General features: G+C 62.5%; 53 protein-coding genes and 1 pseudogene (1 of these 54 only partly in view). 31 read left to right on the top strand and 23 right to left on the bottom strand.

All coding sequences use genetic code 11. From position 1 onward, the window contains the following. The 6 genes from ACLEJQ_RS24050 to ACLEJQ_RS24025 all read left to right on the top strand — a co-directional run. On the top strand, window positions 1-687 hold the 3' portion of the coding sequence (locus ACLEJQ_RS24050; RefSeq protein WP_440799141.1) for an NAD-dependent epimerase/dehydratase family protein. The gene continues 135 nt to the left of window position 1, outside the view; only the last 687 of its 822 coding nucleotides appear in the window; the start codon falls outside the window, past its left edge; it ends in the stop codon at window positions 685-687. Window positions 688-731: 44 nt separating this feature from the next. Further along, complete coding sequence (locus tag ACLEJQ_RS24045; protein WP_440799139.1) at window positions 732-1,637, top strand: SMP-30/gluconolactonase/LRE family protein; 906 nt, start codon at window positions 732-734, stop codon at window positions 1,635-1,637. Window positions 1,638-1,693: 56 nt separating this feature from the next. Then, window positions 1,694-2,662, top strand: a complete 969-nt coding sequence (locus ACLEJQ_RS24040; RefSeq protein WP_440799137.1) for a TRAP transporter substrate-binding protein — start codon at window positions 1,694-1,696, stop codon at window positions 2,660-2,662. 75 nt (window positions 2,663-2,737) lie between these two features. Continuing rightward, window positions 2,738-3,265 (top strand): TRAP transporter small permease, encoded by a 528-nt coding sequence (locus tag ACLEJQ_RS24035; RefSeq protein WP_440799135.1) that lies wholly within the window; start codon window positions 2,738-2,740, stop codon window positions 3,263-3,265. Further along, window positions 3,265-4,545 (top strand): TRAP transporter large permease, encoded by a 1,281-nt coding sequence (locus ACLEJQ_RS24030; RefSeq protein ID WP_440799133.1) that lies wholly within the window; start codon window positions 3,265-3,267, stop codon window positions 4,543-4,545. Before ACLEJQ_RS24035 ends, ACLEJQ_RS24030 begins: the two co-directional genes overlap by 1 nt. Before the next feature lie 206 nt (window positions 4,546-4,751). Next, window positions 4,752-5,621 (top strand): aldose 1-epimerase, encoded by an 870-nt coding sequence (locus ACLEJQ_RS24025; RefSeq protein ID WP_440799131.1) that lies wholly within the window; start codon window positions 4,752-4,754, stop codon window positions 5,619-5,621. A gap of 154 nt (window positions 5,622-5,775) precedes the next feature. On the opposite strand, the gene ACLEJQ_RS24020 is transcribed toward ACLEJQ_RS24025, so the two are convergent. Beyond that, window positions 5,776-6,576 carry a sulfite exporter TauE/SafE family protein gene (locus ACLEJQ_RS24020; RefSeq protein WP_440799129.1) on the bottom strand — a complete coding sequence of 267 codons (801 nt, stop codon included), beginning with the start codon at window positions 6,574-6,576 and terminating at the stop codon, window positions 5,776-5,778. Window positions 6,577-6,712: 136 nt separating this feature from the next. Here ACLEJQ_RS24020 and ACLEJQ_RS24015 point away from each other — a divergent pair, with 136 nt between their 5' ends. Further along, window positions 6,713-7,576, top strand: a complete 864-nt coding sequence (locus tag ACLEJQ_RS24015; protein ID WP_440799127.1) for an MBL fold metallo-hydrolase — start codon at window positions 6,713-6,715, stop codon at window positions 7,574-7,576. A 143-nt stretch (window positions 7,577-7,719) separates the two neighbouring features. Here the strand turns inward: ACLEJQ_RS24015 and bkdR are convergent, their stop codons facing one another. Continuing rightward, the gene (bkdR, locus tag ACLEJQ_RS24010) at window positions 7,720-8,208 is read right to left on the bottom strand and encodes a Bkd operon transcriptional regulator BkdR (protein ID WP_245139237.1); all 489 of its coding nucleotides are present in this window, start codon (window positions 8,206-8,208) and stop codon (window positions 7,720-7,722) included. A 193-nt stretch (window positions 8,209-8,401) separates the two neighbouring features. Here bkdR and ACLEJQ_RS24005 point away from each other — a divergent pair, with 193 nt between their 5' ends. The 5 genes from ACLEJQ_RS24005 (at window position 8,402) to ACLEJQ_RS23985 (ending at window position 14,676) form a co-directional block, all read left to right on the top strand. Beyond that, window positions 8,402-9,637: a 3-methyl-2-oxobutanoate dehydrogenase (2-methylpropanoyl-transferring) subunit alpha gene (locus ACLEJQ_RS24005; protein ID WP_440799125.1), complete on the top strand. Its 1,236-nt coding sequence runs from the start codon at window positions 8,402-8,404 to the stop codon at window positions 9,635-9,637. Window position 9,638: 1 nt separating this feature from the next. After that, window positions 9,639-10,697, top strand: coding sequence for an alpha-ketoacid dehydrogenase subunit beta (locus ACLEJQ_RS24000; protein WP_440799123.1), 1,059 nt, complete (start codon window positions 9,639-9,641; stop codon window positions 10,695-10,697). After that, window positions 10,698-11,963 carry a dihydrolipoamide acetyltransferase family protein gene (locus ACLEJQ_RS23995; protein WP_440799121.1) on the top strand — a complete coding sequence of 422 codons (1,266 nt, stop codon included), beginning with the start codon at window positions 10,698-10,700 and terminating at the stop codon, window positions 11,961-11,963. It abuts the gene before it with no gap. Window positions 11,964-11,975: 12 nt separating this feature from the next. After that, window positions 11,976-13,361 carry a dihydrolipoyl dehydrogenase gene (gene lpdA / locus ACLEJQ_RS23990; RefSeq protein WP_440799119.1) on the top strand — a complete coding sequence of 462 codons (1,386 nt, stop codon included), beginning with the start codon at window positions 11,976-11,978 and terminating at the stop codon, window positions 13,359-13,361. A gap of 295 nt (window positions 13,362-13,656) precedes the next feature. Next, window positions 13,657-14,676, top strand: a complete 1,020-nt coding sequence (locus ACLEJQ_RS23985; protein WP_440799117.1) for a branched-chain amino acid aminotransferase — start codon at window positions 13,657-13,659, stop codon at window positions 14,674-14,676. Between the two features lie 323 nt (window positions 14,677-14,999). On the opposite strand, the gene ACLEJQ_RS23980 is transcribed toward ACLEJQ_RS23985, so the two are convergent. Both ACLEJQ_RS23980 and ACLEJQ_RS23975 read right to left on the bottom strand, forming a co-directional pair. Beyond that, window positions 15,000-15,761, bottom strand: coding sequence for an ArsR/SmtB family transcription factor (locus ACLEJQ_RS23980; RefSeq protein WP_440799115.1), 762 nt, complete (start codon window positions 15,759-15,761; stop codon window positions 15,000-15,002). Between the two features lie 88 nt (window positions 15,762-15,849). Further along, on the bottom strand, window positions 15,850-16,191 hold the full coding sequence (locus tag ACLEJQ_RS23975; protein WP_440799113.1) for an FKBP-type peptidyl-prolyl cis-trans isomerase: 342 nt from the start codon (window positions 16,189-16,191) through the stop codon (window positions 15,850-15,852). A 178-nt stretch (window positions 16,192-16,369) separates the two neighbouring features. Here ACLEJQ_RS23975 and ACLEJQ_RS23970 point away from each other — a divergent pair, with 178 nt between their 5' ends. Next, the gene (locus tag ACLEJQ_RS23970; protein WP_440799111.1) at window positions 16,370-17,431 is read left to right on the top strand and encodes a M4 family metallopeptidase; all 1,062 of its coding nucleotides are present in this window, start codon (window positions 16,370-16,372) and stop codon (window positions 17,429-17,431) included. Next, window positions 17,431-17,754: a protealysin inhibitor emfourin gene (locus ACLEJQ_RS23965; protein ID WP_440799109.1), complete on the top strand. Its 324-nt coding sequence runs from the start codon at window positions 17,431-17,433 to the stop codon at window positions 17,752-17,754. Before ACLEJQ_RS23970 ends, ACLEJQ_RS23965 begins: the two co-directional genes overlap by 1 nt. A 3-nt stretch (window positions 17,755-17,757) precedes the next feature. On the opposite strand, the gene ACLEJQ_RS23960 is transcribed toward ACLEJQ_RS23965, so the two are convergent. Beyond that, window positions 17,758-18,066 (bottom strand): RcnB family protein, encoded by a 309-nt coding sequence (locus ACLEJQ_RS23960; RefSeq protein WP_440799107.1) that lies wholly within the window; start codon window positions 18,064-18,066, stop codon window positions 17,758-17,760. A gap of 124 nt (window positions 18,067-18,190) precedes the next feature. Continuing rightward, on the bottom strand, window positions 18,191-20,269 hold the full coding sequence (locus tag ACLEJQ_RS23955; protein WP_440799105.1) for a putative bifunctional diguanylate cyclase/phosphodiesterase: 2,079 nt from the start codon (window positions 20,267-20,269) through the stop codon (window positions 18,191-18,193). Between the two features lie 626 nt (window positions 20,270-20,895). Between ACLEJQ_RS23955 and ACLEJQ_RS23950 the strand changes: the two genes are divergently transcribed. Next, complete coding sequence (locus ACLEJQ_RS23950; RefSeq protein WP_440799103.1) at window positions 20,896-21,537, top strand: DUF1345 domain-containing protein; 642 nt, start codon at window positions 20,896-20,898, stop codon at window positions 21,535-21,537. A 51-nt stretch (window positions 21,538-21,588) separates the two neighbouring features. Here ACLEJQ_RS23950 and ACLEJQ_RS23945 read toward each other — a convergent pair whose 3' ends face one another. After that, a complete protein-coding gene (locus ACLEJQ_RS23945) occupies window positions 21,589-22,890 on the bottom strand; it encodes an ATP-binding protein (protein WP_440799101.1) in 1,302 nt (433 codons plus the stop codon). A 4-nt stretch (window positions 22,891-22,894) separates the two neighbouring features. Beyond that, a complete protein-coding gene (locus ACLEJQ_RS23940) occupies window positions 22,895-23,596 on the bottom strand; it encodes a response regulator (RefSeq protein WP_440799099.1) in 702 nt (233 codons plus the stop codon). A gap of 267 nt (window positions 23,597-23,863) precedes the next feature. Here ACLEJQ_RS23940 and ACLEJQ_RS23935 point away from each other — a divergent pair, with 267 nt between their 5' ends. Together ACLEJQ_RS23935 and ACLEJQ_RS23930 are read left to right on the top strand one after the other, a co-directional pair. Beyond that, the gene (locus tag ACLEJQ_RS23935) at window positions 23,864-25,015 is read left to right on the top strand and encodes an efflux RND transporter periplasmic adaptor subunit (protein ID WP_440799097.1); all 1,152 of its coding nucleotides are present in this window, start codon (window positions 23,864-23,866) and stop codon (window positions 25,013-25,015) included. A gap of 14 nt (window positions 25,016-25,029) precedes the next feature. Then, complete coding sequence (locus ACLEJQ_RS23930; RefSeq protein WP_440799095.1) at window positions 25,030-28,146, top strand: multidrug efflux RND transporter permease subunit; 3,117 nt, start codon at window positions 25,030-25,032, stop codon at window positions 28,144-28,146. Between the two features lie 203 nt (window positions 28,147-28,349). On the opposite strand, the gene ACLEJQ_RS23925 is transcribed toward ACLEJQ_RS23930, so the two are convergent. From ACLEJQ_RS23925 to ACLEJQ_RS23905, 5 genes and pseudogenes are all read right to left on the bottom strand, one after another. Beyond that, window positions 28,350-29,537, bottom strand: coding sequence for a pyridoxal phosphate-dependent aminotransferase (locus ACLEJQ_RS23925; protein ID WP_440799093.1), 1,188 nt, complete (start codon window positions 29,535-29,537; stop codon window positions 28,350-28,352). 41 nt (window positions 29,538-29,578) lie between these two features. Continuing rightward, window positions 29,579-30,442 (bottom strand): methyl-accepting chemotaxis protein, encoded by an 864-nt coding sequence (locus ACLEJQ_RS23920; RefSeq protein WP_440799142.1) that lies wholly within the window; start codon window positions 30,440-30,442, stop codon window positions 29,579-29,581. Further along, window positions 30,437-31,204: pseudogene (locus ACLEJQ_RS23915) on the bottom strand (MCP four helix bundle domain-containing protein); the annotation flags it as partial. The pseudogene ACLEJQ_RS23915 and the gene ACLEJQ_RS23920, both read right to left, overlap by 6 nt. Window positions 31,205-31,456: 252 nt before the next feature. Further along, complete coding sequence (locus ACLEJQ_RS23910) at window positions 31,457-32,593, bottom strand: glycerate kinase (RefSeq protein WP_440799091.1); 1,137 nt, start codon at window positions 32,591-32,593, stop codon at window positions 31,457-31,459. Between the two features lie 307 nt (window positions 32,594-32,900). Beyond that, on the bottom strand, window positions 32,901-34,025 hold the full coding sequence (locus ACLEJQ_RS23905) for a sugar diacid recognition domain-containing protein (protein WP_440799089.1): 1,125 nt from the start codon (window positions 34,023-34,025) through the stop codon (window positions 32,901-32,903). Window positions 34,026-34,216: 191 nt separating this feature from the next. Between ACLEJQ_RS23905 and ACLEJQ_RS23900 the strand changes: the two genes are divergently transcribed. The 3 genes from ACLEJQ_RS23900 (at window position 34,217) to rarD (ending at window position 37,791) form a co-directional block, all read left to right on the top strand. Beyond that, a complete protein-coding gene (locus ACLEJQ_RS23900) occupies window positions 34,217-35,527 on the top strand; it encodes an MFS transporter (RefSeq protein ID WP_440799087.1) in 1,311 nt (436 codons plus the stop codon). Window positions 35,528-35,731: 204 nt separating this feature from the next. Further along, entirely contained in the window at window positions 35,732-36,745 is a 1,014-nt protein-coding gene (locus ACLEJQ_RS23895) for an aldo/keto reductase (RefSeq protein WP_440799085.1), read from the top strand. Between the two features lie 161 nt (window positions 36,746-36,906). Further along, a complete protein-coding gene (rarD, locus tag ACLEJQ_RS23890; RefSeq protein WP_440799083.1) occupies window positions 36,907-37,791 on the top strand; it encodes an EamA family transporter RarD in 885 nt (294 codons plus the stop codon). 117 nt (window positions 37,792-37,908) lie between these two features. Here the strand turns inward: rarD and hppD are convergent, their stop codons facing one another. Then, window positions 37,909-38,985 carry a 4-hydroxyphenylpyruvate dioxygenase gene (gene hppD / locus ACLEJQ_RS23885; protein ID WP_440799081.1) on the bottom strand — a complete coding sequence of 359 codons (1,077 nt, stop codon included), beginning with the start codon at window positions 38,983-38,985 and terminating at the stop codon, window positions 37,909-37,911. Between the two features lie 250 nt (window positions 38,986-39,235). Next, window positions 39,236-40,180 carry a DMT family transporter gene (locus ACLEJQ_RS23880; RefSeq protein WP_440799079.1) on the bottom strand — a complete coding sequence of 315 codons (945 nt, stop codon included), beginning with the start codon at window positions 40,178-40,180 and terminating at the stop codon, window positions 39,236-39,238. 184 nt (window positions 40,181-40,364) lie between these two features. Here ACLEJQ_RS23880 and ACLEJQ_RS23875 point away from each other — a divergent pair, with 184 nt between their 5' ends. Together ACLEJQ_RS23875 and ACLEJQ_RS23870 are read left to right on the top strand one after the other, a co-directional pair. Continuing rightward, window positions 40,365-41,234, top strand: coding sequence for a LysR family transcriptional regulator (locus tag ACLEJQ_RS23875; protein WP_440799076.1), 870 nt, complete (start codon window positions 40,365-40,367; stop codon window positions 41,232-41,234). Window positions 41,235-41,539: 305 nt separating this feature from the next. Further along, on the top strand, window positions 41,540-41,905 hold the full coding sequence (locus tag ACLEJQ_RS23870) for a histone-like nucleoid-structuring protein, MvaT/MvaU family (protein WP_440799074.1): 366 nt from the start codon (window positions 41,540-41,542) through the stop codon (window positions 41,903-41,905). A 97-nt stretch (window positions 41,906-42,002) separates the two neighbouring features. Here the strand turns inward: ACLEJQ_RS23870 and ACLEJQ_RS23865 are convergent, their stop codons facing one another. Beyond that, window positions 42,003-42,539: a DUF4946 domain-containing protein gene (locus ACLEJQ_RS23865; protein ID WP_440799072.1), complete on the bottom strand. Its 537-nt coding sequence runs from the start codon at window positions 42,537-42,539 to the stop codon at window positions 42,003-42,005. Between the two features lie 192 nt (window positions 42,540-42,731). Here ACLEJQ_RS23865 and gloA point away from each other — a divergent pair, with 192 nt between their 5' ends. Beyond that, complete coding sequence (gloA, locus tag ACLEJQ_RS23860) at window positions 42,732-43,253, top strand: lactoylglutathione lyase (RefSeq protein ID WP_440799070.1); 522 nt, start codon at window positions 42,732-42,734, stop codon at window positions 43,251-43,253. 193 nt (window positions 43,254-43,446) lie between these two features. On the opposite strand, the gene ahpF is transcribed toward gloA, so the two are convergent. From ahpF to galU, 4 genes are all read right to left on the bottom strand, one after another. Beyond that, window positions 43,447-45,009, bottom strand: coding sequence for an alkyl hydroperoxide reductase subunit F (gene ahpF / locus ACLEJQ_RS23855; protein WP_440799068.1), 1,563 nt, complete (start codon window positions 45,007-45,009; stop codon window positions 43,447-43,449). 123 nt (window positions 45,010-45,132) lie between these two features. Next, window positions 45,133-45,696 carry an alkyl hydroperoxide reductase subunit C gene (gene ahpC / locus ACLEJQ_RS23850; protein ID WP_339532477.1) on the bottom strand — a complete coding sequence of 188 codons (564 nt, stop codon included), beginning with the start codon at window positions 45,694-45,696 and terminating at the stop codon, window positions 45,133-45,135. A 240-nt stretch (window positions 45,697-45,936) separates the two neighbouring features. Further along, window positions 45,937-47,292, bottom strand: coding sequence for a glutathione-disulfide reductase (gene gorA, locus ACLEJQ_RS23845; protein ID WP_440799066.1), 1,356 nt, complete (start codon window positions 47,290-47,292; stop codon window positions 45,937-45,939). Between the two features lie 296 nt (window positions 47,293-47,588). Continuing rightward, a complete protein-coding gene (gene galU / locus ACLEJQ_RS23840; RefSeq protein WP_011061681.1) occupies window positions 47,589-48,428 on the bottom strand; it encodes a UTP--glucose-1-phosphate uridylyltransferase GalU in 840 nt (279 codons plus the stop codon). 233 nt (window positions 48,429-48,661) lie between these two features. Here galU and ACLEJQ_RS23835 point away from each other — a divergent pair, with 233 nt between their 5' ends. Then, the gene (locus tag ACLEJQ_RS23835; protein WP_440799064.1) at window positions 48,662-48,871 is read left to right on the top strand and encodes a hypothetical protein; all 210 of its coding nucleotides are present in this window, start codon (window positions 48,662-48,664) and stop codon (window positions 48,869-48,871) included. 116 nt (window positions 48,872-48,987) lie between these two features. Continuing rightward, on the top strand, window positions 48,988-49,269 hold the full coding sequence (locus ACLEJQ_RS23830; protein WP_440799062.1) for a hypothetical protein: 282 nt from the start codon (window positions 48,988-48,990) through the stop codon (window positions 49,267-49,269). Between the two features lie 10 nt (window positions 49,270-49,279). Here the strand turns inward: ACLEJQ_RS23830 and ACLEJQ_RS23825 are convergent, their stop codons facing one another. Together ACLEJQ_RS23825 and ACLEJQ_RS23820 are read right to left on the bottom strand one after the other, a co-directional pair. Beyond that, a complete protein-coding gene (locus ACLEJQ_RS23825) occupies window positions 49,280-49,510 on the bottom strand; it encodes a hypothetical protein (RefSeq protein WP_440799060.1) in 231 nt (76 codons plus the stop codon). Between the two features lie 111 nt (window positions 49,511-49,621). Beyond that, window positions 49,622-49,972 carry a hypothetical protein gene (locus ACLEJQ_RS23820; protein ID WP_440799058.1) on the bottom strand — a complete coding sequence of 117 codons (351 nt, stop codon included), beginning with the start codon at window positions 49,970-49,972 and terminating at the stop codon, window positions 49,622-49,624. 179 nt (window positions 49,973-50,151) lie between these two features. Between ACLEJQ_RS23820 and ACLEJQ_RS23815 the strand changes: the two genes are divergently transcribed. From ACLEJQ_RS23815 to ada, 5 genes are all read left to right on the top strand, one after another. Further along, entirely contained in the window at window positions 50,152-50,454 is a 303-nt protein-coding gene (locus tag ACLEJQ_RS23815; protein ID WP_030142225.1) for a DUF1883 domain-containing protein, read from the top strand. A gap of 30 nt (window positions 50,455-50,484) precedes the next feature. Further along, entirely contained in the window at window positions 50,485-50,655 is a 171-nt protein-coding gene (locus ACLEJQ_RS23810) for a hypothetical protein (protein ID WP_440799056.1), read from the top strand. 276 nt (window positions 50,656-50,931) lie between these two features. Continuing rightward, complete coding sequence (locus ACLEJQ_RS23805; RefSeq protein ID WP_440799054.1) at window positions 50,932-51,648, top strand: 2OG-Fe(II) oxygenase; 717 nt, start codon at window positions 50,932-50,934, stop codon at window positions 51,646-51,648. Continuing rightward, on the top strand, window positions 51,635-52,315 hold the full coding sequence (alkB, locus tag ACLEJQ_RS23800; protein ID WP_440799052.1) for a DNA oxidative demethylase AlkB: 681 nt from the start codon (window positions 51,635-51,637) through the stop codon (window positions 52,313-52,315). The genes ACLEJQ_RS23805 and alkB overlap by 14 nt, the downstream gene beginning before the upstream one ends. Before the next feature lie 88 nt (window positions 52,316-52,403). Further along, window positions 52,404-53,477: a bifunctional DNA-binding transcriptional regulator/O6-methylguanine-DNA methyltransferase Ada gene (gene ada / locus ACLEJQ_RS23795; RefSeq protein WP_440799050.1), complete on the top strand. Its 1,074-nt coding sequence runs from the start codon at window positions 52,404-52,406 to the stop codon at window positions 53,475-53,477. Here the strand turns inward: ada and ACLEJQ_RS23790 are convergent. Further along, window positions 53,441-53,929, bottom strand: coding sequence for a GyrI-like domain-containing protein (locus ACLEJQ_RS23790; RefSeq protein ID WP_440799048.1), 489 nt, complete (start codon window positions 53,927-53,929; stop codon window positions 53,441-53,443). The two genes, ada and ACLEJQ_RS23790, sit on opposite strands and share 37 nt — an antisense overlap. 149 nt (window positions 53,930-54,078) lie before the next feature. Between ACLEJQ_RS23790 and ACLEJQ_RS23785 the strand changes: the two genes are divergently transcribed. Continuing rightward, window positions 54,079-55,152 (top strand): NAD(P)H-dependent flavin oxidoreductase, encoded by a 1,074-nt coding sequence (locus tag ACLEJQ_RS23785; protein WP_440799046.1) that lies wholly within the window; start codon window positions 54,079-54,081, stop codon window positions 55,150-55,152. Window positions 55,153-55,578: the final 426 nt, after the last annotated feature.

The following is a 55,578-nucleotide window of genomic DNA, read 5'->3' as shown; positions in this document are numbered from 1 at the left end:
GCCCCGGCCATCGATGAAAGCGAAGAGGTGGTGCTTTGCGACCTGTCCGATAAACAGGCCGTGCATCAACTGGTGGAAGGCGTCGACGCGATCCTGCATTTTGGCGGCGTCTCGGTTGAACGACCGTTCGAGGAGATTCTGGGGGCCAACATCAGCGGCGTGTTCCATATTTATGAAGCGGCCCGCAAACACGGCGTCAAGCGAGTGATCTTCGCCAGCTCCAACCACGTCATCGGCTTCTACAAGCAGGACGAAACCCTCGATGCCCTCTCCCCGCGTCGTCCGGATGGCTACTACGGCCTGTCCAAGTCCTATGGCGAAGACGTGGCAAGTTTCTACTTCGACCGCTACGGCATCGAGACCGTAAGCATCCGCATCGGCTCTTCATTCCCCGAGCCGCAGAACCGTCGGATGATGAGCACCTGGCTGAGCTTCGACGACCTGACCCAGCTGATCGAATGCTCGCTCTATACCCCGAACGTCGGTCACACCATCGTCTACGGCGTTTCTGCCAACCGCGACGTCTGGTGGGACAACAGCCACGCCGCACACCTGGGTTACCAACCCAAGGACACCTCCGAGATTTTCCGCGCCAAGGTCGAAGCGCAACCGATGCCGGCCGCCGATGACCCGGCCCGGATCTACCAGGGCGGTGCCTTCGTGGCCGCCGGCCCGTTCGACGACTGATTCGCCTGTCACTCATGGGACACGAAACGAACCAAGGAATCGCCATGCAAGCCGAATTGATTGTCGATGCACGTAACGCCGTCGGGGAGAGCCCGGTCTGGGTCCCCGAGGAAAACGCCCTGTACTGGGTGGACATTCCCAGCGGCGGCCTGCAGTGCTGGAACGCCGGCACCGGCCAGCTCAAGGGCTGGGAAGCACCCGAGATGCTCGCCTGCATTGCGCGGCACCAGGACGGTGGCTGGATCGCCGGCATGGAAAGCGGTTTCTTTCGCCTGCACCCCAACGATGACGGTAGCCTGGACAGCGAGCTCTGCGCCGGTGTCGAGCACAGCCGCAGCGACATGCGCCTCAACGATGGCCGCTGCGACCGCCAGGGACGTTTCTGGGCCGGCAGCATGGTGCTGAACATGGGTGCCAACGCCGACGAGGGCCGGATGTACCGCTTCGAGGCCGGGCAACGCGGCCCGGTGCAAGCGCAGTTGAGCGGCTTCATCGTGCCCAACGGCCTGGGCTTCAGCCCAGACGGGCGGACCATGTACCTCTCTGATTCCCATCCATTGGTGCAACAGATCTGGGCTTTCGATTACGACATCGACAGCGGCACCCCGAGCAATCGCCGGTTGTTCGTCGACATGCTGCCCCTGGCCGGGCGCCCGGATGGCGCGGCGGTCGATGCCGAGGGTTGCTACTGGATCTGCGCCAACGATGCCGGGCTCATCCACCGCTTCACCCCGGAAGGCAGGCTCGATCGTTCGCTGACGGTGCCGGTGAAGAAGCCAACGATGTGCGCCTTTGGCGGCAGTGGCCTGGACACGTTGTTCGTCACCTCGATTCGCCCCGGCGACGACACCGATCCGCAATCGCTGGCCGGTGGCGTTTTCGCCCTCAATCCCGGGGTCAAGGGCCTCGCCGAACCCGCGTTTGGAGGACCGAAGCACTCCGCGAACTGATCAGCAATGCCGCTTCACTGGATGACCCATAAAAAAAACAAGACTGGAGATTGACCATGAATTTCAAACGCACGCTTCTGATCGCAGCCCTGCCCCTGGCCTTCCTGGCCCAGGCGGCGCACGCCCTGGAAATCAAGTTCGCCGACATCCACCCCGCCGGTTACCCCACCGTGGTCGCCGAGGAAAACATGGGCAAGGCCCTGACCAAGGAAACCAACGGCGAACTGACTTTCAAGTATTTCCCTGGCGGTGTGCTGGGTTCGGAAAAGGAAGTCGTCGAGCAGGCCCAGGTCGGCGCCATCCAGATGACCCGCGTCAGCCTCGGCATCGTCGGCCCGGTGGTGCCGGACGTGAACGTGTTCAACATGCCGTTCATTTTCCGGGACACGCAGCACATGCGTAACGTGATCGATGGTCCTGTCGGCGATGAGATCCTCGATCGCATCACCAACTCTGAGTTCGGCCTGGTGGCCCTGGCCTGGATGGACGGCGGCACGCGCAACCTCTATACCAAGAAACCGGTGCGCAAGCTCGAAGACCTCAAGGGCATGAAGATCCGTGTGCAGGGCAACCCGATGTTCATCGAGACCATCAACGCCATGGGCGGCAACGGCATCGCCATGGACACCGGCGAGATCTTCAGCGCCCTGCAGACCGGCGTGATCGACGGCGCGGAAAACAACCCGCCGACCATGCTCGAACACAACCACTACCAGAACGCCAAGTTCTACAGCCTGACCGGTCACCTGATCCTGCCCGAACCGATCGTGATGTCGAAAATCACCTGGGAAAAACTCACCCCGGCCCAACAGGAGATGGTGAGGAAAGCCGCCAAGGCCGCCCAGCTCGATGAGCGCGCGCTGTGGGACAAGAAGTCGGCCGCCAGTGAAGAGAAACTCAAGGCCGCCGGTGTCGAGTTCATCACCGTCGACAAGAAGCCTTTCTACGACGCCACCGCAGAAGTACGGGCCAAATACGGCGCACCTTATGCCGACCTGATCAAGAAAATCGAAGCCGTCCAGTAACGCCCTCGCTCTGTACTCCTGAAAAGGCCCGGCGCGCCTGATGCCCAAGGCGCGCCCGGTTCACGGTGGAACCCGATGAAGAATCTGCTGCTGCGTATCAACGATAAGATCTACATGACCTGCATCTGGGTCGCCGGCCTTGCCGTCCTGGCGATTTCCCTGATGATTCCCTGGGGCGTGTTCGCCCGCTACGTACTGGGTTCCGGCTCGAGCTGGCCCGAGCCCACCGCGATTCTGTTGATGATGGTGTTCACCTTCATTGGCGCGGCAGCCAGCTACCGCGCCGGTGCGCACATGGCCGTGGCGATGCTGACCGACCGGATGCCGCCGCACCTGAAGGCCGTCGCGTCGATCTTCTCTCAGCTGTTGATGGCGATGATCTGCATTTTCATGACCATCTGGGGCGCCAAGCTGTGCATGTCGACCTGGAACCAGTTCATGAGCGCCCTGCCCGATCTGCGCGTGGGCGTCACTTATCTGCCGATTCCCGTGGGCGGCCTGCTGACGCTGATTTTTGTCCTGGAAAAACTCCTGCTCGGTGACCAGAGCAAGCGTCGGGTCGTGCAGTTCGACCTGGTCGAAGAAAACGAAGGTGCCGCTTAATGGACGCTCTGATTCTGCTGGGCAGTTTTATCGTATTGATCCTGATCGGCATGCCGGTCGCCTACGCCCTCGGCGCCGCCGCGCTGATCGGTGCGTGGTGGATCGACATCCCGTTCCAGGCCGTGATGATCCAGGTCGCGGGCGGCGTAAACAAATTCTCGCTGCTGGCGATCCCGTTCTTCGTGCTGGCCGGCGCGATCATGGCCGAGGGCGGCATGTCCCGCCGGCTGGTGGCGTGTGCCGGGGTGCTGGTGGGTTTCGTGCGCGGTGGCCTGTCGCTGGTCAACATCGTGGCCTCGACCTTCTTCGGCGCAATCTCCGGCTCTTCCGTGGCCGACACCGCTTCGGTGGGTTCGGTGCTGATTCCGGAAATGGAGCGCAAGGGTTATCCACGGGAATTCTCCACCGCCGTGACCGTCAGCGGTTCGGTGCAAGCGTTGCTGACCCCGCCAAGCCATAACTCGGTGCTCTACTCCCTGGCCGCCGGTGGCACGGTTTCGATTGCCTCGCTGTTCATGGCGGGCATCGTCCCGGGCCTGCTGATGAGCGCGTGCCTGATGGTGCTGTGTCTGATCTTCGCGAAGAAGCGCGACTATCCAAAGGGCGACGTCATCCCGATGCGCGAAGCGCTGAAGATCGTCGGCGAAGCCCTGTGGGGCCTGATGGCGATGGTGATCATCCTCGGCGGGATCCTGTCGGGCATCTTCACCGCCACCGAATCGGCGGCCATCGCGGTGCTGTGGTCGTTCTTCGTGACCATGTTCATCTACCGCGACTACAAGTGGCATGAACTGCCGAAGCTGATGCACCGCACGGTTCGCACCATCTCCATTGTGATGATCCTGATCGGCTTCGCCGCCAGTTTCGGCTACATCATGACGCTGATGCAGATCCCGGCGAAGATCACCACGATGTTCCTGACCCTGTCGGACAACCGCTACGTGATCCTGATGTGCATCAACGTGATGTTGCTGCTGCTGGGCACCGTGATGGACATGGCGCCGTTGATCCTGATCCTGACGCCGATCCTGATGCCGGTGATCATGGGCATCGGCGTGGATCCGGTGCAGTTCGGCATGATCATGCTGGTCAACCTGGGGATCGGTCTGATAACGCCGCCCGTGGGCGCGGTGCTGTTCGTCGGCTCGGCGGTGGGCAAGGTCAGCATCGAAAGCACCGTCAAGGCGCTGCTGCCGTTCTACGCGGTGCTGTTCCTGGTGCTGCTGCTCGTCACCTATGTGCCGGCCCTGTCGCTGTGGTTGCCGCATTTGGTGTTGTAACCCTCGGTCATTCGCAAACCCCTTGCATGGCTTTGTGTTTTGTAGCTTCTGTGGCGAGGGAGCTTGCTCCCGCTGGACTGCGCAGTAGGCCCCTACGGTCTTCAATCAGGGCGTCTGCTGCGCAGCCGAGCGGGAGCAAGCTCCCTCGCCACAAACGCATTTGCACAAGACCGTCCTAACTATTTGACTCCGGCAGACAAGGCTCCATGACCCCACCTCTTCTGCACCTCGAAGACGAACTGACCCGTCTCACCCTCGCCCCTCACTTGGGCGCCAGCTTCGTCGAATGGACCCTGCGCAGCAACGGTGCGCCGCTGCTACGCCCGCCGGCACCGCAGGCCGTGGAGAACGGCCTGCCCGGCAAGCTCGGTTGTTTCCCGTTGATCCCCTGGTCGAACCGGATCGCCCAGGGCGGTTTCGATTGCCCGTCGGGCTGGCTGGCCCTGGAAGCCAACAGTGCCAACGATCCGTTCCCGATCCACGGCAGCGCCTGGCAACAGCCGTGGCAGGTGACCGAGCAGAGCGCCCGGGAAGTGCTGTTGCAACTCGACAGCCGACTCCCCTTCGCGTACTGCGCCAGCCTGCGGATCCGCTTGAACGGGGGCCAGTTGCAAGTCGCAATGCTCGTCACTCACATCGCCGAACAGGCGGCGTGGCATGGGCTCGGTTTGCATCCGTACTTCCCGCGCACCGCCGGCACGTGCCTGCAAACCCGCGCCAGCGAGGTGTGGCTGTGCGATGCCACGAAGTTGCCGACCGAGCGGGTGGACGTTCCGCCGCAATGGGATTTCCAGCAATTGCGATTGCTGCCGGACAGCCTGGTCGACAATGGCTTTGGCGGTTGGGACGGCCAGTGCGTGATCCAGCAACCGGACCTGGGTTACGAACTGGAATGCCGGGCCAGCGGCAGCGATTATTTCCTGCTGTACTGCCCCGTGGGCCTGGACTTTTTCTGCATCGAACCGGTCAGCCATCCGGTCAACGCCCACCACCTGCCAGGGCGACCGGGGTTGCGCCTGCTGGAGCAAGGCCAGTCGGTGGCGTTGGGGTTCTCCATGCAGTGTCGGTTGCTGTAGCACCCAGTCTCCGGACCAGGCAAGGCCCCCCGTGGCGAGGGAGCTTGCTCCCGCTGGACTGCGAAGCAGGCCCATACGGTTTTGATCCACGGCGTCTGCTTCGCAGCCGAGCGGGAGCAAGCTCCCTCGCCACAACGATTGCGTCCGACTGGAATTACGCCCGCACCACCATGAACACCGCCACCACCAGGCACACCCCGGCAAACCCCACCTGCAACGCACGGGCCGGGACTCTGGCGGATAATCGCCGGCCCAAAACCATCCCGACAATGCTCGCCGCGATGAACACTGCTCCCACCCGGTCGATGCTCACCCCGGCATGAAACGCGCCCACCACGCCGATCACTGAAATCAGGCTGATGACCATCAACGACGTGGCGACGATCCCGCGCATCTGCACATCCGTCAGTTGCTTGAAGGCCGGCACGATCAGGAAGCCGCCGCCCACGCCCAGCAGCCCCGAAACCAGGCCGGTCACCGCGCCCAGTGCCGACAGGGTCGCGGTACAGCGCGGGGTCCAGGCCAGGCGCCCGGTCTTGTGGTCGAGCATGCAGTTTTTCTGCCCCCAACTGGCGGCACCGTGGTCGCTGGGCCCCGGCTGCTTGGGTTCGCGGCGCAGCATGCGCGCCGCCACCAGTACCATCAGCAGGCTGAACAGGATCATCAGGATCTTTTCCGAAAGCTGATGGGCCGCATAAATGCCCAGCGGCGAAAACACCGCGCCGAGCAGCGCGATCAGCAACGCCGCGCGGTAACGCACCAGGCCATGGCGCAGTCCGTCGATAGCGCCCACCGCCGCCGCACTGCCTACCGCGAACAATGCCACCGGCGCGGCCTGGGTCATGCTCCAGCCCAGGCCCAGCACCAGTGCCGGCACGGCCAAAATCCCGCCGCCCGCCCCCGTCAGGCCAAGGATCAGGCCCATGACCACACCAAAAAGACTCGCCAGCAACATAAGGTTCTCTCAAGCCACGCACACCTGTTGGCAGGTGCGATCGCATTTGCAGGACGCCTTGGCCCTCACTAAGCTGCGGACCATATGTTGTAACCCGCCAGGGTGCAACCGGTTCCTCCCGCACAGGTTCGTTGGCATGCCCGCGCAGATTCAAAGCTTTCTCGACCCCTCCTCCAAGACCTACACCTACGTCGTCTACGAACAGGATGGAGGACAATGTGCGGTGGTCGACCCGGTGCTCGACTACGACCCGGCCTCGGGGCGCAGCAGCACCACCCAGGCCGACCGCATCATCGCGTTCGTTGCCGAACACCGGTTGACCGTGCAATGGCTGTTGGAGACCCACGCCCACGCCGACCACTTGTCCGCCGCGCCGTATCTGCGTCGCGCCTTGGGCGGCAAGATCGCCATCGGCCAGGCCATCGATCAGGTCCAGCGGGTCTTCAAGGCGTTGTTCAACCTTGAGCCGCAGTTCGCCGTGGATGGCTCACAGTTCGATCACCTGTTCGCCGCCGACGAGTCTTTCTGCATTGGTAACCTGAAGGCCACCGCGCTGCATGTACCCGGCCACACCCCGGCGGACATGGCCTACCTGATCGACAGCGAGGTGATTCTGGTGGGCGACACGTTGTTCATGCCGGACGTCGGCACGGCCCGTTGCGACTTCCCCGGCGGCGACGCCCGACAACTCTACGCGTCGATCCGCAAGCTGCTGGCCTTCCCCGCTGGCGTGCGGCTCTATGTATGCCACGACTATCCGCCAGAGCATCGCGAGCCCCAGTGCATGAGCAGCGTGGGTGAGCAGCGCCAGCACAATATCCATGTTCGCGACGGCATCGACGAAGCCACGTTCGTGGCAATGCGTACCCAACGGGATTCGACGCTGGGCATGCCGACGCTGTTGTTGCCTGCGGTGCAGGTGAACGTGCGGGCGGGGAATCTGCCGCCGGCTGAAGATAATGGTGTGACGTACCTGAAGATTCCGATCAATCAGCTCTAAGAAGCTCAGAAACTCACCACAGGACACCCTGTGGGAGCGAGCTTGCTCGCGATGGCGGTGGGTCAATTTGCGTTGATGTTGGATGTGCCTGCCTCATCGCGAGCAAGCTCGCTCCCACAGGGGAATGTGATTATCCGTGAACCTCAAGCGCCCAACGTCAACCCATTCGCCGGTAACGGCAACGCCGTCTTGTAGCGCACCTGCTTGAGGGCAAAGCTGGAACGGATGTTCGCCACGCCGGGGACCTTGGTCAAAAAATCCATCATGAACCGCTCCAGGGACTGGATCGTCGGCACTAACACCCGGATCAGGTAGTCCGGATCCCCCGCCATCAAGTAGCACTCCATGACTTCCGGCCGGTCGGAGATCGCTTCTTCGAAGTGCTGCAACGCCTCTTCCACCTGTTTCTCCAGGCTGACGTGAATGAACACGTTCACGTGCAACCCCAGCAGGTCGGCATCGAGCAAGGTGACCTGCTCGCGGATCACCCCCAATTCCTCCATGGCCCGGACCCGGTTGAAGCACGGTGTTGGCGACAGGTTCACCGAGCGGGCGAGATCGGCGTTGGTGATGCGGGCATTTTCCTGGAGGCTGTTGAGAATGCCGATGTCGGTGCGATCCAATTTGCGCATGAGACAGATATTCCTGATTTTTATCGTTGTGCAGATTTTTTATCTGCAAATAACCGGAACAGCAAGCCAACAGAGAAAAATATTCTTCTACGCCGAGCCTATGATTGTTGTAGGACAATTTCCCACTTACCCAGGGGACTTGTCAGCTAGCGCGCCCACTACAAGAAATTCACAAGATCGAGCGTAGAAAGCCATGAACCCAGCGTATGAACCGCTACGCCTGCACGTCCCGGAACCCTCCGGCCGTCCCGGCTGCAAGACCGACTTCTCCTACCTGCATCTGAGCGACGCCGGTACGGTGCGCAAACCTCCCGTCGACGTAGAACCGGCCGACACCATCGACCTGGCCCGCAGCCTGATCCGCGTGCTCGACGACCAAGGCAATGCCCTGGGCGAATGGGCCGATGACATCCCCGTCGAGATCCTGCGCAAAGGCATGCGCGCCATGCTCAAGACACGGATCTACGACAACCGCATGGTGGTCGCCCAGCGGCAGAAGAAGATGTCGTTCTACATGCAGAGCCTCGGCGAGGAAGCTATCGGCAGCGCCCAGGCCCTGGCGTTGAACATCGACGACATGTGCTTTCCCACCTACCGCCAGCAAAGCATCCTGATGGCCCGCGACGTCCCGCTGGTCGACCTGATCTGCCAGTTGCTGTCCAACGAGCGCGATCCGCTCAAGGGCCGGCAGTTGCCGATCATGTACTCGGTCAAAGACGCCGGTTTCTTCACCATTTCCGGCAACCTGGCCACGCAATTCATCCAGGGCGTGGGCTGGGGCATGGCTTCGGCGATCAAGGGCGACACCAAGATCGCCTCGGCCTGGATCGGCGACGGCGCCACCGCCGAATCGGACTTCCACACCGCCCTGACCTTCGCCCACGTCTACCGGGCGCCGGTGATTCTCAACGTGGTCAACAACCAGTGGGCGATCTCGACCTTCCAGGCCATTGCCGGCGGTGAAGCCACCACCTTCGCCGGACGCGGCGTCGGCTGCGGCATCGCTTCGCTGCGGGTCGATGGCAACGACTTCATGGCGGTCTACGCGGCTTCGCGCTGGGCCGCCGAGCGCGCCCGGCGCAACTTCGGCCCGGCGCTGATCGAATGGGTCACCTACCGCGCCGGCCCGCACTCGACCTCCGACGATCCGTCCAAGTACCGCCCCGCCGATGACTGGAGCCACTTCCCGCTGGGCGATCCGATTGCCCGCCTCAAACAGCACATGATCCGTATCGGCCAGTGGTCGGAGGAAGAACATGCCGCCGTCACCGCCGAGCTCGAAGCCGAGGTGATCGCCGCGCAGAAGGAAGCCGAGCAGTACGGCACCCTCGCCGGCGGGCAGATTCCAAGCGCCGCGACCATGTTCGAAGACGTCTACAAAGAGATGCCGGAGCACTTGAAGCGCCAGCGTCAGCAGTTGGGGATCTGACATGAACGATCACAACAACAATATTGCGCTGGACACCGCCATGACCACTACCACCATGACCATGATCCAGGCCCTGCGCTCGGCGATGGACGTGATGCTCGAACGCGACGACAACGTCGTGGTGTTCGGCCAGGACGTGGGTTACTTCGGCGGCGTGTTCCGCTGCACCGAAGGCCTGCAGAACAAATACGGCACCTCACGGGTGTTCGACGCACCGATTTCCGAAAGCGGCATCGTCGGCGTTGCGGTGGGCATGGGCGCCTATGGCTTGCGTCCGGTGGCCGAGATCCAGTTCGCTGACTACGTCTACCCGGCCTCGGACCAGATCATCTCCGAAGCGGCGCGCCTGCGCTATCGCTCGGCCGGCGAGTTCACCGCACCGATGACCCTGCGCATGCCCTGCGGCGGCGGGATCTATGGCGGCCAGACCCACAGCCAGAGTATCGAGGCGATGTTCACCCAGGTCTGCGGCCTGCGCACGGTGATGCCATCGAACCCCTACGACGCCAAGGGCCTGCTGATCGCCTCCATCGAGAACGATGACCCGGTGATCTTCCTCGAACCCAAGCGCCTGTATAACGGCCCGTTCGACGGCCACCACGACCGCCCGGTAACGCCGTGGTCCAAGCACCCGTCGGCCCAGGTTCCGGACGGCTACTACACGGTGCCGCTGGACGTGGCCGCCATCACCCGTCCCGGTAAGGACGTGACCATCCTCACCTACGGCACCACTGTGTATGTGTCCCAGGTCGCGGCCGAGGAAAGCGGCGTCGATGCCGAAGTCATCGACCTGCGCAGCCTGTGGCCGCTGGACCTGGACACCATCGTCAAGTCAGTGAAAAAGACCGGCCGCTGCGTGATCGTCCACGAAGCCACCCGCACCTGCGGTTTCGGCGCCGAGCTGGTGTCGCTGGTGCAAGAACACTGCTTCCACCACCTGGAAGCGCCTATCGAGCGCGTCACTGGTTGGGACACTCCCTACCCGCATGCGCAGGAGTGGGCGTATTTCCCAGGGCCGTCCCGTGTGGGCGCGGCGTTGAAACGGGTCATGGAGGTCTGAATGGGCACGCACGTTATCAAGATGCCGGACATCGGCGAAGGCATCGCGGAAGTCGAGCTGTCGGTGTGGCACGTCAAGGTCGGCGACATGGTCGTCGAGGACCAGGTGCTGGCCGATGTCATGACGGACAAGGCGATGGTGGATATTCCCTCGCCAGTCCACGGTCGAGTCATCGCCCTGGGTGGCGAGCCGGGCGAAGTCATGGCGGTGGGCAGCGAACTGATCCGCATTGAAGTCGAAGGCGCGGGCAACCTGAAGGAGTCGGCACAGCCGACTGCACCTGCCCAGCCTGCAAAACCGGCGCCGGTGGCCGCGCCTGAACCGGTCGTGGAAAAAACCGCCGCGCCGCGTCCGGCGCCAGCCCCGCAAGCGCCGGTAGCCCGCGCACCCGACGAGCGTCCGCTGGCCTCCCCGGCCGTACGCAAGCATGCCTTGGACCTCGGCATTCAGTTGCGTCTGGTCCAGGGCACCGGCCCGGCCGGACGGGTGTTGCACGAAGACCTGGAAGCCTATCTGGCCCAGGGCTCGTCGCCCCAGGCCAAGGGCGGCTCAAGCTACGCCGAACGCCACGACGAAGAGCAGATCCCGGTGATCGGCATGCGCCGCAAGATCGCCCAGCGCATGCAGGAAGCGACCCAGCGCGCCGCGCATTTCAGCTACGTCGAGGAAATCGACGTCACTGCATTGGAAGAATTGCGGGTCCATCTGAATGAAAAACATGGCGCCTCTCGCGGCAAGCTGACCCTGTTGCCGTTCCTGGTGCGGGCGCTGGTGGTGGCCCTGCGCGACTTCCCGCAGATGAACGCCCGCTATGACGACGAAGCCCAGGTCATCCACCGCTCGGGAGCGGTGCATGTGGGCGTCGCCACCCAGAGCGACGTCGGCCTGATGGTGCCGGTGATGCGTCACGCCGAGGCCCGTAGCCTGTGGGACAGCGCAGCGGAAATCTCACGCCTGGCAACCGCTGCCCGTAATGGCAAGGCCAGCCGCGATGAACTGTCCGGCTCGACCGTCACTCTGACCAGCCTCGGCGCGCTGGGCGGCATCGTCAGCACACCGGTGCTGAACCTGCCGGAAGTGGCAATCGTCGGCGTCAACAAGATCGTCGAGCGGCCGGTAGTGATCAAAGGCCAGATCGTCGTGCGCAAGATGATGAACCTCTCCAGCTCCTTCGATCACCGGGTGGTCGATGGCATGGACGCGGCGCAATTCATCCAGGCCCTGCGCGGCTTGCTCGAACAACCCGCCACCTTGTTCGTCGACTAATTGGGAGCAGGCATGCAACAGACTCTGAACACCACGCTGCTGATCATCGGCGGCGGCCCCGGCGGCTACGTGGCGGCGATTCGCGCCGGTCAACTGGGCATTGCGACCATCCTGGTAGAAGGCCAGGCGCTGGGCGGGACCTGCCTGAACATCGGCTGCATTCCGTCCAAGGCCTTGATCCATGTGGCCGAGCAGTTCCATCAGACCCGGCACCACAGCCAGGGCTCGGCCCTGGGCATCACGGTGTCGGCGCCAAGCCTGGACATCGGCAAGAGCGTGGAATGGAAGGACGGCATCGTGGACCGCCTGACCACCGGCGTCGCGGCGCTGCTGAAGAAACACAAGGTCCAGGTCATCCATGGCTGGGCCAAGGTGGTCGACGGCAAGACCGTGGAAGTCGGCGACACCCGCATCCAGTGCGAGCACTTGCTGCTGGCCACCGGCTCGAAAAGCGTCGACCTGCCAATGCTGCCGATTGGCGGGCCGATCATTTCGTCCACTGAAGCCCTCGCCCCGACCTCGGTGCCCAAGCACCTGGTGGTGGTCGGCGGCGGCTATATCGGCCTGGAGCTGGGCATCGCTTATCGCAAGCTCGGCGCCGAGGTCAGCGTGGTCGAAGCCCAGGAGCGGATCCTGCCGGCCTACGACGGCGAGCTGACGCAACCCGTGCACGAAGCGCTCAAGCAGTTGGGCGTCAAGCTGTACCTCAAGCACAGCGTCGAAGGTTTCGATGCCCAGGCGAGCACCTTGCAAGTGCGCGATCCAAATGGCGACACGCTCAACCTGGACACCGACCGCGTGCTGGTGGCGGTCGGACGCAAGCCCAATACCCAGGGCTGGAACCTCGAAGCGCTGGACCTGGCGATGAACGGTCCGGCGGTGAAAATCGATGATCGTTGCCAGACCAGCATGCGCAACGTCTGGGCCATCGGTGACCTGAGCGGCGAGCCGATGCTTGCCCACCGGGCCATGGCCCAGGGCGAGATGGTCGCCGAGCTGATCGCCGGTCAGCACCGAGAGTTCAACCCTGCGGCCATTGCAGCGGTGTGCTTCACCGATCCGGAGCTGGTGGTGGTCGGCAAGACCCCGGACGAAGCCAAGGCGGCCGGGCTGGACTGCATCGTGTCCAGCTTCCCGTTCGCGGCCAATGGCCGGGCGATGACGCTGGAATCGAAAAGCGGTTTCGTGCGGGTCGTGGCGCGCCGGGACAACCACCTGATCGTCGGTTGGCAGGCGGTCGGTGTCGGCGTCTCGGAGCTGTCCACCGCGTTCGGCCAGTCCCTGGAAATGGGCGCCCGGCTGGAAGACATCGCCGGCACCATCCACGCCCACCCGACACTGGGTGAGGCGGTGCAGGAAGCGGCGTTGCGTGCGCTGGGGCATGCGTTGCATGTGTGATTGCATCTCTCTGGATGTGTGATCGCATTGCTCTGTGGCGAGGGAGCTTGCTCCCGCTGGGCCGCGAAGCGGCCCCAAATCCTGCAATCAGGCTCTACCCAAAGATTGCAATTGCGAGTGCTTCGCACTCGAGCGGGAGCAAGCTCCCTCGCCACGGGTGCGCGGCGCCGGAAAAATCACCGGGCGCCCGTCATGCGGGCTGCGAAACACCTCTGGAATGAAGTATTGTTGTCCCCATCCAAAAACGTCAGAAGCCTTGAACCGTTTCGACGGTCGTTAAGCAATAGAGGGTGTCATGGGTAACGAGAGCATCAATTGGGACAAACTGGGCTTTGACTACATCAAGACCGACAAGCGCTACCTGTCGCACTGGCGCGATGGCGCCTGGGACGCCGGCACCCTGACCGACGACAATGTGCTGCACATCAGCGAAGGCTCCACGGCCCTGCACTACGGCCAGCAATGCTTCGAAGGCCTGAAGGCCTACCGTTGCAAGGACGGTTCGATCAACCTGTTCCGCCCGGACCAGAACGCCGCCCGCATGCAACGCAGCTGCGCCCGGCTGCTGATGCCATTCGTCGAGACCGAGCAGTTCGTCGAGGCCTGCAAGCAAGTGGTCCGCGCCAACGAGCGCTTCATCCCGCCCTACGGCACCGGCGGCGCGCTGTACCTGCGTCCGTTCGTGATCGGCGTGGGTGACAACATCGGCGTGCGCACCGCGCCCGAGTTCATCTTCTCGATCTTCTGCATTCCGGTCGGCGCCTACTTCAAGGGCGGCCTGACCCCGCACAACTTCCTGATCTCCAGCTTCGACCGTGCCGCCCCACAAGGCACCGGCGCGGCCAAGGTCGGTGGCAACTACGCCGCCAGCCTGATGCCGGGTTCCCAAGCCAAGAAGGCGAGCTTCGCCGATTGCATCTACCTCGACCCGCTGACCCATTCGAAGATCGAAGAAGTCGGCTCGGCGAACTTCTTCGGCATCACCCACGACAACAAATTCGTCACCCCCAACTCCCCTTCGGTCCTGCCGGGCATCACCCGCCTGTCGCTGATCGAACTGGCGAAATCGCGCCTGGGCCTGGAAGTGGTCGAAGGCGACGTGTTCATCGACAAGCTGTCGGACTTCAAGGAAGCCGGCGCCTGCGGTACCGCCGCTGTGATCACGCCAATCGGTGGGATCAACTACAAGGACAAGCTGCACGTCTTCCACAGCGAAACCGAAGTCGGCCCGATCACCCAGAAGCTCTACAAGGAGCTGACCGGTGTGCAGACCGGCGATGTGGAAGCGCCAGCGGGTTGGATCATCAAGGTTTGATCCAAGCCCGTCTATAGCGCCATGGAGCTTTTGTGGCGAGGGAGCTTGCTCCCGCTCGACTGCGCAGCAGTCGCAACCCGGTCAACACGATAGAACGCAATGATCGCATTGCCTGGTTTGGGGCTGCTTCGCAGCCCAGCGGGAGCAAGCTCCCTCGCCACATAAATGTGCGCAAGCCGTCAGAGTCCCCCGCCGTAAGCCCCACCATGAAAACCGGTTGCCATCGCGAGCAGGCTCGCTCCCACGGCAGAGTTGCGCTGAACACTGAATCGGCAGCCAACCAGTCATCATGTGGGAGCGAGCCCGCTCGCGATGGCGGCAGTTCAGTTGGCGATGGTGTTGGATGGACTGACGCCGTCGCGGGCAAGCGCGGCAGCCACCGGCGTATGAGGGGCTGCGCTTATACCAAACCACGCGGCCAGCTCCTTGCGTCCGACAGCCGTCAAGCCCAACGCCCGGCTGTCCAGGTCCTGGAGCACCCATTGACGCTTGATCGCCACTTGCAACAACGCCGCGCCCAAGGCGCCGCCCAGGTGCGGTCGGCGCATGCTCCAGTCCAGGCATGGGCAGGCGAACCGGCGTCGTTGGGCGGCCAGGATCTGCACGTCGATGCCCAGCCTCACGAACAACGCCTCGCCCGCTTCGCTCGGCCGATAGCCCCGCCCTTCTTCCTCCACCAGCCACCCCGCTTCGATCATGCGATCATGCAGGCGCACCGCCAGGGTGCCGGCCATGTGGTCGTAGCAGGTGCGGGCAAACTGCAGGCGATCCGGGGTGCGTGGAGTGAAGGTCGGCGCGGCGTTCTGGCCGATGACCATCAAGGCTTCCAACGCCTGTGCCACCTGCGGGCTCGCCAGGCTGTAATAGCGATGCCGACCCTGGACATGCAGCCGCACCAGGGCCAACTCCTTGAGCTTGGCCAGATGGGCGCTGGCGGTAGAGGCACTGACCTCGGCGATACTCGCCAGCTCCGTACTGGTCCGGGCGTGGCCGTCCATCAATGAGCAGAGCATCCGGGTGCGAGCCGGCTCGGCAATGGCCGCGGCCACTTGGGACACGCCCAGGTCATGTTGTTCTGCGTCCACGGTTCGCTCCCGACGAATCAAGCCCTGCATCGAATGCAGAGCGTAGCAATACTTTCTTCCTCATGGACAAAGCCGCACCGCATGCCGCTCAATCATCACGAGTCAGCACTTCAAGCAGTTCGATTTCAAAGATCAGATTGGCATTGGGCTTGATATGCGCGCCCATGGATCGCTCACCGTAGGCCAAGTGAGCCGGCACCAGCAGCTTGCGCTTGCCACCGACCCGCATGCCCATCAGCCCGATATCCCAACCCTTGATCACGCGACCGGTGCCGATCACACACTGGAAGGGTTTGCCGCGACTGTAGGACGAGTCGAATTCAGTCCCGTCTTCAAGGGTGCCACGATATTGAGTGGTGATCAGCGCACCTTTGACTACGCTTTTACCGTCGCCCTGTTCCAGGTCGATGATTTGCAGCTCTTCGTTCATGGGGCATTTCCTTGTGGTCCAGGCGCGGGGTTTTCGCAGAATTGCGAGCGCCTGGCAATCCTTTGCAGCAAAGGGATCGGTCCCGCCTTGTTGCGAGGCGTCTTTGCAGGATGGAACCGGCGCGAGCGTTTCGGTTCACATGGGTATAGTCCCCAGCCGTTCAGATAAGGATTTTCTGATGTTCGACTCTCGCCCGCTCCCAGGTTTCATCCCGCCTTATATCCTCAACCGAATCATCGCCCACGGCTCCGAACAACAGCGTTCCAGCGCACTCGGCACCCTGACCCATGTGCGCAGTCTGCGGCACAATCCCGGTCCGCCCGACAACGTACCTGCCGCCGCCAGACTGCCCAAGCGCGGCAAGGCCGGACATCCGCAACGCAGCGTGCATGACGCGCAGAACACCATGGAGCTGCCCGGCCAGCCGATACGCGTGGAGGGCCAGTCGGCCAGCGGCGACCCGGCCGTGGACGAAGCCTACGATGCCCTTGGCGCCACCTATGATTTTTTCTGGAAAGTCCTGGGACGCGACTCCATCGACAATAAAGGCCTGGCCCTGGTGGGCAGCGTGCACTACGGCCAGGGTTATGAAAACGCCTTCTGGAACGGCGCGCAGATGGTGTTCGGCGACGGCGATGGAGAAATCTTCCAGCGCTTCACCCGCTCCCTGGATGTGGTGGCCCACGAATTGGCCCATGGCGTGACCGAAAGCGAAGCCGGGCTGGTCTACGCCAACCAGTCCGGCGCGTTGAACGAATCCATCTCCGATGTGTTCGGCGTGCTGGTCAAGCAGTTCGTGCTCGAGCAGACCGCCGACCAGGCCGACTGGCTGATCGGCGCCGACCTGCTCACGGACAAGATCAAGGGCGATGGCCTGCGCAGCATGTCCAACCCCGGCACGGCCTACGATGACCCGCTGCTGGGCAAGGACCCGCAACCGGCGCACATGCGCGAATTCGTCATCACCCGCGAAGACAATGGCGGTGTGCACATCAACTCCGGGATCCCCAACCGAGCCTTTTATCTGGTCGCCACCACGCTGGGCGGATTTGCCTGGGAAAAGGCCGGACGGATCTGGTATGAAACCTTGTGCGACCGCAGATTGGCCAACGACGCGTCCTTCAGTGATTTCGCCCGCCTGACGGTCGAGCATGCCCGCCATCGCTTTGGAACGCCAGAGGTGCAAGCGGTGCAAGGTGCCTGGAGCAAAGTGGGCGTCGACCTGACACAGGAGAGCTGATGAAAACCCTTCCAGACCTCGACGACAACGCCGTGGTACGCCTGTCACGCCAGGGCGGCGTGGCAGCCATCCACGCCCTGACCCGCCCCCGGGAAATCGAATTCGCCCAGTGCGATATCACGCAGCGCTCGCGGATCTGTTCAGTGCTGGAAGGTTGCCTGCCGTTGGCCTCGGCCCCCTCGGGTCGAGGCGACCAGCGATTCTTCCGGATCGAAGTACGCTACCGCGCCAACGATCAGGATGACGAAATGGTGCTGCAGGTGCCCGAGGACCAGGCACCTGGCGAACTGGTTCATCTGTGGGACAAAGGTGAAGTGCTCTGAAGCTCAGCGCGTCGCAGGGGTGATTTTGAGGATCCGGCCGGAAGCGATCACCACCATCACGTATTTGTCATGGATCTGCACCCACTGCGACCCCTCATCCGGTGCTTCGAGGCCCTTTTCCTTCCAGTTCTTGATCGCTTTGTCCGCGCGCTGATATTCGGCTGGCGTACGGTCAGCTTCGACCAGCCGGCGACCATTGTTGGGCGAGTGCTCCACCGCATCGCCGGTGGCTTGAGCTGCCTGCGCCACAGGGCCGAGGGCGACGAGACCGGCAGTCAGGAACAGGCTGGCGATCAGGGTTGGTTTGCGCATGGGAAGACTCCAGTTATTCAAGGTACTGAAGTTGGGACTTCGGCGGCGGCGAAACATTCCTTTTAGTGTCTGGGCAATGCATCAGTGTTTACTGGACCCCTGCACTCCCTGTGCATCGCCACCCTCAAGCCATCTCCACCCGATGAGCCTTGCGAATATTGTGCAGAAAGCCCTCGGCGGGCAGCGGATGGCCCAACAGATAGCCTTGCAACGAATCGCAGCCCAACTGCGTCAGGAAGCTCTGTTGCACATTGGTTTCCACCCCTTCGGCGACGATCCGCAGGCCCAAGGCCTGGCCGAGGGCGACGATGGCCGACACGATGGCCGCGTCATCGCTGTCATGCTCCAGGTCTCGGACGAAACCACGGTCAATCTTCAGCTCATTGGCCGGCAGGCGCTTGAGGTACATCAGGCTTGAGTAGCCGGTACCGAAGTCGTCGATGGACAGGTCCACGCCCATGTCCGACAGTTGCTGCAATACGTTCATGCTCGCATCGGCATCGCTCATGGCGGTGGTTTCGGTGATTTCCAGGGTCAGGCTGTTGGGAGGCAGACGGTGGGTCTCCAGCGCCCTGGCCACGCTCTGCACCAGCCCCGCGTGGCAGAACTGCAACGCCGACAGGTTCACCGCGATGCGCCAGTCGGTATAGCCGAGCACATACCACTCGCGCATCTGGCGGCAGGCTTCGTTCAGCACCCATTCGCCGATGGGGATGATCAGGCCGGTCTTCTCCGCCAGGTCAATGAAGGTGTCGGGCATCAGCAGGCCCTGGGTCGGATGGGTCCAGCGCAACAGGGCTTCGGCGCCGACCGGACGGCCTTTGGCGGCATCGAACTTGGGTTGGTAGTGCAGGCTGAATTGCCGCTGCTCGACGGCGATGCGCAGGTCTTGCAGCAGTTGCAGTTGCTTACGGGCATTGTTGTTCATCGACACATCGAAGAACCGGTGGCCGTTCTTGCCCGCGCCTTTGGCGTGGTACATCGCCGCGTCCGCGTTCATCAGCAGTTCTTCGGCACTGTGACCGTTGCCCGGGTACAGCGAGATGCCGATGCTGGCGGAGATCTGCAAGTCATGCTCGGCCACCCGGAACGTACGGGCGATCAGGCTGACCTGCCGCGCGGCCAGCCGCAAGGCGTCGTCGGGCTCGGCCAGTTGCACCAACAGCACGAATTCATCGCCGCCGATCCGTGCCAGGGTGTCCTGGCTGCGCAGGTCTTCGCGCAGGCGCAGGGCCACGTCGCGCAGCAACAGATCGCCCATGTGGTGACCGAAGGCATCGTTGACCGGCTTGAAACCGTCCAGGTCGATGAACATCAATGCAAAGCAACCGCCCTGCTCCTGCACCCGGTGCATGGCCTGGCCGATACGGTCAGCCAGCAGCACGCGGTTGGGCAACCCTGTGAGGGGATCGTGCAGGGCCAGTTGGGTCAGCTCACGGTTGGCCAGGGTCAGGGATTGGGCCAGCTCGGCGGTACGGGCTTCCAGGCGCGCATCGAGGATCGACGTCAGCAAGGCAATCGCCAGCACCGCCAGGGTGGTGATCAACACCAGATTGTCCAGGCCCTTGCCGCTCAAGCCGTCCAGCGCGCCGCAGAAACTACCGTCCCGGAACTGCGCCCCGGCCATCCCGGTGTAATGCATGCCGACAATTGCGATGCCCATGAGCACCGCAGCCCCGGCGCGGGCGAGTCGCACGTGGGGCGTGTTCTGTCGCAGGCGAAAGGCGATCCATAACGCCGCCGCGCTGGCTGCGACAGCAATCACCAGCGAGGCGCCGAACAGGGTCGGGTCGTAATCGATGCCCGGCTGCATCTGCAACGCTGCCATGCCGGTGTAGTGCATGGCGCTGATGCCGGCGCCCATGATCAACGCGCCAAAGGCCAACTGCCAGGCCGGGAGCTTCGGCTGGCTGACCAGCCACAGGGCAAAGCCGCAGGAAAGCACGGCGATCAGCAAGGACAGTGCGGTGATGGAAATGTCGTAGCCCAACTCCACTGGCAAAGTGAACGCCAGCATGCCGATGAAATGCATGGACCAGACGCCCACCCCCATTGCCAACGCCCCGCCGGCCATCCACCAATGCGCGGCTCGTCCCTGGGCCGTGGCGATACGTCCGGCCAGGTCCAGCGCCGTGTAGGACGCCAGCACAGCAACGAACAGGGAAATGGAAACAAGGGCGGGGGAATAACTGCCGATGAGCATGGAATTTTTCTCGTAACTGAAAAGCCGAACTGCTTCCATGCCCGGCTGAGGGCCGGCGATTGTACTGAATCGTGTCATGGAATCACGGGGTAAATGTCAAAAAGCCATCAAAGCGCGAATATTTACGACGAAAGACACTTTTGCGTCCTTGCAGAAGCCGGCTTGCATCCCCATGGGTCCCCCACAAAGTTCTCGGGTGTTCAAAAGACCGCTTCCAACCCCAAATCCCTGTGGGAGCGAGCCTGCTCGCGATTGCGGTGGGTCAGGTCATGCAGATGTCGAATGCACCATCGCTATCGCGAGCAAGCTCGCTCCCACAAGTTCTCGGGTGTTCAAAAGACTGCTTCCAACCACAAGCCTCCTGCTCGCGATTGCGGCGGGTCAGGTCATGCAGATGTCGAATGCTCCATCGCTATCGCGAGCAGGCTCGCTCCCACAAAGTTCTGGGGTGTTCAAAAGACTGCTTCCAACCACAAGCCCCCCTGTGGGAGCGAGCCTGCTCGCGATTGCGGTGGACCCGCCATGAAGATCTCCGCACTTGCAGCTGTTCGGCTACTATCTGGCGATCGCGCCCGGCAGGATCTCCCCATGCCGGCTCCAACCACCGCCCTGGCTGACTAATCCCGATGCCCTTGCTCACCCGCACCCATCCGCGCCTGTCCATCGCCACGGTTCTCGGCCTGGCAGTCGGTGTCCTGGCTCCGGCAGATTCCATCCTCAGTAAAATCCTTATCGGCTGGAACGTCGGGGTCTGGAGTTACCTGGCACTGATGTTCTGGCTGACCGTGCGGGCCAAGGCACCCGATGTCAGGCGCATCGCCGAAATCGAAGATGAGAACGCCGGGCTGGTACTGCTGACCGTCTGCATCGCGGCGTTGGCCAGCCTGGCGACGATCACTTTCGAACTGGCCGGCAGTCGCGACCTGGATGCCAGCGCCAGACTGCTGCATTACGGCTTCACGGCCATGACTGTCATCGGCTCATGGCTGCTGATCGGGGTGATCTTCAGCGTCCATTACGCGAAGCTGTATTACACCTGGAACGGCAAGGAACCGGCGCTGCGCTTTGCCGAAGGGCTGAGCAGCCCCAACTATTGGGACTTCCTGTATTTCTCGTTCACCATCGGCGTCGCAGTACAGACCTCCGACGTGGGGGTCGCGACACGGCAGTTGCGCAAGATCGTGCTGGCGCAATCGTTGATCGGGTTTGTGTTCAACACGGCGATCCTGGGGTTTTCGATCAATATTGCGGCGGGGTTGTTTGGGTGACGGGGGCCGATTCTCGGCCCAGCGGGAGCCAGCTCCTCCCTCGCCACAGGGTCAAAAGCGGGTGGGTAGCCGCAGCCTGAAGCGGGCGCCGCCCAGTGGCGAGGCTTCAGCAGTCAGTGTGCCGCCCTGGGCCTCCAGGGCGCGACGGCTGATTGCCAGGCCGAGGCCGAAGCCACCGGTGGCGCGGTCGCGGCTGCGGTCCAGACGGTAGAACGGCTCGAACACCCGTTCGCGCTCGTCGTCGGGGATGCCGATACCGTCATCGTCGACCCAGATTTCGCAGCCCTGGTCGCTGACCAGCACCCCTACCTGGATCCGTTTCTCGCAATAGCGCATGGCATTGCGCAACAGGTTCTGCAAGGCCCGGGCGGTCAGGCGCGGGTCCAGCACGAAACGCTCCAGCGTGCCATGCAGCAACACATCGATCACTACGTCCGGCGCCGCCAGGTCCTCGTCGACGCTGCCCAGGATGCTGTCGATGAATTCGTCCAGCGCCACATCGACCCGCTCGGGCAGCCGCTCAGGGTTCTGCAGACGGCTGTAGGACAACAATTCCAGCACCAGCTCATCCAGCTCGCGGATGTGCGCGACCAAGCCTTGCAGGCGCTCCCGGCTGGCCGGCGGCAGCTCATCGGACAGTGCCAGCGCCAGGCCGAAGTCGAGCCGGGTCAGGGGCGTGCGCAGCTCGTGGGACACCGCGTTGAGCAGGTCCCGTTGCTGGTTGAGCAGCTTCTCGATGTCTCCGGCCATGGTATCGAACACGTGGGCCAGACTGCCGATATTCGAACTGGAGGCGATGTGCGTGCGCTCGCTCAAATGCCCTTTACCGAAGCGCTCGGCAGTACGCCTGAGCCGCTCCAGATCGCGCCAGTGCGGCCGCAGCCACAGCAGCAGGCAGGCCAGCATCGTCGCGCCGATCAGCACGTTGATGCTCCAGTACAACCAGTTGACGTCGGTCGGATCCGGCGGAACGATCATCTTGACCGCCGTCTGACCGTCCAACGGCGAAACTGCCAGGGTTCGCCAGGCCCAGTCGCCGAGGCGCACCACGTTCTCGCCACGCTTGAGACGCGCCTGCTCATTGGCCGTGAAGCCTTGATCGTCGATGGGCGCCAGCTCGATGCGCAGCGGCTCGAAGTCCTTGTCCATCTGCGCCGCCAACGCCGGCCACTGTTCGTTGGGCACAGCGTGAAACTGCTTGACCAACAAGGTTTGCAAGCCACGGGAATAATCGAGGTTGTAGGTTACAAAACGGTCCTGGAACAGGCGGATCACCAGCTCCGGCATCAAATACATCGCCGCGCTGTAGGAGACGATAGTGACCAGGTAAAGTCGGATCAGCAGCTTCCACATCAGCTCAGCATTCCCACTCGGAACGACTGAAAAGATAGCCTTTGCCCCAGACGGTCTTGATCTTGCGCGCTTCGTCGGCGTTGTCGTCGAACTTGCGCCGCAACTTGGAAATCGCCACGTCCACCGAGCGGTCGGTGCCGTTGAACTCGATGCCGCGCAGACGTTGCAGGATCTGGTCGCGGCTCAGCACCTCGCCGGCATGGCGGGCCAGCACCACCAACAGGTTGTACTCGCCACTGGACAGGTCCACCGCTTGCCCGCGCCAGGTCACGGTGCGCTCGGACAAATCGATGCACAGGTTGCCAATCAGTATGCGGTCGCTGGCCGTCTGCGGCTCGGTGAGGCTGCTGCGTCGCAACAAGGTCCGCACCCGCGCCAGCAAAACGCGAGGCTCGCAGGGCTTGGTGACATAGTCGTCGGCGCCCATTTCCAGACCGAGCACCTGGTCGTGGCTGTCGTCCCGGGCGGTGAGCATCAGGATCGGCAGCGTCGCCGAATCGGCCCGCAGCAACCGGCAGACCTGCAGGCCGTCCAGGCCCGGCAGCATCAAGTCGAGGATGACCAGGTCCGGCGGATCGACCCGGGCCCGCTCGCGCACCTGATCGCCACGGCTGAGCACGCTGACCTGATAGCCGTTGCGCTCCAGGTAACTGGCGATCAGTTCGCAGAGGGCGGGGTCGTCTTCGACCAGGAGGATGTTGGGCATAGGTGTTTCCAGAAAGTACGGTGGCGCCAGAGATACCGCTATCGCGAGCAGGCTCGCTCCCACATTTGATCTGCGTACGACTTGTGGGAGCGAGCCTGCTCGCGATGAGGCGCTACCCGGCGCAGAAGTCTCAAGCTGCCAAGGATATACGCCCCCACCCGCCCCCGAGCAAACCCCTTACACAATTTCACATACCCCCTACAAAGCTTTACCGATCCCCCCGCCCCGCCCCCGTAGCATGGCACGGTTCATTATTGGGGAAGCACCATGCCAAAGAACCCTTTCGCCACCCTGGGCCTGTTGCTCGGCGCCCTGCTGCTGAGCGGCTGCGATGGCCCGTCGGCTCCAGAGGACGCCGCGCCACTGGCGACTGTGGCGGTCGAGACCATCGAGGCCCGACCACTGTCCATCAGCAGCGAACTGAGCGGGCGCATCGCCGCGCCGCGGATCGCCGAGGTGCGCGCACGGGTGCCCGGCGTGGTCTTGCAGCGCGTCTTTCGCGAAGGCAGCGATGTGAAGAAAGGCGACGTGCTGTTCCGCATCGACCCGGCGCCGCTCAAGGCTGACCTGGGCAGCGCCGAAGCCGCGCTGCGCAAGGCCGAGGCCAATGCGTTCCAGGCCCGCTTGCAGGAACAGCGCTACGCGCGCTTGACCGAAGACAACGCCATCAGCGCCCAGGACTACGACAATGCCCGCGCCGCAGCACGCCAGACCGCCGCTGACGTCGCAGCCAACAAGGCCGCCGTGGAGCGGGCGCGGCTGAACCTGGGCTATGCCACGGTGACCGCGCCGATTGCCGGGCGCATCGGCCGCGCCCTGGTGACTGAAGGCGCTCTGGTAGGGCAGAACGAAACCACGCCACTGGCGCTGATCCAGCAATTGGACCCGATCCACGCCGACCTCACCCAATCGACCCGTGAGCTCAACGAACTGCGTCGGGCCCTGCGCTCCGGCCAGTTGCAACAGGTCGGCCAGGGCCAGGCCAAGGCGACGCTGATTCAGGATGACGGCAGCCTCTATCCGCTGCCGGGCAAGCTGCTGTTCACCGACATCAGCGTCGATCCGGGCACCGGCCAGATCACCCTGCGCAGCGAATTTCCCAACCCGGATCTGGATTTGCTGCCGGGCAGTTTCGTGCGTGTACGCCTGGAGCAGGCCGTAGACCGCCAAGGCATCAGCGTGCCGCAACGGGCCATCCAGCGCGACAGCGCGGGCATCGCCCAAGTGTTGCTGGTAGACGCCCAGCAACAAATCAGCCTGCAAGCGGTGGAACTGGGCCCCGTGCATGACGACCGCTGGATCGTCACTCACGGCCTCAAGCCCGGTGACCGCATCGTCGTAGAAGGTCTGCAACACGCCCGTCCCGGTGAAAAAGTCCGGATCGACGACGCTCCACTCGCCCAGGCACCGGCCCAGTAACCAGGAAACGTCCTATGCCGCAGTTCTTTATCGACCGCCCGGTGTTCGCCTGGGTGGTTGCGTTGTTCATTCTCCTGGCCGGTGCCCTTGCCATTCCAAAGCTGCCAGTGGCGCAGTACCCGGACGTCGCGCCGCCGCAGATCGAGATCTCCGCCACCTACCCGGGCGCTTCGGCGCAGACCGTGGACGAAAGCGTGGTCAGCCTGATCGAGGAAGAGCTCAACGGTGCCGACCACCTGCTGTACTTCGGCTCCCAGAGCAGCCTCGGCAGCGCCACGATCACCGCGACCTTTCAACCTGGTACGAATCCGGAACTGGCTCAGGTCGATGTGCAGAACCGCCTCAAGGCCGTGGAGTCGCGCCTGCCCCAGTCAGTCACCCAGCAAGGCTTGCAGGTGGAAAAGGTCTCGGCCGGTTTCCTGTTGCTGATCACCCTCACCTCCAGCGACGGCAAGCTCGACGACGTGGCCCTCAGCGATTACCTGGCGCGTAACGTGATGAACGAGATCAAGCGCCTGGATGGCGTCGGCAAGGCGCAGTTGTACGGTGCCGAGCGGGCGATGCGGATCTGGGTCGATCCGCAGAAACTGTTGAGCTTCAACCTGACGCCGGCGGACGTCAACGCGGCCATCGTCGCCCAGAACGCCCAGGTGTCGGCGGGCAGTATCGGCGACCTGCCGAGCCGTACCACCCAGGAAATCACCGCGACGATCATGGTCAAGGGGCAGCTGTCGACGCCTGAGGAATTTGCCGACATTGTGCTCAAGGCCAATCCCGACGGCTCCACCGTGCGCATCGGCGATGTGGCTCGGGTCGAAATCGGCAGCCAGGAATATCAATTCTCCACCCGCCTCAACGGCAAGCCCTCCACCGCTGTGGGCGTGCAATTGTCGCCGGGGGCCAATGCCCTGAACACCGCCACGCTGGTGCGGGCCAAAATGGACGAGCTGGCGCGGTATTTCCCGGCCGGCGTGCAATACAAGATCCCGTACGACACCTCGCCCTTCGTCAAGGTCTCGATCACCAAGGTGGTCTACACCCTCGGCGAGGCGATGCTGCTGGTGTTCGCGGTGATGTTTCTGTTCCTGCAGAACATCCGCTACACCCTGATCCCGACGCTGGTGGTGCCGGTGGCGCTGATGGGCACCTTTGCCACCATGCTGGCTCTGGGTTTTTCCATCAACGTGCTGACCATGTTCGGCATGGTGCTGGCCATCGGCATCCTGGTGGACGATGCCATCGTCGTGGTGGAAAACGTCGAGCGGATCATGGCCAGCGAAGGCCTGACGCCCAAGCAAGCCACACGCAAGGCGATGCGCCAGATCACCGGTGCGATCATCGGCATTACGCTGGTGCTGGTGGCGGTGTTCATCCCGATGGCGTTCATGCAAGGCTCGGTGGGCGTGATCTACCGGCAGTTCTCGCTGTCCATGGCGACCTCGATCCTGTTTTCAGCCTTCCTCGCGCTGACCTTGACCCCAGCCCTTTGCGCGACCTTGCTCAAGCCCATCAGCCAGGGCGAGCACCACGCCAAGGGCGGATTCTTCGGCTGGTTCAACCGACGTTTCGAGCAACTGGGTGATCGCTATCAGGGCTGGGTGACCTATGCGCTCAAGCGTACCGGGCGCTACCTGTTGATCTACGGCGTGCTGCTGGTGGGCATGGGCCTGTTGTTCAGTCGCCTGCCCTCCTCGTTCCTGCCGGTGGAGGACCAGGGCTATACCATCACTGACATCCAGCTGCCGCCCGGCGCCAGCAAGAACCGCACGGTGCAGGTGGTCGAGCAGATCGAGGCGCACAACGCCGGCGAACCGGGCGTGGGTGACAGCACGGTGATCCTGGGCTTCAGTTTTTCCGGCAGCGGGCAGAACGCCGCGCTGGCCTTTACCACGCTCAAGGACTGGGCGGAGCGTGGCAGCGACGACTCGGCCGGCTCGATTGCCGAGCGCGCCAACATGGCCTTCGGCAACATCAAGGATGCCATGGTCTTCGCGGTGCTGCCGCCGCCGGTGGATGGCCTGGGTACTTCCAGTGGCTTCGAGTTCCGCTTGCAGGATCGTGGCGGCCTCGGCCACGCCACGCTGATGCAGGCCCGCGACGAACTGCTCGCAGCTGCGGAAAAAAGCCCGGTGCTGGCGAACGTCCGCGAGAGCGCCCTGGCCGAAGCACCGCAAGTGCAGTTGGAGGTGGATCGCAAACAGGCCAACGCGTTGGGCGTGTCCTTTGCCGATGTCGGCAATGTGCTGGCGACGGCGGTCGGTTCGGCCTACATCAACGACTTCCCCAATCAGGGGCGGATGCAACGGGTGGTGGTCCAGGCCGAGGGTGACCAGCGTAGCCAGGTCGAGGATCTGCTGAAGATCCATGTGCGCAACGACGCCGGGAAAATGGTCCCGCTGTCGGCGTTTGTCCGAGCCAAGTGGACCCAGGGCCCGGCGCAATTGACTCGCTACAATGGCTACCCGGCCATCGCCATTTCCGGCGAACCGGCGCCCGGCCACAGCACTGGCGAGGCCATGGCCGAGATCGAGCGGCTGGTAGCCCTCGGTCCGCTCGGCCTGGGCCAGGAATGGACCGGGCTGTCCTTGCAGGAACGCCTGTCCGGCAGCCAGGCACCGATCCTGCTCGGTTTGTCGTTGCTGGTGGTGTTCCTGTGCCTGGCGGCGCTGTACGAGAGCTGGTCCATCCCCACATCGGTGTTGCTGGTGGTCCCGCTGGGCGTGCTTGGCGCAGTACTGGCGGTGTCGTTGCGCGGCATGCCCAACGATGTGTTCTTCAAGGTCGGGCTGGTGACCATCATTGGCCTGTCGGCGAAGAACGCGATCCTGATCATCGAATTCGCCAAGAGCCTCTACGATGAAGGCCACGACCTGATCGACGCCACGCTCCAGGCCGCACGCCTGCGCCTGCGGCCGATCATCATGACGTCCCTGGCCTTCATCCTTGGCGTGGTGCCGCTGGCAATCGCGACGGGAGCCAGTTCGGCAAGCCAGCAGGCCATCGGGACGGGGGTGATTGGCGGGATGATCAGCGCTACCTTGGCGGTCATATTTGTGCCGGTGTTTTTCGTTGGGGTGATGAGGCTGGTGGGTAGGTCCGGTGCCAGGTCAGTCGATCCTGAGGCTGACTGATGCACCGCTGTCGCGAGCAGGCTCGCTCCCACAGGGGGCCGGTGGTGTGCTCAAGTCTTGCAGGCATGCCTGAAGCGCTGTGGGAGCGGAGAAAGCTCGACTCCCACAGCCGGTGAGGCTGTTCACAAATCCTGCGTTCGTCACAAATCCCCTGTGGGAGCGAGCCTGCTCGCGATGAGGCCATCGAGCCCCCACATCGCCCCTCAGGCCCGCCGCTCCTGCAACAAGCCCTCCGCGCACGAGACGATCCGCTGGCAGGCATCCGCCAGTTTCAGCTGATCGACCACCAACCCGATGCGGATATGCCCCGCCGCACTGGGACCAAAGGCTTCGCCGGCCAGCACCGACACGCCATAACCCTCCAGCAGGTGTTCGGCAAAGGCCTGTGCGTCGAGGCCGGTCGGGCGCACGTCCACCATCACGAACATCCCGCCATCGGGCCGCACCGGCTTGAGCCCGGAGCACTCACCCAGCGCGGCACACACCAGGTCCCGGCGCCGACGGTACTCTTCGCACATATGCGCCACCTCGGGCAGATCCGTATCCAACGCCACCTGCGCCGCACGTTGCACGAAATCCGGCAAACCGAACAGCATGCACAGCGACAGGTTCGCCAGATGTCCGGCCAGCGATTGCGGCCCGATCACCCAGCCGATCCGCCAACCGGTCATGGCATGGGACTTGGACAGGCTGTTGATGGTCGCGGTGCGCTCGGCCATGCCCGGCAGGCTGGCCGGACTGATGTGCTCGCCTTCGTACAGCAGGTCGCTGTAGACCTCGTCGCTGATCATCCACAAATCATGTTCGATGCATAGCCGCGCCAACCCTTGCCAGGTTGGCAACGGCAGACTGGCACCGGACGGATTGTTCGGGCTGTTGAGCAACATCGCCCGGGTGCGCGAGGTGATCAGCCGCGCCACATCCGCCGGCTCGACCCGAAAGCCGTTTTCCGGGCGCACCGGCACTGGCACCACCTTCGCTCCACAGGCACCGAACACGGCTTCGTAGGTGACATACATCGGCTCGGCGACGATCACTTCGTCGCCGGGATCGAGCAGGCATTGCGCAACCGCGAATACCCCGCACTGTGCCCCCGGCAGCATCGTCACGTGGCTGGCCTCGACCCATTGGCCGCATCGCTCGCGGTGGCGCCGGGCAATGCTCTGGCGCAGCCCGTGCAGGCCGCGAACGTCGGAATAATGCGTCTCCCCGGCCCGCAAACTGCCCACGGCCGCATCGACGATGGCCCGCGGCGTGTCGAAATCCGGATCGCCCACCGACAACAGCAGCACGTCCATGCCCTGCTCGCGCATGGCCAGTGCCCGGTCGTGAATCTGCCAGGCGGCGGCGCCATCGCCGGTGATGCGTTGGGTCAAGGCTGAAAAGCGCATGTACGTCTCCTGATTGCGCGGGGTCCAGCCTCAACCCTATCTCAAATCACAAACCGCGCCACCATCGCATTCAAACCCACCGCCAGACGCGACAGCTCATGAGTGGCGTCGCTGGTCTGCTGCGCGCCACTGGCCGACTGGGTGGCGAGGTCACGGATGTTGACCAGGTTGCGGTCCACCTCGCGGGAAACCTGGGCCTGTTCCTCCGAAGCGCTGGCGATCACCAGGTTGCGCTCGTTGATCTGATGGATCGACTGGGTGATCTGCTCCAAGGCCACGCCGGCGGCCCGGGCCAACTCCAGGGTACTCTGGGTACGCTGGTTGCTTTGCTGCATCGATTGCACGGCCTCGCCGGTGCCGTTCTGGATGCCGGCAACCATTTTTTCGATTTCCTGGGTCGATTGCGCAGTACGGTGGGCCAAGGCCCGGACCTCGTCGGCCACTACCGCGAAACCGCGCCCGGCCTCCCCGGCGCGGGCAGCTTCGATGGCGGCGTTGAGCGCCAGCAGGTTGGTCTGTTCGGCGATGGCGCGGATCACGTCGAGCACCTTGCCGATGTCTCGCCCCTGGACCGCCAGGCCTTCGATCATCGAAGCGGTGGCTTGCACGTCATGGGTCATGGTCTGGATCGCATCGACGGTTTCCACTACACGGGTGCGGCCTTCGCGAGCCGCCTGGGTCGACTGGTTCGAAGCCTCGGAAGTGGACACGGCATTGCGGGCCACCTCTTCCACCGCCGCGGTCATCTCGTTGACGGCGGTGGCGGCCTGTTCGATTTCGTTGTGCTGCTGTTGCAGGCCCCGTGAGGATTCCTGGGTCACCGCGCTGAGCTCTTCGGCTGCTGCCCCCAACTGAGTGGCAGAACCGGCAATCTGTTCGATGGTCTTGCGCAGGCTGGCTTGCATATCGGCCAGCGCCTTGAGCAAGCGGCCGGGTTCGTCCTTGCCGTCATCGGTGATGACCTGGACCAGGTTGCCGCCGGCAATGGTGCGAGCGGCCTCCAGCGCGCGATTGAGGGGGGTGACGATGCTTCGGGTCAGCAGCAAGGCCAATGCCACGGTGGCCAGGGCGGCAATGACCGAGACGATAACGATGCCGGTAATGGCGCTGTCGTAGTGTTCGCCGGCATTGGCCGCCGCCTCGCCCGCGCCGGCCACATTGATCGCGATGAGCTTGTTGAGCTGCTCACCCATCAGATCGGTGCCTTCCTTGATTTTGGTGTTGATGTGGGCACGCAGCTCGTCGACCTTGTTCTGGCGCGACAGGTCGAGCATATCCCTCTGGGCCTGCAGGTACTTTTCCAGGGTGGCGGAAAAGGTCTTATACAGTTCGGCCTCTTGCGCAGTGGTTGGCAACGCGGCGTAGCTGCTGTTGGCCTTGTTCAATTTTTCCGTCAGCACGCCAATGCGGGTCTCGGCTTCGGCAAGGCTGGCCGGGTCGCGGTTGACTAGGATCCGGAACGAGAGGATACGCATGCGCAGCACGTTTTCCATCACATTGGCCAGGTAGCCGATGCTGGGCACTTGAGTGTGTTCCATGTCCACCGAAGCCTGGCGGATGACCGACATGCGATTGGCGGCGAACACGCCGAGGAGGATCACCAGCAGGGCGATGACGGTGAAGCCGAGAAAGGCTCGGGGCGCGATGTTCAGGCTACGTAGGGACATGGGAGACCTCGGGCGTTGGGGTCGAGCATCCATGCAGGAAGGCGCGTTGGTTGAAATATTTGTTTGTGCGCTTAACCCGTTATCGGCTGGGCTTCAGGTTTTTGCAGGGGGTTGTAAAAATATATTTCACAGACGTTTTTTGTGGCGAGGGAGCTTGCTCCCGCTGGACTGCGCAGCAGTCCCATCCTTACGGTCGCTGCGCAACCGAGCGGGAGCAAGCTCCCTCGCCACGGGGGATTTGCGCCAGGCGGGCTATTGCGCCGCGATCCGCCAGAGCCGGGCAACATCCCGGGCGCGCTCGGTTAGCAGACGTGGGGCCTCGGCGCAGGCGTCTTGCAAGGTCATCGGCCCGCTGGTCAAGGCAAAGGCCGCGTCGATGCCGTGTTCATACAGTGCGTCATAGCCCTCTCCCAGCGTGCCGGCGATGACCACCACCGGTACGCCGTGCTCACGGGCAATGCGGGCCACGCCAAAGGGAGTCTTGCCACGCAGGGTCTGGGCGTCGAAACGGCCCTCACCGGTGATCACCAGGTCGGCGCCGTTGATCGCTTCGGCCAGGCCGGTCAGTTGTGCAACCACATCGACGCCGGTGCGAAATTGCGCCCCCAGGAAAGCCTTGGCCGCGAAGCCCAGGCCACCGGCGGCGCCACTGCCCGGTTCGTCGCGGACATCCTTGTTCAACGCCTGGGCACAATGTTCGGCAAAGTGGCCCAAGGCCTGATCCAGTTGCCGCACCTGCTCGACCGAAGCACCTTTCTGCGGACCGAAGACCGCGGAGGCACCGTGGGGCCCGCACAGCGGGTTATCGACGTCGGCGGCGATCTCGAAACTGACCTGGACCAGGCGCGGGTCCAAGCCACTCAGGTCGATGCGCGACAGTTTTGCCAGGGCCAGGCCGCCGGGTGGCAGCGGGTTGTCCTGTTCATCGAGCAACGCCACGCCGAGCGCCTGCATTGCACCGGCTCCGCCGTCATTGGTGGCGCTGCCGCCGATGGCCAGGATCACCCGCCCGGCGCCCGCGTCCAACGCGGCGCGAATCAGCTCACCCGTGCCGTAGGTGCTGCTGATGCAAGCATCCCGCTGCCCCGGCGGCACCAACTGCAAACCGCTGGCCTCCGCCATTTCGATGATCGCGGTGCGACTCTCGGACAACCAGCCCCAGCGCGCCTCGACGGCGACACCCAGCGGACCCTGGACCCGGTTGCGTCGCCACTGGCCGTTGCAGGCAGCCAGTACCGATTCCACCGTCCCTTCCCCGCCGTCAGCCATCGGGCACTTGACCAACCGCGCATCGGGCCAGACCTGGGCCAGCCCCCGGGCAATCGCATCGGCCACGCCCTGGGCGCTGAGGCTGTCCTTGAACGAGTCGGGGGCGATGATTATTTTCATTTTATTCTCCGGTTCCGATGCACAGCATGCTGCCAGCTGACCGCCACCGTGACGCCGGTCTGCCGCACAAAAGACTGGGGGGATTATTGTTCAATTTTACAAAGGGTGGGTTCGGTCGCGGGAGTCGTTGTGCTGCCGAAGGCCTCATCGCGAGCAGGCTCGCTCCCACAGGGGAACTGTTGTGAACTCCGGTCCTGCGTGCAACGCCGATCCACTGTGGGAGCGAGCCTGCTCGCGATAGCGGTATGGCTGGCACTCCCCGGTTGAATGGACCTCCGCCGTCGCGAGCAGGCTCGCCCCCACAGGGTCATAGCGGTGGGCTTTCGGTTTGCGGCAACAACTGCACCCCCAGGTACAACGCCAGCATCCCATCCAGCCGCAACGGGTCGACGCCGCTGAGTTCGGCGATGCGTTCCATGCGATAGCGCAGGCTGTTGCGATGAATGCCCAGGGCTTCGGCGCAGGCCTGGCTCTGGCCGTCGTGGTCGCACCAGCAGCGCAGGGTCGCGAGCAACTGGCCGTTGCTGTCCTTGGCGATGACCTTGCGCAACGGTGTCAGCAGTTCGTCGAGGGCATCGTCGCTGCGATGGCGCCAGAGCAGCACCGGCAGGCGATAACGGCTGAGGGCCAACAGCCGTGATTGCGGCAATACATCGCGTCCGTAGGCCAGCAGGTCGGCCACCCGCCGATAGCACCGGCGCAACCCCGCCAGTCCCTCAGCCTGCCCACCTACCGCTATGCGCAGAATGCTCCAACCCAACCCATCGAGCTTGCCCAGCAACCGCTCGTTCTCCACCGAAGCGCTGACCGGCCGGCACCAGAGCAACGAGGATTTCGACGAGGTCAGGCACCAGCTGTCCGGGTAGCGGGACATCAACCAGGCGCTCAAGGTCTCGACGGTCTGCCCTGGCCCGTGTTCCAGGCCCAGTTCGAACAGATACGGCACCCGAGACAATTGTGGCTTGAGGCCCATCTGCCGCGCTTCGTCCAACAGCCGCGGCGAGTCACCGGCATCGCCCAGCAACAACGCCAGCAAATCATCGCAGCGCTGGCGGCGCCATTGCTGCTCGGCCTGCTGGTTGCGCTGAGCCAGCAGCATCTCGGCGGTCATGCGCACCAGTTCGGCATAGGTGCGCAACTGCTCAGGCTGGCCGGTGATGCCCAACACGCCGATCAGCCTTTGATCGAGCATCAGCGGCAGGTTGATTCCCGGTTGCACGCCCTTGAGGTGCTGCGCCGTGTGTTCGTCGATCTCCACCACCCGACCGTTGGCCAGCACCAGTTGCGCGCCCTCATGCCGGGTATTGACCCGTTCACGCTCGCCACTGCCGAGGATCAGACCCTGGTTGTCCATGACGTTGACGTTAAACGGCAGGATCGCCATCGCCCGGTCGACGATGTCCTGCGCCAGGTCGTGATCGAGTTCGAACATCAGCGGGTTCCTTGCAGCGGCGTTGATGGTTATTTTTGAGCGTCATGCCCGAACGTTGGTCAGACGCACAGGCTCTTCGACCAAACCCTGTGCGCCGGCACAAAGACACGGGCCCTTGGGCTGGCCGAGACTCAAGGGGCGGTCAACGTTACCCCCTGGCTCGCAAAAATCATAATAAAGAGAGACCCGCCATGTCCCAGAGCGCAACAGCCCTCCTGGCTACTCCCGACGAAAAAAGCAGCGTCTACAGACGCATCACCCTGCGTCTGATCCCCTTCATCTTCATCTGCTACCTGTTCAACTACCTTGACCGGGTCAACGTTGGCTTCGCCAAGTTGCAGATGCTCGATGCGCTGAAGTTCAGCGAAACCGTGTACGGCCTCGGTGCCGGGATATTCTTCATCGGCTACGTGCTGTGCGGCGTACCGAGCAACCTGGCCCTGAACAAGTTCGGCCCACGGCGCTGGATCGCGCTGATGATGATCACCTGGGGCACATTGTCGACCTGCCTGCTGTTCGTCACCACGCCCACCGGGTTCTACACCCTGCGGCTGCTCACCGGCGCAGCCGAGGCCGGGTTCTTCCCGGGCGTGGTGTTGTACCTCTCGCAATGGTTTCCGACGTTTCGCCGGGGCCGGATCATGGCGCTGTTCATGTCCGCCATTCCGGTCTCGGGCCTGTTGGGCAGCCCGTTTTCCGGCTGGATCCTCAACCACTTCGGCGCGGGCCAGGGCGGCCTGGCGGGCTGGCAGTGGATGTTCCTGCTGCAAGGCCTGCCGACGGTGCTGCTTGGGGCGCTGGCGTTTTTCCTGCTCAGCGACACCTTCGCCAACGCCAAGTGGCTGACCGACCACGAACGCGCCGTGCTCACCGCCGACCATGCCGAAGACTTGGCGAACAAACCGAAGACCAGCAGCGATTCCTTGCTGGCGGTGTTCAGGAACCCGGCGATCTGGGCGTTTGGCCTGGTGTATTTCTGTATCCAGAGCGGCGTGTACGCGATCAACTTCTGGCTGCCGTCGATCATCAAGAGCCTGGGCTTTGCCGATAACCTGGTGATCGGCTGGCTGAGCGCGATTCCATACCTGTTGGCGGCGCTGTTCATGTTGCTGGTGGGCCGCTCGGCGGACCTGCGCAAGGAGCGTCGCTGGCACTTGGTAGTGCCGATGCTGATGGGCGCGGCCGGGCTGCTGATCGCGGTCAATTTCGCCAGCACCCCGAGCGTCGCGATTATCGGCCTGTCCATCGCCACCATGGGCGCCCTCACCGGCCTGCCGATGTTCTGGCCGGTGCCCACCGCCCTGCTCAGCGCCGGCGCCGCAGCCGGCGGCTTGGCGCTGATCAATTCCATGGGACAGATGGCCGGTTTTCTCAGTCCGTACCTGGTGGGCTGGGTCAAGGATGCCAGCGGTTCTACCGACGCCGCGCTGTACGTACTGGCCGGGGTGATCGTGGCCGGCAGCCTGCTGGCGTTGCGCATGACGCGTACCCTAAGGGCCTGACGCCGATTCCCTATGGAAAGCTTTTTGTGGGTGCGAGCTTGCTCGCGATAGCGTTCGACCAGTCGGTATCAATGTCGGTTGACCTGCCGTCATCGCGAGCAAGCTCGCTCCCACAGGGATTAAGGGTGTTTGATAAATCTGTTTGATCCATGCGGTGGTTCTGGGGTTTGATTGGCCTTTCCCCTCGATGAAAAGGATCTTGTCATGAGCTACCGCACGCTAGGCCATTCCGGGTTGCACGTCTCGACACTGACCCTGGGCACGATGATGTTCGGCGAACAGACCAGCACCGAGGAATCGCTGCGGATCATCGACAAGGCCTGGGACCAGGGCATCAATTTCATCGACACCGCGGACGTCTACACCGGTGGTCGCTCCGAAGAAATCGTCGGCGAGGCCATCGCCCGCCATCGTCACGAATGGGTGCTCGCCACCAAGGTCGGCTTCGGCCCGCCGGACGGCATGCCCAACCGCAGCGGCCTGAGCCGCAAGCATCTGTTCAACGGCATCGAGGCCAGCCTGACGCGCTTGGGCACCGATTACCTGGACATCTATTACCTGCACCGCGAAGACCACAGCACCCCATTGCACGTGACCGTGTCGGCCATCGGCGATCTGATTCGCCAGGGCAAGATCCGCTACTGGGGCTTGTCGAACTACCGTGGCTGGCGCATCGCCGAGGTGATCCGGATCGCCGACAGCCTGGGCATCGACCGGCCGGTGATCAGCCAACCGTTGTACAACATCGTCAACCGCCAAGCCGAAACCGAGCAAATCACCGCCGCGCAGAACTATGGCCTCGGCGTGGTGCCCTTCAGCCCCCTCGCCCGTGGCGTGCTCAGCGGCAAGTACGCGCCCGACGTCGCACCGGATGCCAACAGCCGCGCCGGACGGCAGGACAAGCGCATCCTGGAAACCGAATGGCGGGTCGAGTCGCTGCGCATCGCCCAGCAGATCCAGCAGTACACCCAGGGTCGGGGCGTGGGCATCGTCGAATTCGCCATCGCCTGGGTCCTGAACAACAGCGCCGTGACTTCGGCCATCGTCGGCCCGCGCACCGAGCAACAGTGGGACACCTATACCAAAGCGCAGGCGGTGGAGATCACGGCGCAGGATGAAGCTTTCATCGATTCGCTGGTGACACCGGGACACGCCTCGACGCCAGGGTTCAATGACGTGAGCCACTTCGTGCCGGGACGCGTGCCGCGTACGTCATAAGCCTCATTGAAGTGCAAATCCTGTGGCGAGGGAGCTTGCTCCCGCCGGGCCGCGTAGCGGACCTCATTGACGGCCGCTTCGCAGCCGAGCGGGAGCAAGCTCCCTCGCCACAGGTAATACCTTGCCCCATCGTGCATCAACCCAGCTAATAAGAGGCCTCAGTGTCCAAAGGCATCGCTCTATCAGTCTCGGCCTCTGCGCTGTTCGCTGTCATGTACTACTACACCTCGCTGCTTTCACCGCTGACCGGCGTGGAGATCTTTGGCTGGCGCATGCTGTTGACCATGCCCTGCATGACCGTGTTCATGCTGGTGACCCGGGAATGGAAACTCGTCACCCAGCTACTCGGGCGCCTGCTCGCCACGCCTTGGCTGTTGCTCGCGGCGATCGCTTCGTCGGCGCTGATGGGCGCGCAACTGTGGCTGTTCATGTGGGCGCCGCTCAATGGCTATAGCCTGGATGTGTCGCTGGGGTATTTCCTGCTGCCGCTGTCGATGGTCCTGACCGGGCGCATCGTCTACCGCGAACGCCTGTCATACCTGCAAAAGATCGCAGTGTTCCTCGCCACCCTGGGGGTATTCAACGAGCTGTACCAGGTCGGGGGTTTTTCCTGGGCAACCTTGCTGGTGGTGATCGGTTACCCGATCTATTTCATCCTGCGCAAACGCATCAAGACCGACAACCTGGGCGGCCTCTGGCTCGACATGACACTGATGCTGCCGGTGGCACTCTGGTTCGTGCAGAGCGGCGAACAAGGTTTCAATGTATTCGACCAGCACCCATGGCTGGCGCTGCTGATCCCGTTGCTCGGGGTGATCAGTGCTTCGGCGCTGGTGTCCTACATCATCGCCAGCCGTCTGCTGCCGTTCAGTCTGTTCGGGTTGTTGAGTTATGTCGAACCGGTGTTGCTGCTGGGTGTGGCGCTGTTGCTGGGTGAAAGCATCAAGGCCGGCGAGTGGTTGACCTACATCCCGATCTGGCTGGCCGTGGCGGTATTGGTGTTCGAAGGGTTCAAGCACCTGATGCGGCAACAGCGCCGCACCTGAACAGCACCCTTTCCCCTGTGGGAGCGAGCAGGCTCGCTCCCACAGGGTCTTGAAGACGTCGGCAATAAAAAGCCCGCCCGGCATCACTGCCGGGCGGGCTTTTTCATCATTCGACGATCACTCGGTGGTGAGCACACCCCGACGCACCTGATCGCGCTCGATGGATTCGAACAGCGCCTTGAAGTTGCCTTCGCCAAAACCATCGTCACCCTTGCGCTGGATGAACTCGAAGAACACCGGTCCCATCAGGGTCTCCGAGAAGATCTGCAGCAGCAATCGCTTGTCGCCCTGCTCGGAAGCGCCGTCCAGCAGGATGCCGCGCGATTGCAGTTCGGCCACTGGTTCACCGTGGTTCGGCAGGCGGCCTTCGAGCATTTCGTAGTAGGTGTCTGGCGGGGCGGTCATGAAGCGCATGCCGATCTTCTTCAACGCGTCCCAGGTCTTGACCAGATCATCGGTGAGGAAGGCCACGTGCTGGATGCCTTCGCCGTTGAACTGCATCAGGAACTCTTCGATCTGCCCGGCGCCCTTGGACGACTCCTCATTGAGCGGGATGCGGATCATACCGTCCGGGGCGGTCATGGCTTTGGACGTCAGGCCGGTGTATTCGCCCTTGATGTCGAAGTAACGGATCTCGCGGAAGTTGAACAGCTTCTCGTAGAAGCCCGCCCAGTAGGCCATGCGGCCGCGGTACACGTTGTGGGTCAGGTGGTCGATGATTTTCAGGCCGGCGCCCACCGGGTGACGGTCTACGCCTTCGAGGAACACGAAATCGATGTCATAGATCGAGCTGCCTTCACCAAAACGGTCGATCAGGTACAGCGGCGCGCCGCCGATGCCTTTGATCGCCGGCAGGTTCAACTCCATTGGACCGGTCTCGATGTGGATCGGTTGCGCGCCGAGTTCCAGGGCACGCTTGTAGGCCCGCTGCGAATCCTTGACCCGGAACGCCATGCCGCAGACCGACGGACCGTGCTCGGCGGCAAAGTACGAGGCCACGCTGTGGGGCTCGTTGTTGAGAATCAGGTTGATCGCGCCCTGGCGATACAGGTGCACGTCCTTGGAACGGTGGGTCGCCACCTTGGTGAAGCCCATGATCTCGAAGATCGGCTCCAGGGTATTGGGGGTCGGGGATGCGAATTCGATGAATTCAAAGCCCATCAGGCCCATGGGATTTTCGTATAGATCTGCCATGTCGGCGCCTCATCATGCGTATCAATTAACAGGAAACGTTAGTTGCTGGCGATGCTGGAGGCACAGGGTGGCGCGCAGGAAATACCGCGAACGCTGCGGGCGAGGTAATCGCCGTAGATCAGTTGAAACCCAAGTATCTTCATTGTCGACCCAAGGCTCTTGCGGGCGAGGCTTCTGCTGCCAGAAGACGTTATTCTTATATGCGTAAATCGATTCTACACAGCGTAACCGAATTTGTCCGCCTTCTGTATCAAACCGCCCTTCCTGGGGCCCGCGCAAGAGGTTTGTTGCAGAGGAAAATACCCGTCAGGATCAGCCCGCCGCCCACGCACATCAGCGCGGTGAACCGTTCGTCCAATAACAGTGCCCCCAGCAATACCGCCGTCAGTGGATTGAGCGCGATGAACACCCCGGAACGCGTCGCGCCAATCCGGCGGATGCCGTCGTACCAGGCGATGTAGGCCAGGGCCGAACCGAGCACGCCGAGGTACAACAGGCTCAGCCACTGCCGCAGGTCCAGGCCGCGCAATGCTTCGACGCGCACCTCACCCGAGACCGCGCAGGCCAGCCACAACATCAACGTACCCAGCAGGATCGACCAGGTCACCGTCTGCAAGGGGCCAAGGCTTGCGTTCAGGCCTTTGGAAAACAGCGAATAGATGCCCCAGCCCAGCACGCATCCGAATATCAACAGATCGCCGATCCAACTCTGCGGGGCATCGTGCAACAGGGATGGGTCGCGACTGACGATCACCAGCCCCGCCCCGCCAATGCACAGCACGATGCCCGCCACTTTCAGCCGGCCCAGGCGCTCCTTGAACAGACACCAGGATGCCAGCCCGATCACCGCCGGGTTCAGCGCCACGATCAACGAGGCCCGCGATGCATTGATATGTTGCAGACCGTAGAAGAAACACAGGTTGTAGAAAAAGATCCCGAAAAAACCCAACGCGGCCAATTGCAGCCCTTGCTTGATGCTGGGCCTGACCAGCGCGATCCTGGCCATTGCCAGGAACAGCAGCAACGCGATGCTAGCCAAGAGGAAGCGCAGGCTGGCCGCGAACAGCGGTGTCAGGGCGTCGGCCAGCATCCTGCCGGCCACGAAGGTCCCGCCCCAGATCATGGTGACCATGGCGAGCTTCAGGTAGACCGGCAGGTCGGATGGGGTTGGTGCGGTTTGTTCCAAAGCGTTCATGGTTCACCTGAAGGTCAATCGGACGTGGCGAGGGAGCTTGCTCCCGCTGGACCGCGCAGGGGCCCGGCAATCGAGGGGCTGCTTCGCACCCCAGCGTGAGCAAGCTCCCTCGCCGGTATCGCGTGGGGTTGGGTTGGCGTATTGTTTGCCTCATGATCATTCATCGTAAAATGAGCAAACACTCATGACCCTGACCCAATTGGAAATCTTCTCCCTGGTCGCCGAGCTACGCGGTTTCACCGCTGCGGCAACGCGACTGGGCATCGGACAGTCGGCGGTATCCCATGCCATCCGGTCCCTGGAGCAGGAGCTCGGCGTCGAATTGCTCCGCCGGCATCAGGCCCAGGTGGAGCTCAGCGACATCGGTGAGCGCCTGCTGCTGCGAGCCAGGGCCATGCTCGGATTGGCCAACACCTTGCGCCAGGAAGCCGCCGATGCCCGGGGCATGCGCCGTGGCACCTTGCGCATCGGCTCGTTCGGGCCGACGTCGTCGATGAAACTGCTACCCGCCATCCTGCAACGCTACCGCGCTCTGCATCCGGGCATTGAAGTGCACATCGACGAAGGACCGGACAGGCAGGTGGTCCAATGGCTGGATGAACGGCGGATTGACGTTGGCTTCGTGGTATTGCCCGAGGACCGTTTCGATACGTTCGCACTGATGGAAGACCAAATGGTCGCCCTGTTGCCCGAACGTCATCCCCTCGCAGACCAGGCCAGTTTGAGCCTCGCGGAACTGTGCAACGACCCTTTCGTGCTCACCGAGGCCGGATCGTCGGAACTGGTCACGCGCCTGTTCAACGCCGCCAGGCTCACACCCAACGTGCGCTATCGTTGCTCACAATTGCTCAGCACACTGGATGTGGTCCGACGCGGCGAAGCGGTGAGCGTCGTTTCCGAGGGTTCGCTGCCGGAAAATGATCATCCGGGCTTCATCACCCGGCCCTTGGCGCCGCCGGTGCCGCGCCAGATTGGCCTCGCGGTGCTGGACAGCCGTCAGGCCTCCCCCGCCACTCGAGCGTTTATTGAACTGGCCTGCCAGTCAAAGCGCTGAACTTTCCAGCGAGTTTTCTACTTGTTCTACCGCAATAGCGGTTCGTACTTCATACAGCTTCTGATCCGCACTAATGGCAATTACCCGTCGCCGGCCAATTGACGATCACAGCTGCGCTGTTAAGAACAGTCGCTGTTGTTACATAACGCAAAAGTTACGATTTACACTTTTCGCTTTAACTACTACAATTTTTTTACCTGTGCTGGATAGCAGGTGATTCATTATCACCGAGTCGCTTCAAGGCGCTTGGCTTATTGCTTTGTTAGCGGTGATATCAGCCAAATAATCTGATTGGAGTAACGATTTTGTCCAGACTCGCTGAATTTCGCGCAGCCGAAAAGGCCCTTCAAGAACAGCTCAAGCAGCTGGAATCGTTGAAGAATGATGCCGGGCTCAAGAAAGAAATTGAATTCGAAGAAAAGCTGCTGGGCCTGATGAAAAGCTACGGCAAGAGCCTGCGCGACATCGTCGCGATCCTCGAGCCGACCCCGTCCAAGGCTGGCCAGCAGTCGGGCAAGCCTGTCAAAACCCGCCGCGCGCGCGTGGTGAAGGTCTACCAGAACCCGCACACCGGTGAATTGATCGAGACCAAGGGCGGCAACCACCGCGGCCTCAAAGCCTGGAAAGAACAATACGGCGCGAAGACTGTTGATTCCTGGCTGCGCGGCTGAGCCGACGTCACTTCGATGAAACAAAAGCCCTGACTGGATCAGGGCTTTTTTATGGGCTGAACTTCAGGATTAGTCCGAAGGTATTACGCCGAAGGCCTTAAAGTTTCAGGCTGTTTCGTACCGACTGTATTTCATTCTGGCTTTCAACATACACCTGTGCCTGTCCGGCATAGGACAGCACGTAGGCCTTGCCGCCATTTAGTGCCGCGACCAGTGTCTGCGACAGAACATGCCTTCCGTTTTGCGTGATCGTGCAAGTGGTCTCCAGTGCAGTTACCCCGCCCAACATGGATGCATGAATCTTATTGCAGACACTCTGGTAACCGCTCTGGAAAAAATCCTTCTGGATTGATTTACGCATCTCCAGCAACACACCTTGCAAGTTGACCTGGTGATCGGGCTCGACCGTTGTCGTCGTCAGTTCCATGACCATCAGCGCGTTGCCCGCCGGGTCGTTTTTGGTCGCGCGCTGGCGCTGGGTCGCTGTCGCTGGCGTCGAGACCGACACGCCGGAAGGCAGCGCCTCGACGAACCAACCCTGCGGCCAGGCAACCTGCGGCTCGTCTGCCCAGGCGCCAACACTGGCGACTGCGGCAAACGACGAGACAAACAGCCAGAGGAACGGTCGAATCATTGCAAGGGCACTCAAGGATGAATCGTAAAGTCTGAAGCCCCGGGCAGAACCAGGCAATAGCCACACACGGTTTGGCGATGCCGCGCCCCTTGCGTATCATGGGCGCAGCTGCAAGGAAGCCGTTTACGCAAGCCCAGGAACCGTCGCACTTGGCTGCGACGCCGTTTGCCCCACTTATTTTCCGGAGGGCCCATGAGCCTGCACGAACTCGACACTGTCCCTGGCGTCACTGCTCAACCTGATGCTGCAACCGCGCAATTCGTCTTCAACCACACCATGTTGCGGGTCAAGGACATCACTCGGTCCCTGGACTTTTACACTCGCGTGCTGGGTTTTTCTCTGGTGGAAAAACGCGACTTCCCGGAAGCCGAATTCAGCCTGTATTTCCTGGCCCTGGTGGACAAAAAGCAGATCCCGGCGGATGCAGCAGCTCGTACCGAATGGATGAAATCGATCCCGGGCATCCTCGAATTGACCCACAACCACGGGACTGAAATCGATCCGGCGTTTGCCTACCACAACGGCAACACCGACCCACGCGGATTCGGTCACATCTGCATCTCCGTACCGGATGTCGTCGCCGCCTGCGAGCGCTTTGAAGCGCTGGGCTGCGATTTCCAGAAACGCCTGAGCGATGGACGCATGAAGAGCCTGGCCTTCATCAAGGACCCGGATGGCTACTGGGTCGAAATCATCCAGCCTGCGCCGCTCTAAGCAGCACTGGATTCCACCATTGTGGGAGCGAGCTTGCTCGCGATGGTTTCAGATCAGTCATATCGATATCAACTGACAGACCGCCATCGCGAGCAAGCTCGCTCCCACAGGGTTTGGTGGTGGATGTGAAAACCCAATAAAAAAACCCCATGGGCCAGGCCCATGGGGTTTTGTTTTTCCCGCTTTGAGCTTGTTAGGCCGGGGCGGAGGTACGGATCAGGTGATCGAAGGCGCTCAACGAGGCCTTGGCACCCTCGCCTACGGCGATCACGATTTGTTTGTACGGCACGGTGGTCACGTCACCGGCGGCGAACACGCCAGGGATCGAGGTTTCACCCCGGGCATCGACGATGATCTCGCCACGCGGCGACAGCTCGACGGTTCCCTTGAGCCAATCAGTGTTGGGCAACAGGCCGATCTGCACGAAGATCCCCTCCAGCGCCACGTCACGCAATTCACCGCTTGGACGGTCCTTGTAGCGCAGGCCGTTGACTTTCTGGCCGTCGCCGGTCACTTCGGTGGTCTGGGCGTTGGTGATCACCGTCACGTTCGGCAGGCTGTGCAGCTTGCGCTGCAGCACGGCGTCGGCACGCAGTTGCACATCGAACTCCAGCAAGGTGACATGGGCCACGATACCGGCCAAGTCGATGGCCGCTTCGACGCCGGAGTTACCACCGCCGATCACCGCCACACGCTTGCCTTTGAACAGCGGACCGTCGCAGTGCGGGCAGTACGCCACACCTTTGTTGCGGTATTGCTGCTCACCCGGCACGTTCATTTCGCGCCAGCGGGCACCGGTCGCCAGGATCACGGTCTTGGCCTTGAGGCTTGCGCCACTGGCGAAACGGATTTCGTGCAGCGCGCCGTCCCGACCCGCCACCAGCGCATCGGCGCGTTGCAGGTTCATGATGTCCACGTCGTACTGCTTGACGTGTTCTTCCAGGGCGACCGCCAGTTTCGGGCCTTCGGTTTCCTGGACCGAGATGAAGTTCTCGATCGCCATGGTGTCGAGCACCTGGCCACCGAAACGCTCGGCCGCAACGCCGGTGCGGATGCCTTTACGCGCGGCATAGATCGCCGCCGAAGCACCGGCCGGGCCGCCGCCGACCACCAGCACATCAAAGGCGTCCTTGGCACTGATTTTCTCTGCCTGGCGCTCGATGCCGCTGGTGTCGATCTTGGCGAGGATTTCCTCCAGGCCCATACGACCCTGGCCGAAGTTCACGCCGTTGAGGTAGATGCTCGGTACGGCCATGATCTGGCGTTCGTCGACCTCGGCCTGGAACAGCGCACCGTCAATGGCAACGTGACGGATGTTCGGGTTCAACACTGCCATCAGGTTCAGGGCCTGGACCACGTCCGGGCAGTTCTGGCACGACAGCGAGAAGTAAGTCTCGAAGTTGAATTCGCCTTTCAGGGCGCGGATCTGCTCGATGACTTCGACACTGGCCTTCGAAGGATGGCCGCCGACTTGCAGCAAGGCCAGCACCAGCGAAGTGAATTCATGGCCCATGGGAATACCGGCGAAGCGCAGGCTGATATCGGCCCCAGGGCGGTTCAACGAGAACGAAGGCTTGCGCGCATCGTTGCCGTTGTCGAGCAAGGTAATCTGGTTGGAAAGACTGGCAACGTCTTTGAGTAACGCGAGCATTTCCTGGGATTTCGCACCGTCGTCGAGGGATGCAACGATCTCGATCGGCTGGGTGACCCGTTCCAGGTATGACTTCAACTGAGCTTTAAGATTGGCGTCCAACATACGGGCGATTTCCATTTTTGAATTTCAGAAAAAACAACGCCCGAGCGAATCTCGCCCGGGCGTTTTTTGTGGGCGGTGCGGCTTGCTTAAGTGCGGATGACCGCCCTCAAAGGACTCACGGTCTTAGATCTTGCCGACCAGGTCCAGGGACGGAGCCAGGGTGGCCTCGCCTTCTTTCCACTTGGCTGGGCAAACTTCGCCCGGGTGAGCGGCAACGTATTGAGCAGCCTTGATCTTGCGCAGCAGCTCGGAAGCGTCACGGCCTACACCGCCGTCGTTGATTTCGACGATCTTGATCTGGCCTTCAGGGTTGATCACGAAAGTACCGCGGTCAGCCAGGCCAGCTTCTTCGATCAGCACGTCGAAGTTGCGGGAGATGGCAAGGGTCGGGTCGCCGATCATGGTGTACTGGATTTTGCCGATGGCTGGCGAAGTGTTGTGCCAGGCCGCGTGGGCAAAGTGAGTGTCGGTCGACACGCTGTAGATCTCGACACCCAGTTTCTGGAATTCGGCGTAGTTGTCGGCCAGGTCTTCCAGCTCGGTTGGGCAGACGAAGGTGAAGTCAGCCGGGTAGAAGAACACGACCGACCACTTGCCTTTCAGGTCAGCGTCCGATACATCGACGAATGCGCCGTTTTTGAAGGCAGTAGCTTTGAACGGTTTGACTTGGCTGTTGATGATAGGCATCGGGTGTTTCTCCGTCAGGGTTGAAAAGTTGATGGGTGAAGCTTACCCACTCATTCCCCGGCTGGCTCATTGGCAAAGCTCATGCGAATGATTGGTTTTGGCTATCAGGAATCTATATAGATAGAAGAAATCTGTGCAGCTGGTTGCAGGCTGCAATCCTGTTGCTTGCTTGGGACTCGACTGCCGAGCCAAAGGTCAAAAAGATTGCAGCCTTGCTTGAGGTGGCCGTGGTACTGGGGTTCAGGCGCGGGGGGTGCGCATGGTCACGAACTCTTCCGCAGCGGTGGGATGCACGCCGATGGTTTCATCGAAGTCCCGCTTGGTGGCGCCGGCCTTGAGCGCGATTGCCAGGCCCTGGACGATTTCGCCGGCGTCCGGCCCGACCATATGGCAGCCCAGGACCTTGTCGGTGCGGGCGTCCACCACCAGTTTCATCAAGGTCCGTTCCTGGCACTCGGTCAGGGTGAGCTTCATCGGCCGGAAACGGCTTTCGAAAATCTGCACCTCATGCCCATCCTCCCGGGCCTGCTCTTCCGTCAGGCCCACCGTGCCGATGTTCGGCAGGCTGAACACGGCGGTGGGGATCATGCGGTAATCCACCAGGCGATACTGCTCAGGCTTGAACAGCCGCCGCGCCACCGCCATGCCTTCGGCCAGGGCAACCGGCGTCAGTTGCACGCGACCGATCACGTCACCGATCGCCAGGATCGACGGCTCGGCAGTCTCGTATTGCTCGTTGACCTGCACGAAGCCCTTCTCATCCAGCGTGACGCCGGTGTTCTCCAGCCCCAGGTTGTCGAGCATCGGGCGCCGGCCGGTGGCGTAGAACACGCAGTCGGTGAGCAACGTACGACCGTCCTTGAGCGCCACCCGCAGGCTGGCGTCGTCCAGCTTGTCGATGCGCTCTATGTCGGCGTTGAATTGCAGGTCCAGGCCGCGACGGGTCAGTTCTTCCGCCAGATGCTTGCGTACCGCGCCGTCAAAGCCGCGCAGAAACAGGTCGCCCCGGTAAAGCAACGAGGTTTGCGCGCCCATGCCGTGGAAAATCCCGGCGAACTCCACGGCAATGTAGCCACCGCCCACCACCAGCACGCGCTTGGGCAGTTGCTTGAGGAAAAACGCCTCGTTGGAGCTGATGGCATGCTCGCGCCCCGGAATGTCAGGAATCACCGGCCAGCCCCCCGTGGCAATCATGATGTGCCGGGCGGTGTGACGCTGGCCGTTGATCTCGACCTCATGGGGCCCGGTGATCCTGGCGTGCCCCTCATGCAGCACGACGCCGCTGTTGACCAGCAGGTTGCGATAGATCCCGTTGAGGCGATTGATCTCCCGGTTCTTGTTGGCGATCAACGTGGGCCAATCGAAACTCGCCTCGCCTGCTGTCCAGCCATAGGCCGACGCCTGCTCGAACTCCTCGGCGTAATGCGCACCGTAGACCAGCAGCTTCTTCGGCACACAACCCACGTTCACGCAGGTGCCGCCCAGGTAGCGGCTTTCCGCCACGGCCACCTTCGCCCCGAAACCGGCGGCAAACCGCGCAGCCCGCACCCCGCCGGAACCGGCGCCAATCACGTACAAGTCAAAATCGTAGGCCATTTCTTTCTCCTTCGGCAGACCATCAGCATACCCGCAGTTCTGCCGCAAGGCAGCGTTGCGATGGTTATGGGGGCGGAAAATGATAAAGCCAGCCCAGGGACTCACGGTTGGCGCCTGTGGCGAGGGAGCTTGCTCCCGCTCGGCTGCGAAGCAGACGCCTTCCGGCCTGAGGATGATGGTTATTGGGGCGCTACGCGCCCAGCGGGAGCAAGCTCCCTCGTCATGGTCCGCGACGGGCTGCAAAAAAAAACGCCCCGAACCAGTCGGGGCGTTTTTTCAAGGCGTGGCGCGGGCTGTCAGTAAGCCTTGCCGGTCTTGTAGAAATTCTCGAAGCAGAAGTTGGTGGCGTCGATATAACCTTCGGCGCCGCCACAGTCAAAACGTTTGCCCTTGAACTTGTAGGCCATGACGCAGCCGTTCTGGGCCTGCTTCATCAGGGCGTCGGTGATCTGGATCTCACCGCCCTTGCCTGGCTCGGTCTGTTCGATCAGGTCGAAGATGTCCGGCGTCAGGATGTAGCGACCAATGATCGCCAGGTTGGACGGCGCATCTTCAGGCTTGGGTTTTTCAACCATGCTGTGGACGCGGTAGATGTCGTCGCGGATCATTTCGCCGGCGATGACGCCGTACTTGTTGGTTTCCTGCGGGTCGACTTCCTGGATCGCAACGATCGAGCAGCGGAACTGCTTGTACAGCTTGACCATCTGGGTCAGCACGCCGTCGCCTTCGAGGTTGACGCACAGGTCGTCCGCCAGCACCACGGCGAACGGTTCGTCACCGATCAGCGGACGGCCAGTCAGGATCGCGTGGCCCAGGCCTTTCATCTCGGTCTGGCGGGTGTAGGAGAACGAGCACTCGTCCAGCAGTTTACGGATGCCGACCAGGTATTTTTCCTTGTCGGTGCCCTTGATCTGGTTTTCCAGCTCGTAGCTGATGTCGAAATGGTCTTCCAGGGCACGCTTGCCACGGCCGGTCACGATGGAAATTTCGTTCAGGCCCGCATCGAGGGCTTCTTCGACGCCGTACTGGATCAGTGGCTTGTTCACCACCGGCAGCATTTCTTTGGGCATGGCTTTAGTCGCTGGCAGGAAGCGAGTACCGTAACCGGCTGCTGGGAACAAGCATTTCTTGATCATATAAGTCCTTGAAAAGGCGGTATGTACGAGTTTCGGCGCAGTCTAATCAGGCGGCGGGCACCTTACAATGCCCGCACTGGCCAACCGATGCCATCATAGAGAAATAAAAACTGCCAGATAGTTCAATCGGCTTTCGGTTCGATGGCGCAACGGTCTCACTGTACGCTCATGGGCACTGTTTGCGAGCATTTGGCGTATCATGGCGCCCCTGATCCCGCCAACGAGGCAGCTAGATGTCGGCAACAAGAAACGCAAACGGTTATTCGGTCAGCCAGGACAAGGATGGCCAGTGGTGGATTATCAACTACCACGGCGAGCAGGTCGCTGGCCCCTTGCCCAGCAAGGCCATGGCGGTGGAAGTGGCAGCGGTGTTCCAGGACGACCGTTCTGCCCCGGCCAGGGAGCGCGAGACCGCTCCACGCAGTCCCCGCCGCAAGAAGTAGACTGGCAAGCCTGCGGTCGATGCCCGATGTGCGTTGAGCGAGGCTTGTTTTAGCTGTACCGGAATGGCCGTTCGCTATACCCTCGCCCCTGCCCCTCCCTTTTTGATGACGACCCCATGAAAACACTTCTGGCACTGTTTACAGTCCTGGCCCTGGCGGGCTGTGCCTCGGCGGAAAAAACCTACCTGGACAACGGCGAGCAAGGCCTGGAGATCGACTGCTCGGGCGAGGCCAATTCCTGGGCCACTTGCTACGAGAAGGCCGATGCGTCCTGCGCCGGCACCGGCTATCGTATCGTCGGCACCGAGGGCACGCCCCAGGCCAAGGACAGCGACAAGACCCTGGGGGTCGACGTGGGCAACTACACGACCCGCAGCGTCGTGGTGGTGTGCAAGTAGGCGCGTGAGCTCAGATGTGGATCTCGGCGAACTTGATACCCAGCCCGCGGACGGTCTCGATCAGGTCGTCGAGACAGTTGAAGGATTCGACTTCGTCCTGGTCATCCACCAGGAAAAAGCTGCGCCCGGCGCTTTTCTTGAAAAACACGATCCATTCACCGGGGCTCGCCGGATTCTGGATCACATGGGTAGCGCAGATAAGCCCTTGCGCATGGCGCTCACGCACCTGCTCGCGTTTCATCGACTGACTCCGGAAATGACAATGCCGCCAACGTAGACCGTGGCGGCATTTTTTTATCGAGACCGACAGTTTATCCGATGCCCGGCCGGCTCGTCAGGGTCAGGGTCGCGCTCAACCGGAGATGCAGGCGTTGGCCGCCTCCTGCACATCGCCTGGGCGTACAGGGACATTGGACAGGCTTTCGTGCAGCTTGACGCTGCTGCCACTGGAGCGCTCTTCGATGTCGAACACCGCCGCCGGCATTGAGGACAACCTGCCTGGGACGATCACCCGGACACCGTTCTTGTGCGGCTCCATTTGCAACGAACCGCGACTGTCGGCCAGTCTGTCGGCGACACACTTGGCGTACTCGTGGGGTTTCTTGCCGGAGATGAAGCTCATGGTGGGCGGCGTCTGGTTGATGTCCGATACTGATGCACATCCACCCAAGGCCAATGCCAACATCCACACGCTACGCTTCATATGATTCCTCCGGTAAAGACCCTCCGACAGTGCAAACGCGGTTTTTCTCCGGCGCGTGCCCTCTTTATTTTCTGCCCTCGCGGCGGCGGGTCGGATATTACTCCCCGGTGCTGATAAACTGCACGCCGTTGTCCTTGCTATCGTTTGATTTTGTAGAAAAAGCCCTTCTGGAGGCGCCCATGAAATTCATCCATCAGCGCGAGCACTTGAACGAAGACGACATCGTCGTCATCGAATGCTCGCAAATGTGCAACATTCGCCTGATGAACGACGCCAACTTCCGCAGCTTCAAGAATGGCGGCCGGCATACTTACCACGGCGGCGCGTTCGACACGTTCCCGGCCAGGATCACCGCACCGAGCACCGGCTTCTGGAACATCACCATCGACACCGTCAGCCGCCGTGCGATCAGCGTCACCCGTAAGCCGACCCTGACCCACAAGATCAAGATCATCCGGCGCTCCAGCTCGAAGCTGAGCTGAGATCAGCCACCCACCCAGACAGGCCGAACCGTGGACCAGACGACCAAATACGTCATCAAGTACAAGCTCAACGACGAACGCCGCTTCGAATTCGCGCAGTTGAAAACCGGCAGCAAGGAAGAAGCCCGGGCAGTGCTGGAGGCAATGCATGGCCAGACCGGTGATGTGATCAGCGAGGTCAGGGTCAGCAAGCCGTTGTAGTTGCACAATCCGCTCCCTGTGGCGAGGGAGCTTGCTCCCCGCTGGGACGGTCCGACGCCTCGGGCGAAGCCGCCCCGATAAGGTCGACGAAGTTTTTCCAGCTAGAGCGCGTCGGCAGGTTTACGACTGCTGCGCAGCCGAGCGGGAGCAAGCTCCCTCGCCACAGGGGGTGCGTCGTGCCAGCGCTGGTGGGTGCTATTGCACCGCAAGATCCGGAGTGGCCACCGTCCAAGCGTTTGCCAGACTGACCGATCCTTTCCACCAAGGATTGCCTTCATGTCCTCGCCCACATTGACCCACTGCATCCACCCTCTGGACTGGCCGCACCTCGAGCAATCCCTCCACCAGGACGGCAGTGCAATCATCCGCAACCTGCTGTCGGCCAGCCAATGCCAAACGCTCACCTGCCTGTACGCCGAGCCGGATAACTTTCGTTCCCGGGTGATCATGGCCCGTCACGGGTTCGGCCGTGGCGAGTACCAGTACTTTCGCTATCCACTGCCTGATATCGTCCAGCAACTGCGTCAGTCGCTGTATCCACATTTGGTGCCACTGGCGAACCGCTGGAATGAATGCATGGGCATCGAAGGAAGGTACCCCGACGAACATGCCGACTTTATCCAGCGTTGCCATGCCGCCGGGCAAACGCGGCCAACCCCGTTGTTGCTGCAATACGGCCCGCAGGACTACAACTGTTTGCACCAGGATCTGTATGGCGAGCAAGTGTTCCCGTTGCAGGTCGCGATCCTGCTGTCAGAACCAAGCCGGGACTTTACCGGGGGAGAATTCGTCCTCACCGAACAACGTCCACGCATGCAGTCGCGACCGCAGGTCATCGATCTGAAACAAGGCGATGCGCTGGTATTTGCCGTGCACCAACGGCCCGTCAAAGGTGTTCGCGGTTATTATCGAGTGAACATGCGCCATGGCGTCAGCCGCGTGCACAGCGGCAGACGGCACACTTTAGGAATCATTTTTCATGATGCGCAGTGATGACACGCCCATCACCCCGGACCTGTTCGCCGATCAGGCGCCCACTACGCTCGGCCAGGCCGAACGCATCGGCCAGCAATCGTTCGTGTTGCGCGGCTTCGCCCTGCCCTGGCTGGACCGTTTGCTGCCGGAGCTGGAGGCGGTGTTGCAGGCGGCACCGTTCCGGCAGATGGTCACACCCGGCGGCTTCACTATGTCGGTAGCCCTGACCAGCTGCGGGGCGCTGGGCTGGACCACCGACCGCAGTGGTTACCGCTACACTCGCAAGGACCCGCAGACGGGCCGACCCTGGCCGGCCATGCCGACGCTGTTTCGCGAGCTGGCCCAGGCCGCCGCCGCAACGGCGCAGTTCGAACATTTCGAGCCCGATGCCTGCCTGATCAACCGCTACGTGCCCGGCGCACGGATGTCCTTGCACCAGGACAAGGACGAACGTGATTTCAGCGCACCCATCGTCTCGATGTCCCTGGGCCTGCCGGCGGTGTTTCAGTTCGGCGGGTTCGAGCGCAGCGACAAGAGCCTGCGCGTCCCGCTGTTCCATGGCGACATCGTAGTCTGGGGCGGCGTCGACCGGTTGCGTTACCACGGCGTGCTGCCGCTCAAGCCAGGACAGCACCCGCGCCTGGGCGCACAGCGGATCAACCTGACGTTTCGTACCGCCGGCTGACGTTGCAGAATTCGACCGCAAGACCCGGAGTGTCGCAGCCCCACCGGCTCGCTACTGTAGGCAAAACGGGCCAATGGACATAACGACCATGAACAACACTTCAAACAATTTCGCCCCTGAACTGGATCCGCGCTGGGCCGCCGTACTCGCCCGGGATCCGCGCGCCGACGGGCAATTCGTCTACGGGGTGAAGACCACCGGTATCTATTGCCACCCCAGCAGCCTGTCGCGGCTGCCCAATCCGCGCAACGTCGAGTTCTTCGACACCCCGGAACAAGCCCAGGCGGCGGGGTATCGCCCCAGTAAACGCCCGGCGCGGGACCAGACCCAGATCGCCACCCAGCAAGCCGCCCGCGTCGCGGCGGCCTGTCGGCAGATCGAAGCGGCTGAAGAACTCCCCGGCCTGAACGAGCTGGCACGCACGGCGGGCTTGAGCCCGTTTCATTTCCATCGGGTCTTCAAGGCGGTCACCGGCCTGACGCCCAAGGCTTATGCCGCCGCGCACCGCTCACGCAAGCTGCGCGAACGCCTGGCCGATGGCGGCACCATCACCGAAGCGCTGTACGACGCCGGTTTCAACTCCAACAGCCGCTTCTATGAAGCTGCCGACAAAGTGCTCGGCATGAAACCCACCGACTACCGCGCCGCCGGACAGAACACCGACATCCGCTTTGCCGTCGGCCAATGCTCTCTCGGTGCGATTCTGGTGGCGCAAAGCGAGCGCGGCGTGTGCGCGATTCTGCTGGGCGACGACCCGGACGCACTGGTGCGAGACCTGCAAGACAAGTTCCGCCGCGCCAACCTGATCGGCGCCGACCGCGAGTTCGAGCAGTTGATCGCTCAGGTGGTAGGCTTCATCGAGGCACCGGCGCTGGGCCTGGACCTGCCTCTGGACGTGCGCGGTACAGCCTTCCAGGAACGCGTCTGGCAGGCCTTGCGGGAGATCCCGCCGGGCAGCACTGCCAGCTACGCCGAGATCGCCCAGCGCATCGGCCTGCCCAAAGCGGTGCGCGCCGTGGCCCAGGCTTGCGGGGCCAACAGCCTGGCGGTGGCGATTCCCTGCCACCGGGTGGTGCGCAGCGACGGCAACCTGTCGGGCTATCGCTGGGGCGTGGAGCGCAAGCGTCAACTGCTGGCGCTGGAACGCTCGTCGGGAGACTGAACGCCAATGTAGATCGCCACCGAATCGGGGCTGTTGTAGACCTCGAAATCGGTGGTGAAACGGCGCAGGGTTTGCGGGTTGTCGGCAAAATACGCCCAGATCAGTCCCCAGGTCTGGATCACGCAGTCAGGCATAGGGCCCTTGGCCGAGAACACCAGGTAATCCCCGCCTTCAATGTTTACGGCGGGGTAGCCGGCACTCGTCGCATCCACCTGCACGCCAGCGGTCACGTCGAAATGGCCGGTGGCGTCGGACTCGTAATTGGAATACACCCCGTAGACGAACGACTCCGACTGCCGGGCCGGGATCGTGTCGAACAGGCCCTCGGTGAAAAACTGCTGCCACATCGGGCCGATCTTCGCCGTGTCGGGTTGCTGCTCGTCGGTGTTGCGGGTGCGCACCTGCAAGCCGGCCACGGTGAAAGGTTCGACGGTCTTGAGCTTTACGTCCATGAATCAGCCTCCTTGATCAGTGAGGCGCCCATGTTAGCGATCCCGCCGCCGGGATCATAGGTTCGCGCCCGATTGAAAAACTCGACTGGCCCTCGCCGCCCTACACCTGCTAAAAACGCTTCTTTCCTTCTGCCGTCGGAGACCCGCACATGAGCCAGTGGCCAGACACCCGCATCCTTGATCTGCTCGGTATCGAGCTGCCGATAATCCAGGGACCGTTGGCTGGGGTGACCGGGCCGGCGATGGTCGTCGCGACCTGCAACGCCGGCGGGCTCGGTTCGATGCCAGCGGCGATGCTCGACGTCGAGCAATTGCGCCAGGCGCTGACGACCATCGGCGAACAGACCGACAGACCGTTCAACGTGAACTTCTTCAGCCACCAGCCGCCGGTGTTCGACGAGCAGCAAGCCGAGGCCTGGAAGCAGCGGCTCAAGCCCTACTATGAGGAACTGGGTGCGGATTTCGAAGCGCCAACGCCGGTGTCCAACCGCACGCCATTCGATGACGCGGCCTGCCGGGTGCTGGAAGAATTGCGCCCCAAGGTGGTGAGCTTCCATTTCGGCCTGCCGGAGCGGTCCCTGCTGGACCGGGTGAAAGCCACCGGGGCGAAAATTCTCTCGTCGGCGACCACCGTCGAAGAAGCGATCTGGCTGGAGCAGCACGGATGTGACGCGATCATCGCCATGGGCTACGAAGCCGGCGGCCATCGCGGGATGTTTCTCAGCGACGACCTCAATACCCAGGTCGGCCTGTTTGCCTTGCTGCCTCAAGTGGTGGACGCGGTGAAAGTGCCGGTCATCGCCACCGGTGGTATCGGCGATGCGCGCGGGATTGTCGCCGCCTTCGCCCTTGGCGCGTCAGCGGTGCAACTGGGCAGTGCGTACCTGTTCACACCGGAGGCCAAGATCAGCGCCTCGCACCACCGGGCACTGCGCACGGCCAGGGAAAGCCAGACCGCCGTCACCAACCTGTTCACCGGCCGCCCAGCCCGAGGCATCGTCAACCGGGTAATGCGTGAAGTCGGGCCGATGAGCCCGCTGGCGCCGGCTTTTCCCCTGGCCGGGGGCGCCTTGATGCCGCTACGGGCCAAGGACGAAGAGGATTTCAGCAACCTTTGGGCGGGCCAGGCGTTTCCCATGGGCCGCGAGTTGCCAAGCGCTGAACTGACTCGGCGGTTGGCTGAGGAGGCGTTGGCGTTGCTGCATGGCCGGGGTAAGGCCTGAGGCGGGTATTGGCTGATCGATTGCTATCGCGAGCAGGCTCCTACAGGTTTGAGCCAGGGCACCATTTTCCATTTGCCAACAGGTCCCCTGTGGTTGCTCGCTGATTTCGACCCGAAACAACCCCGATGTGGCGAGGGAGCTTGCTCCCGCTGGCCTGAAGCAGGCCCCTGCATTTTCCAGGCAGACCGCATGAGCCGGTTTTGCGACTGCTGCGCAGCCGAGCGGGAGCAAGCTCCCTCGCCACGGGTTTGGGGGTGTCTGGGCTGACGCCTTCGCGAGCAAGCTTTGCTCCCACAGATGGCTCCAGGCACAACCGGAAAGTCAGGTCGGCCGTAGGCCGCCTCGCTTTTGCTTTGGCTTTTGATCTTCGGGCCCCGTTAACCACGAAGGCCGAACGCAGGCATTGCGTAGTGGGCATCCCGGCAT

It is taken from the genome of Pseudomonas sp. SMV71 (assembly GCF_052042015.1).
GTDB lineage: Bacteria > Pseudomonadota > Gammaproteobacteria > Pseudomonadales > Pseudomonadaceae > Aquipseudomonas.
The sequence above is the reverse complement of the archived record's forward strand: the minus strand, read 5'-3'. Positions and strand labels throughout refer to the sequence as shown.

Excerpts from the sequence above, each read along its gene's own strand:
- ACLEJQ_RS23965 (WP_440799109.1), top strand. The coding sequence starts at position 17,431 with ATGAAAACCCTTCCAGACCTCGACGACAACGCCGTGGTACGCCTGTCA.
- ACLEJQ_RS24040 (WP_440799137.1), top strand. The coding sequence starts at position 1,694 with ATGAATTTCAAACGCACGCTTCTGATCGCAGCCCTGCCCCTGGCCTTC.
- ACLEJQ_RS23815 (WP_030142225.1), top strand. The coding sequence starts at position 50,152 with ATGAAATTCATCCATCAGCGCGAGCACTTGAACGAAGACGACATCGTC.
- ACLEJQ_RS23955 (WP_440799105.1), bottom strand. The coding sequence starts at position 20,269 with ATGCTCATCGGCAGTTATTCCCCCGCCCTTGTTTCCATTTCCCTGTTC.
- hppD (WP_440799081.1), bottom strand. The coding sequence starts at position 38,985 with ATGGCAGATCTATACGAAAATCCCATGGGCCTGATGGGCTTTGAATTC.
- ACLEJQ_RS23805 (WP_440799054.1), top strand. The coding sequence starts at position 50,932 with ATGTCCTCGCCCACATTGACCCACTGCATCCACCCTCTGGACTGGCCG.
- ACLEJQ_RS24025 (WP_440799131.1), top strand. The coding sequence starts at position 4,752 with ATGACCCCACCTCTTCTGCACCTCGAAGACGAACTGACCCGTCTCACC.
- ACLEJQ_RS23940 (WP_440799099.1), bottom strand. The coding sequence starts at position 23,596 with ATGCCCAACATCCTCCTGGTCGAAGACGACCCCGCCCTCTGCGAACTG.
- ACLEJQ_RS23925 (WP_440799093.1), bottom strand. The coding sequence starts at position 29,537 with ATGCGCTTTTCAGCCTTGACCCAACGCATCACCGGCGATGGCGCCGCC.
- ACLEJQ_RS23995 (WP_440799121.1), top strand. The coding sequence starts at position 10,698 with ATGGGCACGCACGTTATCAAGATGCCGGACATCGGCGAAGGCATCGCG.
- ACLEJQ_RS23985 (WP_440799117.1), top strand. The coding sequence starts at position 13,657 with ATGGGTAACGAGAGCATCAATTGGGACAAACTGGGCTTTGACTACATC.
- ada (WP_440799050.1), top strand. The coding sequence starts at position 52,404 with ATGAACAACACTTCAAACAATTTCGCCCCTGAACTGGATCCGCGCTGG.
- ACLEJQ_RS23790 (WP_440799048.1), bottom strand. The coding sequence starts at position 53,929 with ATGGACGTAAAGCTCAAGACCGTCGAACCTTTCACCGTGGCCGGCTTG.
- ACLEJQ_RS24015 (WP_440799127.1), top strand. The coding sequence starts at position 6,713 with ATGCCCGCGCAGATTCAAAGCTTTCTCGACCCCTCCTCCAAGACCTAC.
- ahpC (WP_339532477.1), bottom strand. The coding sequence starts at position 45,696 with ATGCCTATCATCAACAGCCAAGTCAAACCGTTCAAAGCTACTGCCTTC.
- ACLEJQ_RS23875 (WP_440799076.1), top strand. The coding sequence starts at position 40,365 with ATGACCCTGACCCAATTGGAAATCTTCTCCCTGGTCGCCGAGCTACGC.
- ACLEJQ_RS23835 (WP_440799064.1), top strand. The coding sequence starts at position 48,662 with ATGTCGGCAACAAGAAACGCAAACGGTTATTCGGTCAGCCAGGACAAG.
- ACLEJQ_RS23950 (WP_440799103.1), top strand. The coding sequence starts at position 20,896 with ATGCCCTTGCTCACCCGCACCCATCCGCGCCTGTCCATCGCCACGGTT.
- ACLEJQ_RS23945 (WP_440799101.1), bottom strand. The coding sequence starts at position 22,890 with ATGTGGAAGCTGCTGATCCGACTTTACCTGGTCACTATCGTCTCCTAC.
- bkdR (WP_245139237.1), bottom strand. The coding sequence starts at position 8,208 with ATGCGCAAATTGGATCGCACCGACATCGGCATTCTCAACAGCCTCCAG.
- ACLEJQ_RS24030 (WP_440799133.1), top strand. The coding sequence starts at position 3,265 with ATGGACGCTCTGATTCTGCTGGGCAGTTTTATCGTATTGATCCTGATC.
- gloA (WP_440799070.1), top strand. The coding sequence starts at position 42,732 with ATGAGCCTGCACGAACTCGACACTGTCCCTGGCGTCACTGCTCAACCT.
- ACLEJQ_RS24000 (WP_440799123.1), top strand. The coding sequence starts at position 9,639 with ATGAACGATCACAACAACAATATTGCGCTGGACACCGCCATGACCACT.
- ACLEJQ_RS23930 (WP_440799095.1), top strand. The coding sequence starts at position 25,030 with ATGCCGCAGTTCTTTATCGACCGCCCGGTGTTCGCCTGGGTGGTTGCG.
- galU (WP_011061681.1), bottom strand. The coding sequence starts at position 48,428 with ATGATCAAGAAATGCTTGTTCCCAGCAGCCGGTTACGGTACTCGCTTC.
- ACLEJQ_RS23900 (WP_440799087.1), top strand. The coding sequence starts at position 34,217 with ATGTCCCAGAGCGCAACAGCCCTCCTGGCTACTCCCGACGAAAAAAGC.
- ahpF (WP_440799068.1), bottom strand. The coding sequence starts at position 45,009 with ATGTTGGACGCCAATCTTAAAGCTCAGTTGAAGTCATACCTGGAACGG.
- ACLEJQ_RS23865 (WP_440799072.1), bottom strand. The coding sequence starts at position 42,539 with ATGATTCGACCGTTCCTCTGGCTGTTTGTCTCGTCGTTTGCCGCAGTC.
- ACLEJQ_RS23820 (WP_440799058.1), bottom strand. The coding sequence starts at position 49,972 with ATGAAGCGTAGCGTGTGGATGTTGGCATTGGCCTTGGGTGGATGTGCA.
- ACLEJQ_RS23970 (WP_440799111.1), top strand. The coding sequence starts at position 16,370 with ATGTTCGACTCTCGCCCGCTCCCAGGTTTCATCCCGCCTTATATCCTC.
- ACLEJQ_RS24005 (WP_440799125.1), top strand. The coding sequence starts at position 8,402 with ATGAACCCAGCGTATGAACCGCTACGCCTGCACGTCCCGGAACCCTCC.
- ACLEJQ_RS23960 (WP_440799107.1), bottom strand. The coding sequence starts at position 18,066 with ATGCGCAAACCAACCCTGATCGCCAGCCTGTTCCTGACTGCCGGTCTC.
- ACLEJQ_RS23825 (WP_440799060.1), bottom strand. The coding sequence starts at position 49,510 with ATGAAACGCGAGCAGGTGCGTGAGCGCCATGCGCAAGGGCTTATCTGC.
- ACLEJQ_RS23785 (WP_440799046.1), top strand. The coding sequence starts at position 54,079 with ATGAGCCAGTGGCCAGACACCCGCATCCTTGATCTGCTCGGTATCGAG.
- ACLEJQ_RS24045 (WP_440799139.1), top strand. The coding sequence starts at position 732 with ATGCAAGCCGAATTGATTGTCGATGCACGTAACGCCGTCGGGGAGAGC.
- ACLEJQ_RS23920 (WP_440799142.1), bottom strand. The coding sequence starts at position 30,442 with ATGCAAGCCAGCCTGCGCAAGACCATCGAACAGATTGCCGGTTCTGCC.
- ACLEJQ_RS23830 (WP_440799062.1), top strand. The coding sequence starts at position 48,988 with ATGAAAACACTTCTGGCACTGTTTACAGTCCTGGCCCTGGCGGGCTGT.
- ACLEJQ_RS23910 (WP_440799091.1), bottom strand. The coding sequence starts at position 32,593 with ATGAAAATAATCATCGCCCCCGACTCGTTCAAGGACAGCCTCAGCGCC.
- ACLEJQ_RS23975 (WP_440799113.1), bottom strand. The coding sequence starts at position 16,191 with ATGAACGAAGAGCTGCAAATCATCGACCTGGAACAGGGCGACGGTAAA.
- ACLEJQ_RS23935 (WP_440799097.1), top strand. The coding sequence starts at position 23,864 with ATGCCAAAGAACCCTTTCGCCACCCTGGGCCTGTTGCTCGGCGCCCTG.
- ACLEJQ_RS24020 (WP_440799129.1), bottom strand. The coding sequence starts at position 6,576 with ATGTTGCTGGCGAGTCTTTTTGGTGTGGTCATGGGCCTGATCCTTGGC.
- ACLEJQ_RS23905 (WP_440799089.1), bottom strand. The coding sequence starts at position 34,025 with ATGTTCGAACTCGATCACGACCTGGCGCAGGACATCGTCGACCGGGCG.
- ACLEJQ_RS23895 (WP_440799085.1), top strand. The coding sequence starts at position 35,732 with ATGAGCTACCGCACGCTAGGCCATTCCGGGTTGCACGTCTCGACACTG.
- ACLEJQ_RS23880 (WP_440799079.1), bottom strand. The coding sequence starts at position 40,180 with ATGAACGCTTTGGAACAAACCGCACCAACCCCATCCGACCTGCCGGTC.
- alkB (WP_440799052.1), top strand. The coding sequence starts at position 51,635 with ATGATGCGCAGTGATGACACGCCCATCACCCCGGACCTGTTCGCCGAT.
- lpdA (WP_440799119.1), top strand. The coding sequence starts at position 11,976 with ATGCAACAGACTCTGAACACCACGCTGCTGATCATCGGCGGCGGCCCC.
- ACLEJQ_RS24035 (WP_440799135.1), top strand. The coding sequence starts at position 2,738 with ATGAAGAATCTGCTGCTGCGTATCAACGATAAGATCTACATGACCTGC.
- gorA (WP_440799066.1), bottom strand. The coding sequence starts at position 47,292 with ATGGCCTACGATTTTGACTTGTACGTGATTGGCGCCGGTTCCGGCGGG.